We start from the raw sequence: 57,671 nt of genomic DNA, 5'->3' as shown, positions 1-57,671 counted from the left end.
TGCTCATGTCGAGGCATAAATTAATATTAATGAAAACATCGATAATATACATACCGTTCAACTAGCAATATTGGAATGCGGACTAGAAAAAATAAAAATATTAAAGGATTACTCACACCTTTAATTTTTAAATTGATACCATTTTATTTGTGATATAGGAACCGTGCCCCCAAACACCATTCAAAACTAAAACAGCCTAACAAACAGTAACACTATTTGATAAACCATAATTACAAGGCACTAATAGCAATAGCAAAAACTAAAAGCCAATTGCGATTGAATAGTATTACAATATAATAATTGAGTACATCCTCCACCAAAAAAGGCAGGCACTATATATAAACAAGTAAAATGTCAGCAGTAATGACTTATAAACACATTAACTGCATCAAAAGGAAAACTGAATGAATAAGAGTAAAATTCTAGTAAGCATTGTCTTACTTACGTTTTTCGTTGTTTCTTTTATAACTAATATTTTAGGGCCTATATTCCCTTCACTTGTCAATGATTTCAACATTAGCTTAGCTTTGGCGGGATTTTTACCTTTTTCATTCTTTGCGGCTTACGGGATTATGTCGATTCCAGCAGGGATCCTAGTAGACAAATACAGCGAAAAAATAGTTCTTTACATTGCGTTTATAATGGCTGCATTAGGCTCACTATTATTTGGCTTATTACCAAGCTTTTCTATGGCGATGTTATCGTTATTTCTAATCGGCTCAGGAATGGCGATGCTACAGGTCGCAATAAACCCATTATTAAGAGTTGTAGGAGGTGAGGAGAACTTTGCTTTTTACTCTGTATCTGGACAACTTCTTTTTGGAGCAGCCGGAACGCTTAGTCCGCTTGTATATAGTTATTTTGTTACAGGCATCAACCTGCAATCTACCCAAGATCCAATAATAAGCTTACTTGCCAATGTCGTACCAAGCGACATGACTTGGTTATCTATGTATTGGCTTTTTGCTGTAATTTCAACTGTGATGCTTCTCATCATCTCTAGAGTTGACTTCCCAAAAGTGGATCGTAAAAGCAGTGAATCCGTTGGTACGTATACAGTTTATAAACAGCTATTTAAAAATAAAACCGTGATTTTATTCTTTATTGCCATTGCCGCCTACGTTGGAGCAGAGCAAGGGGTAGCCAATGCTATGTCACTATTCTTACAGCAATATCATGGGGTTGATCCTGTGACCGAAGGCGCAGCAATCGTGAGTCGATTCTGGTTGATGCTTACTCTCGGCTGCATACTAGGGCTGGGGCTTGTTAAGTTACTCGATAGTAGAGTCGTACTCATTGGCTTTTCGCTTTGCGCTATTATCTCATTGAGCGCTGCAATTTTAGGTTCAAAATCTATTAGCGTTATAGCCTTCCCACTCGTTGGTTTTTTCCTTTCTGTTATGTGGTCGGTTATTTTTTCTTTGGCACTAAACTCTGTCAAGCAGCATCATGGCTCAATGGCCGGGATATTGTGTACCGGCATTATTGGTGGCGGTATAGCCTCACCTCTTGTTGGCTTTATCGCGGATATGAGTGGTGACCTTAGACTTGGATTCCTTGTTGTTTACGCGATGCTATTTTACATCTTAAGCATTGGCTTTTGGGCTAATCCTTTAATCAAAAACAAAACAGTACAGCTATTTAAATCTAAGGAAGAAACAACGAGCAGTATCTAAGAAAAAACAACGCAGTGTTAGGTTTATTTCACTAAGTATCCATCTTATTCACTCTGTACCAAACAGAGTTATGACTAGGTTTAATATGAGTTTTCCTTCAATTGTCACTCTCGATATTGGTGGCACTAAAATCAATGCAGGCCGTTATGTTAACGGTTTAATCGAAGAATCACGTTCATTTGAGTTTCGCGCTAGCGCAAGTTCAAAAGACATCGAGGATTTTATTATTCACTGCATTGATACTTTTTTTATACAAAGCACTGTAGGTATTGCTATTGGAGTGCCTTGTATAGTTGATACTCAGCTAGGGGTGGTATACGACGCAGTGAATATTCCAGCATGGAAAGAGTTTGACTTAAAGGGTCGACTTGAAAGCCATTATCAAGTCGATGTTTATGTCAATAATGATGTTAATTGCTTCACGGTAGGTGAGCATGCCTTCGGTGCAGGTAAAGGCTATCACGATATGGTTGGCTTGTGCTTAGGTACAGGTGTTGGCTCAGGCTTTATAATCCAAAACCAACTTTATCAAGGCCATAATTGCAGTGCTGGCGAAATTGGCGAAGTAAAGTACCTAAACTCCTCTATCGATAACTATTGCTCTGGTCAATTCTTTGAATGGCAATATGGAACCTGCGGTGCAGTGCTTGCAGATCAAGCAAGAGAAGGCGCTAGTGATGCTATAGACGCTTTCAAACAATTTGGGCAGCACTTAGCACAAGCGATATCTCACCTATTACTGGTTATCGACCCTCAAGTTATTGTGATAGGTGGTTCGGTATCTAAATCCTTTGAACTATACATCGAAGATGTCTGGAAGGAATTAGCTAAGTTCCCCTACCAAAATGTTATCAATAACTTAAAGATAGTCCCCTCGACTCAAAGTGACAGCGCTCTATTAGGCGCCGCGCGTTTACACTTAGCATCAGTTAGGTAATATAATGAAAAATAAAACAATATATCTTAGTTTGCTCACTACGTTTTCTGTTTCAAGCTATGCTGAACACACTCAAGCTGAACTGCTGCAGTCAATTGCCACTCAGCTACAAATTCAACATGAGTTTGTCGACTCTAATCCAAAGCAATGTCCAAATGAGCTTGAAGATTGTTACTTGTCAAAAATTCATCTCCAATATCCAGAAGATCTCAAACCGAAAACCAATGACTGGAACATCTATTTTAGTCAATTGACTCCAGTGCAAGTTACTCATTCAAGTGAATTTAGTATTACACACCTTAATGGCGATCTTCATCGCATTAGCCCGACCTCAAACTTTCATGGTTTTAAAGCTGGAGAACCAATAACCATTGAATTTTACAGTTATGGCAGCCAAATAACTCGCTCAGAATTTATGCCTAACTACTTTGTTCATACTGATGGGCTGGACGCCATCGTTATTGATAGCACAAGAACAGCGCTAGATCTTGAAACAGGTCTAGAAACTCAAGCTTATTTAATGCCATTTACTAATGAGCAAACCCAATTCAAACTTTCTGAAACCGACAACACTCAGTGGGCCAGTGCCGAGCAGATTTACGCTAGTACAGAGTCTATCGCAGAGAATATCGATATCAGCACCAGTTTGATCCCACAACCTTCTTCTTTCAAGCTTATTTCAAAGCAAGTGATTGATCTATCCCAAGGGATTAACCTGACATTATCAGGATTGAATAAGGGAGCTATTGCAGCGGCAATCAATAGATTAGAGCAATTTGGTTTTTATCAAAACGACAACGGTATCGCTGTGAATATTACCGTTGATGACACGCTTGATATGGATGATGAGGATTACTTGTTTAGCAGCCAAGCCTCGCAAATTTCAATTCAAGCAAAAACAGACACCGGCGCATTTTATGCCCTAACCTCACTGGCAGGTTTAGTGCAGTTAGGCACTAAAAGCGTAGCGAGTGTCGAGATCTCTGACTCTCCTAGATATAGCTTCAGAGGTTTACATATTGATGTCGCTAGAAATTTTCTATCGAAGGCATTCTTATTAAAAACCATCGACCAGATGGCAGCATACAAGCTCAACAAGCTTCACTTACATCTAGCTGACGACGAAGGTTGGCGAATTGAAATCCCCGGCTTACCCGAGCTCAGTAATGTCGGTGGTAAGCGCTGTTTTAACGCTCCAGACAAGTGCCTAATGCCCCAATTAGGCAGTGACATAACGGGAAGTAGCCAAAGTGATGGCTATTATAGCGTCGCAGATTATCAAGACATTCTTGCTTATGCCAAAGCTCGCCATATTCAGGTCATTCCTTCATTAGACATGCCAGGTCACAGTCGTGCTGCAATCCATTCTATGGAAGCTAGATACCAAAAGTATTTAGCCAAAGGCGATCCAGAAACCGCTTTAAAGTATCGGTTAGTTGAACCGGAAGACAAGACTGTATATAGCTCGATTCAACATTATAACGATAATACCTTAAACGTTTGTATGGACTCGACCTATAACTTTATCGATAAAGTCATAGGTGAAGTACAATCTATGCATTCCAAGGCGGGGATGCCTTTAACGACTTACCATATCGGTGCCGATGAAACAGCGGGCGCGTGGATAAACTCTCCCGCTTGCGATATTCTGCGAGAAAAAGAAGCCAAAAACATCGCAGGCTTGCACACCCTAAACGGCTACTTTATTGAAAGAGTATCAGCGATGTTGGCTAGCAAAAACATTAAAGTCGCAGGCTGGAATGATGGCATGGGCGAAACTCGTCCAGAAAATATGCCTCAAAAAGTGCAAACAAACTCCTGGTCATTGCTGTTTGAAAAAGGACATATAGCCACCCATAAACAAGCAAATCACCGTTGGGACACCATTATTTCAACCCCAGAGGCCACCTACTTCGACTTCCCGTATCAAGCCCACCCAAAAGAGCGCGGCAATCATTGGGCTTCCCGTGAAATAAGCACCAGAAAAGTATTTGAGTTTATGCCAGATAACCTCCCAGCTCATGCTGAGTTTTGGTTTGACAAAAGAAACCTTCCTTACATCTCAGATGATAGCCAAAACCCTCTTGCTGCGGGTATTCGCTATAAAGGTGTTCAAGGCCACCTTTGGAGTGAAATGATAAGAAGTGATTCCCAAGCTGAATATATGCTTTTCCCACGTTTGCTTGCCCTTGCAGAACGAGCATGGCATAAAGCTGATTGGGAGCTAGACTATGATTACTCGGGTAAAACCTACGATAGAAACAGTGATTATTTCGACGCCCAAGCACAACAACAACGAGAGCTGGACTGGCAACGTTTTGCATCTGTACTCGCTGGAAAAGAGCTCGCAAAACTTGCTCTAGCGGATGTGTTTTACCGGATCCCGACTGTTGGAGCCAAAATAGACAACGGCTACTTAAAAGTGAAAACACCCTTTCCTTTCATTGCTATCGAATATCAGCAAAAGACTGATGAGTCAGTTAAAGATAAGAATGCAACAGAAGGTAAGTGGCTCCCCTTTAAGCCAAATACTAAAGTATCTGGCGAGGTCAAGGTTAGAGCGATTAGCGCAGATGGTGTTCGTAAGGGCAGAACCTTAAACTTATAATCATCGCGATAAATCAAATAAAAAGCCCACGTCATGTGGGCTTTGTACTTGAAACTATTCTTCTAGGACATTTAAGTATTTAACTAAGCGGACGAGATCTTCAGGCGTCTTTCCAGGATTTTTAACCAAATACTTGCCGTCAACGACAATCGATGGCACACCTCGAATACCTGCCAGCTGTGCTTGAGTGTCATAATTCATTAAAGCCAACTTTGCATCCGTCGAATTCATTGCAGCTTCAACGTCTTGCTCATTCAAGCCTTGTTTCACAAAAAAGTCTTTCAACTGGTCAGGGCGGGTAAAGGCGCCCTCTTTCTCATGGATCCGCGTAAATATATTGCCATGGACCTGTTTAGTTACGCTAAACTTTTGCGCTAAATAGTAAGCTTCCTGACTCAAAATCCAACTATTACGCCCAGCTCCTACAGGTGTTCTTTCAAATTGAATCTCATCACCAAGTAAATTCGCCACTTTTTTAAAGAAGGCGTCTTGCTTATAACAATGACCACAATTATAAGAGAAAAATTCCCTAACAACGGGCTTTGTCGCCTCAGGGATCCCCGTTATCTTAACGTAGTCCACACCTTCTTGATAAACGGCAGCTATAGCGCTTTGTCCGCTCACTATCGCCATAAAAAATATAATAAAAATACGACTAAAAAACTGCTTCGCTTTCTTCATAACTCCCCCTCATTACGCACGTAGAATACTCCGTTTAGGCATAAGACATTATGCTCAATAATCTAGTATTAGCATAATCGCTTCATTGGCTAACAGGCAGAAAGCATATCCATTGGATCGCTAAATTGATAGGTAAAGTCGAGCTCTGTGATAAGTTTCTCGCTGCTAATAACCTTACCAGAAACTCTGCTCTGACAATTGCCATCATTTAAAAACTGAGGCGCGATCAAACCAATATTGCTTGCTGCTTGAGTGTAAAACGCCTTACGGCTAGGATGAATCGGCGCGCAGACATTATAAATACGACTTGTCGATTCTGTTGATAGTAGAGCTGATATCGCCTTGACGCAGTCATTGAGATGCACAAGATTCACAGCGCTGTTTTCTCCTGACAAATCAGATTTACCGGCAAGAAAACGTCCAGGGTGTCTTTTGGGGCCAACTAATCCAGCAAAACGGACAATGGTGCAGTTTGGCTCATTAACAAACATAGCTTCTGCCTGTAACAGCTTGTTACTTACATCTGAGTGAGCTGCAGCCTCATGTTCAGACAGCTCTTTATCCTGGTCGGGATATACACCTGTCGTACTAACAAAGATAAGTTTTTTATACTTATGACCATTGATCAATTTTTGTAGTTTAGCCAAGCGTTTAAGGTAAGCTTCAGGTGCCTTTCTTAAGGCTGGGGGGATATTGACGACTAAGGCATCCGTCGCTAGTGCAGCTTTAATCTCTGCTTCGCTCTCTTGCAAATGCACATCATCATCGAGATCAAGCTTAAAGCCTCGAATACCGAACGCCTTAAGACCTAATGCATCTTGTGAGTTGCGCTTGCTGCCAAAAACCTCCAAATTTAAATTTTTTAATGCTTTAGCAAGAGGAAAACCAAACCAACCACAACCAACAATACTGATAGTTTTAATCATTATATTTCTCTATGATTTTGTAAGCAGACTAAAAATACCGACTAAAATAATCGTATTTATATAACCAAGCAAAAAGAGTAGCGTTACTATAAAGTGCTGAAATAAAAACTTACTTGAGAGTTTGTATCAAGAGATTTTATTAAAGAGCTCGTCAACTCTTCTTCTTTTAGTACTCTATCAATACTTAAGCCATCCTCCGCTAAAAATTGCAGTTTGGGACTTTTCCCTTCCGTGTTGGCGCTCAACACTATAGGTGCTTTCACATCAGAGCTTGTAACCATAACTTTAGCCGTAACACCGTTAGACAGACGTACTATTGTACCGGGAGGATAAATCCCAAGCACCTTAACTAGCGTTGAAACCAATGCAGCATCATGCTTTTTGATTCGGTACTTAAATAAATAACCTAGAGCAACTTGTGGTGAGCGAAGCTCACCTTTTCTAAGTATGCTTTCAAAGTCATTTGCCAAACTCACAACCTGTGTTTCCAATAAGATCTGTTGTCCCTTCAGAGCATCGGGATACCCACTACCGTCGTGTAATTCATGATGATGTAAAACAATATCTAGAACAGATTCAGGAAATAACTCGGATTTTGCAAGCATATCGTAGCCAAACTTAGGGTGCATTTTTAAAAAATTGGCTTCATGTTGCGATAAGTGACTGACTTTTCGCCGAATAATATCAGGGACTTTTTGTTTTCCAAGGTCGTGAAATATGGCCCCCATCGCAATATCGCGTAATTGTGAGTGTGTCATATTAAGGGATTGCCCAATCATCATCGCTAATACAGCAACTGATATACCATGTTGGTTCACCGATATATCCTCACCTGCATTAACAATCGACAAGAAAGGCTGTTCCGTTTCCTTTAAATGATCCATTAACTCTTCAACGAGTGTTGCAGCACTGCGGTAAGTCCCTTCGGGATCTGCACCTAGCTTTGAAAAACATGCCCTACAATCTGCGGCCCCTTTGATAAACCTCTGCTGTCCAAGCCGAATAGACTTTCTCACAAAAACTTGTGTTTCTTCAGCTATTTGCTCTGGAGTAGGTTGCGGCTTGGGAGATTCATTGACCGTTTCTTTTACGATAAGGTGCTCACCCGAAATCAAATAAACAAAAGACACATTTAAGGTTTTTATCAGCTCAATCTGCGCGAGTTTTTCTATTCCTATCCGATTAAACAAAAATGGGTGCTCTGTCCATGAGAGTGGTAGCTTAATCGTCATTCCTACTTTCAACTTTGACAACGGGATTTTTATCTCGGCAGCCTTTGGCATTCAAGTCACTCCAGTTTAACTTTAAGACAGGCCTTTGCTTCAATTCTTATTGAAGCAAAGTTAAATAAGAATCAGTATGCACTGTTTACAGTATTGGGCTAAGGGACTAATCGTACTTACTTTACAGATGGTGTCAACTTTATGACGGCTGCATAAAGCTTGACTAAAGAGAAAGGCCTATTCAGCTAACCTTAAGCTATACAACAAAAAAATGAATACGGAATATATTATTCCTAAAAATATCGAAAGAAACACACCGGGCTATTGCATACAATATACATAAAGGGCATTATCTAATTGTTTCTTGATATCGGTCGCCCCGAGAAAGATGTTTAAGAAGCAAAACTGTCAATTGTCCTTTTAACTTTTAATCGGCTGTCATAGTTTGATTACTGGTTAGTAATAAAGGTTTTATCGTGAATCTCCGGTTCCAGTATGCAGAGTGACTCTCTACATAATGATTCCGTTTGACGCTGCTTGCAGCGTCTTTTTTTTATTCTTTTTCTTGCCAATCTTTAAAGTACAAAGCTAAGCGCTTCGATTTATAAAGGTATAAACCGCTCCAAAAAAGAAACAATGCATCAAGCCCCATACTCCAACTGTAAACATAGTAGGAATGTAACACTCGCTGAATAAGCAGCCCTCCATCAAGCATCAATAACAAAACTATCAGCCCTTTCATATAAGGAAAAACAGGTCTTACCCAAGCGGGTTTACGCTTTCGCTCAGCAATAATGGCACCATAGACTAAGAGTGCACCAGCCCCCGCCGCCAAAGCCATAAGGAAATCACTTTTATGAGGGTAGAACAATTCGACCAATGCAGCTCTATCGCTTGCTTGTGTGAGTGATGCAATAAAGACACACCAACCTCGAGCGATAAACACCAATAATAGATACAGCATAAGCGGTGGCTTTACGTGGCCTTTATCATCTAGCCAAGTGATATTGCTAAAATTCACAGTTTCCCTACTTATTTAAATTTAGTGTTTAAGGTTCAACCAACAAGACTTGTAACAGATGTGGAGGCGATTAATTCGTTTTCAAGGATTATTTGAAAGGCTAGCCAATAAAGCTTATAAAAAAGCTCCCTACAGAAATGCGAGAGAGCTTATGTAGTGCTAGATGTAAACGTTAACCTAAGATAGCAATTAATGCGTCTTCATCAATCACTTTTACCCCTAGCTCTTGCGCTTTAGCCAATTTAGAACCTGCCGCCGCACCAGCAACCAAGCAATCAGTATTTTTAGATACACTGCCAGCCACTTTAGCCCCCAAAGCTTGCAACTGCGCTTTGGCATCATTACGGTTAAGCTGGGTTAAGGTACCTGTTAACACCCAAGTTTGCCCTTTTAGTGATAAGTCTTCTTCAGCAACTTCTTCAATAGCAGGCCAGTGAACACCTGCCTCAATCAATTTATCAATCACTTCAAGGTTATGTGGCTGAGCAAAGAAGTGTCCTAGGTGAGCCGCCACTATCGTGCCCACGTCGTCCACTTTAATAAAGGTTTCCGCATCTGCTGACTTAAGTGCATCTAAAGTCTTAAAGTACGCAGCAAGGTTTGCTGCAGTAGCCTCGCCCACTTCACGGATCCCTAATGCATAAAGGAAGCGTGAGAATGTCGTTTGCTTAGCAACCTCTATCGCCGCTACCAATTTAGTTGCAGACTTCATGCCCATGCGCTCTAACATCGTTAATGCAGAGGCTGTCAATTTAAACAGGTCTGCAGGGCTGCCAACTAATTCTTTATCAATCAGTTGCTCAACAACTTTATCGCCCATACCATCAATATCTAATGCTTTACGTGAAGCAAAGTGTTTAATTGCCTCTTTACGTTGTGCTTCACAAAATAGACCACCGGTGCAACGCGCAACGGCTTCACCTTCTACACGCTCGACTTCACTTTCACATACAGGACAAAGCGCAGGGAAAATAATATCTTTTGCATCATCAGGGCGCTTTTCGGCGACTACGGCAACGATTTGTGGGATCACATCACCTGCGCGGCGAATAATAATGGTATCACCAATCTTAACGCCTAGACGCGACACTTCGTCGGCATTATGTAACGTTGCATTAGATACTGTTACACCACCTACAAATACAGGCTTTAATCGTGCTACAGGCGTTACGGCACCTGTACGTCCCACTTGAAAATCAACGCCTTCAAGCAGCGTCATCTCTTCTTGTGCTGGAAACTTAAATGCTGTTGCCCAGCGCGGCGCTTTCGCCACAAAGCCAAGCGAAAGCTGATGAGCAATTTGATTAACTTTGATCACCACACCGTCAATCTCAAATGCTAAAGCACTACGACGCTGCTGGATATCAGTATAATAGGCCATCACTTCAGCCACAGAGCTGCATACCTTCACTTCTTGACTTACCGGTACGCCCCATGAGCGCAATTGCTCAAGCTGACCGTAATGACTGTCGGCAAGCGCCCAAGTTTCAGGCTCTACAACCCCGAGTGCATACGCATAAAAACCTAAAGCACGGCTGGCGGTGATCTTGCTGTCTAACTGACGCAAACTTCCCGCCGCTGCATTACGTGGGTTAACAAATAGCTTTTCACCTTTAGCACGAGCACGCTCATTAAGCGCTTCGAACGCTTTATGGGGCATAATCACTTCACCACGCACCTCAACTAATTCAGGTAAATTGTCACCGCGTAGCTTTAAAGGAATCGATTTAATCGTACGAACATTTTCACTGATATCTTCACCGGTTTGACCATCGCCGCGAGTCGCCGCACGCTCAAATACACCATTACGATAAACAATACTCACCGCCAAGCCATCGAGCTTTGGCTCACAGCAATAGCTCAAATCTTTACCAGTGCGATCGACGATACGTTGGTTAAATGCGCTGAATTCAGCTTCGTCAAAAACATTATCTAAGCTAAGCATGGGTTTTAAATGCTGGATCTGTTCAAACTTAGCTAGCGCTTGGCCGCCCACTCTTTGGGTTGGTGAATCAGCTAGACAAAATTGCGGATGCTCGGTCTCTAAGGCTTTAAGCTTATGTAATAAGCGGTCGTACTCGGCATCGGGAATTGACGGGCTGTCATCCACATAATAACGGTAGTTATGCTGATTAAGTTCAGCTGTTAGCTGAGCAATTTCATTTTCAATAGCTTGCATCTTAATGTCCAAATAATAACAAAGGCCGCTGCTGCGGCCTTTAAAAAACATATACGGGTTAAACCTGTACTAAATCTGTGCTCTGATCCGCTGAATATAATCTTGCTTAGTGCTTTCAAGCCACTCATCTCGACCACCATCAAGCAAAACACCATCCAAGTCATCAGCAATTTGATGAGCAGAGTTAAGCATAATAGAGAAGTTCATTAAGGCATCACCATGGCAAGGTAATGTCATAAACAGTACTACGCCTTGGGTGGTGAACTGTTCCATACTATCTGGGTCAAATACGCCAGGTTTAACCATATTAGCCATAGAGAATAATACTTTACCTGTACCCGCGTTATCTTCATGACGATGGAAGATATTCATTTCACCAAACTTGAAGTTCAATGTTAATAAGCAAGGTAGCAACTCTGCTCCGTTAAGTTCTTCACCGTCTTTTGCCACCACATGTAGCACTAGCACATCTCGAGGATCTGCTAACTCTTCTTCTTGCGTCACTTTGGTCACAGACTCTTGAGTCGGTGTTGGCTCAACCACTGCTGCCGCAAGCTCTTCAACCTGCTCTTCAGTCGCAAATAATGATGCTTGTAGTGGTAACTCTTCATTAGTAGAACCGGGCGCCTCTGCTGATAACGAAGGTTCTACACGGGTCTTGCTGACTTTAGCCTGAGGCTCCTGACTAAGCTCAAAGGAATTATCTACCTCTTCAGCAACACTTACCTTAGGTTCATGTTCTGGGATAGCTGCAGCATCCATTGAATTGGCTTTAATTACGCGAACTTCGCCAATGCCGTCATAATCAAAACCATCAGCATCACGACGCTCACGGCTAATATCCGCCATTGCGCCTTGTTTGTATCCTTTAGGCTGCTGCTTTCTAATCGACCAAAAACCATGCACAAGTACGGCGATAATCGCTATCGCACCGATTAGAAGCAATACCAGCTGCAAATTTTCCATTGGTTACCCTGTATTTCTTATGTTTATCCAGCGTCAGCTAATGCCACCGCTTCATCTATGTCAACAGCCACAATGCGTGATACACCTGGCTCATGCATAGTCACACCGATAAGTTGATCGGCCAATTCCATGGTGATCTTGTTGTGACTAATATATATAAATTGCACAGTTTGAGACATCTCTTTTACCAAACGACAAAAGCGTTCGACATTGGCGTCATCCAAAGGTGCATCAACTTCATCTAGCATACAAAAAGGTGCTGGATTCAGTCTGAAAATTGCAAAAACTAATGATAAAGCGGTTAACGCTTTTTCTCCACCAGAAAGTAAGTGAATTGTACTATTCTTCTTACCTGGTGGTCTGGCCATAATGCTAACCCCAGTTTCTAACAGGTCATCATCGGTTAAAGCTAAGTATGCACTGCCACCACCGAAAACCTTAGGGAACAATAAACCGAGATCGGCGTTCACTTCATCAAAGGTTTCTTTAAATCGACTCTTAGTTTCTTTATCAATCTTGCGAATGGCTTCTTCTAAACTGTTTAGCGCCGCATTAAGATCGTCATCTTGGCTATCTAAATAGAGCTTGCGCTGATTTTGTTGTTCAAACTCTTCAATAGCCGCTAAATTAATCGCGCCTAAATCTGCCACTCTAGCTTTAAGTCTTTCAAGCTCTTTCTGGCGCCACAATGTGGTCTTCTTATCATCTAACGTTGATAATATTTGTTCAACATCAACACTTTGTTCATTTAGTAGCCGTTGCTGGCTATCTATTTGGCCTTTTAACCCTTCACGACGTAACTTTAACGTGCTGGTAGATTGAGTCAAGTCTTCTAACTTCGCAAGCTGTTGTTTTTTATTTGTTCCTGCACTATCGCACAGTTCCTGAAGCTCTGCTTGTTGCAGCCTTAACACTGTTAGGGCTTCTTGCTGTATTTGTTGAGCGTGTAGCGCCTGCTCTAATTGCGTTTGCAGCGGTTGTGTCTCGCCTTCTTGCAATACATTATCTTTTGCCTCTAACTGCAAAAGCAATTGGGTTTCGTTATGCTTCAATTCAGTTAAGCGCTGTTGATGTTGCTTCACTTGCTGCTCAACCAACATTAGCTGAGTATACAATTGATGCTCACTCACTGCGATTTGACTGACTTTGGTATCTAACTGCAGGCGTTGAGGTTTTAACTTGGCTACTTGCTCATAGGCTAACGCTTTTAGCTGTTGTCCCTGTGCTTTGGCTGCGAGTGACAGCTCCAGCTCTGTGTTTAATTGTTGTTGTAAGCTATTGCGCTCAACAACACTCATTTGTAATTGTTCTAACTCCTGGCTCGCTTCAACGAGTTCTTGTTGGCTGCGTGCCAAGCGGGCTGCATTTTCATTAATAGACTGCTGCTGAGAGCGCAATTGCGAGCTAAACCCCGCCAGTTCGATTTGCTGAGTTTGAATAAACTGCTGCTTATGCTGAATTTGTGACATTAACGGAGTTAAGCTTTGTTTAACCTCAGCTAATACCTCATTTAACTGTTCTAACGCCTGCTGACTATCCGCCACACTTGCTTGCAATGCACTTTGTTCATTTTTTAACTCAACAATAGAGCCCGTTGCTTGGGTTTTCTCGATAATGAAATCGATGCCCACTAAATAACCATCCGCAGTGGCAATAAGTTGATCCGCTGCAAGCGAGCTGCGTTGTAACATTGCCGACTCAAGGTTTGTTAACCAAGTGACGTGATTCAGCCAAGGCGCTAAGTTTACGGGCGCTTTAATCACGCCATTATCGGTAGAGCCGGCTAAAAATCCATGCTCAGAAGACAAACTTTCAGCTCCATCAGCAGGTAACACTGGTGTATTTAATAGACTCGACAACAAAATATCGACTGCGCTTTCCCAGCCAGCAGTGACTTCAAGCACCTGCCATAATTCATCTTGTTGACTGGCTTTCTCCGCGGGTAATAATTGTGTGACGACTGAGAGCCGTCCCTGCTCATCGGCAAGCTTTACCTTTAAATTATCCTGTTCAACCACAAGAGATTGCTCTTGCTGCTGCTTGGCCTCAAACTGAAACTTGAGCTCATCTAAGATCTCTTGTTCTTGCTCAATAACACTGGCAAGCTCATTAACTTGCAGCGTCAGATCTTGCGCCTTTATTTGCGCCAATTCAGCCGCAGAAGTTTGTACTTGCTCTGTAAGCCTTGCCACCAGCTTATGTTTATTATCTATGTCTGATTGATTATGGCTAAGTTGATTGCGATTCATCTCAAACTTTAAATTAGCTTGAGTATGCGCATCGTTTAAGGCACTTAACTCTTCATTAAGCTGTTCAAGTTGCTCATTAGCACTCGCGAGTTCACTATCGGCTTGAGCCAATTGCTGACGCAGTAAGCTGGCACTAGGTTGCGCCTCTGCTTGCTCTGCGAGTAGAAGAGTTTGTTTGGCTTTATCCGCCGCAAGTAATGCATTGTAGGAGTCGAGTTGCGCTGTTAACTCTTGTAAACGCTGACTTAGGCTTTCATCTTGCTGTTGGCGGTGCTTAAGCGATTGCTCAAGCTTAGCAATTTGGGTTTTGGTTAAATAGAAAACTTCAACTTGCTGGGCTTCTTGGTTATCTAACTCATTAAGTTTTAAGGTTAACTCTGTAAGACCAAGTTCTAAAGTTTGTTGTTTGGCCTGAAATTTCGCTTGTTGCAGCTCAAGTTTTGCGAGTTCGGTATCTATCTTAGCGGTTTGCTGCGTCAGTTCGTGATAACGCGATACCGACAATTCAGCGTCGCATTTGCGCTCAGCTTGTTTTAGCTCTCGATATTGTCTTGCGGTCTCAGCTTGTTCCGCAAGTTTATCTAACTGTTTTGTTAGCTCAGAGCGAATATCCCCTAAACGCGCTAAGTTTTCACGAGTGTGACGAATACGGTTTTCGGTCTCACGACGGCGCTCTTTGTAACGTGAAATACCTGCCGCTTCTTCAATAAATACCCTAAGCTCTTGTGGCTTAGATTCAATCAGGCGTGAAATGGTGCCCTGCTCAATAATGGCATAGCTACGCGGCCCTAACCCGGTTCCCATAAAGAGATCGGTAATATCTTTACGACGACACTTTTGACTATTGAGAAAATAGTTAGAGTCACCATCTCGACTCACTTGGCGCTTCACAGAAATCTCTTGATAACTGGAATACTGTCCAGCTAAACGGCCATCTTGATTGTCAAATAGCAACTCGACACTGGCGACTGAAACTGGACGCCTTGCTGTTGAGCCATTAAAAATGACATCGGCCATTGAATCGCCGCGTAAATGCTTAGCAGAGCTTTCACCTAATACCCAACGCACAGCATCAATGACATTAGATTTACCACAGCCGTTTGGTCCAATAATCGCACTTAATGCGCTAGGAAAAGGTATTTTCGTTGGATCGACAAATGACTTGAATCCGGCAAGTTTAATCTGTTTAAGTCTCATGGCGCCGTTAGTAGTCATTTCCTCGCTAGGAATTAGCGATTTTAGTTGAGGGGTAATATATCAAACACGTAACTGGTAACAAATTACACCAATTCGGCTCAAATGTAAGCTCAAGCTTTGCAGTAATCACATTTGTAACCGGCTAACTTTACCAAAGCTGACTGCATTTTGTAACGCTTTTTATTATTGATTAAGCGCTTTTAACTTGTGATTAAATACCGACTGACTCACAATCGTACTAATGCGCTTTCTTAACAACGTAATAATTCTATGAATAAAACCAATCAAGTACAAAAAAAAAGCGGTGTTAATTATTTTCTCGACGGCTTTGGGTTAATCAAACAACCCGGCCTCAGAAGATTCGTTTTTATTCCGCTAACCATAAATTTACTGCTGTTTGCAGGCCTTATCTACTTCGCCATTGGTCAGCTAGAGGGAGTTTTTGCTTGGCTATCAGCACAATTACCTGAATATTTAAGCTGGCTCAACTTTATATTATGGCCGTTAGCGGTATTAACCCTACTGGTTGTTATGTCATTTATCTTTAGCTCAGTCATGAACTGGCTCGCCGCACCTTTTAACGGCTTACTTGCTGAAAAAGTAGAGCAACAGCTAACAGGTAAAACACTCAATACTGGCGGCAACATTGATTTAATAAAAGATTTACCACGAATTCTGGGTCGAGAATGGACTAAGCTTAAGTATTACCTGCCGCGAGCAATTGTATTCTTATTGCTGTTTTTAGTTCCTTTTATCGGTCAAACTATAGCGCCTGTTTTATGGTTCTTATTCAGCGCTTGGATGATGGCGATTCAATATTGCGATTATCCATTTGATAACCATAAAGTGCCATTTAATGATATGAAATTTGCGCTCAACCAAACTAAGGGCTCTAGCTTTAGTTTTGGTGCTGCAGTGACACTTTTTTCAATGATCCCGATTGTTAACTTTGTGGTCATGCCAGTTGCTATTTGTGGCGCAACTGCAATGTGGGTCGATAAATATCGCACAGCTTATAAAAATGATGCGATTGCCCCAGACTAGGCATTAAACGCAATGCTGACAAAAAAGTCATGCCCATGCATGGCTTTTTTACTATAAATTCAACGCCGACTTCTGCATCACTCACTTCAAATCGACAAGTTTTGTAACAATACCTCCCCTAACGACTATCTGATCTACCTCTCATTTCTGGCACAATCGCTCGCAACAATATAACAACATGGATAACAAATGATTAAAGTTCGCTTTTTGCCCTTAGCCCTATTGGTAAGTGCCTACTGTTCTTCCTATGCTTTCGCCGGCGAAACATCGCAATTTTCAATTCAAATTCCTACCATCGAGGGCGCTGTCGACATTGATGGTGATTTTAATGAAAGTCAGTGGCAACAAGCGGCTATTGCAACGATTGATTTTGAAACTAATCCTGGTGAAAACATTGCCGCGCCAGTGCAAACTCAAGTGAAAATCTTTGCCACACAATCAAGTTTGTTTTTGAGCTACACCGCTAACGACCCTGACCCACAACAGATCCGTGCCAATTTAAGTGATAGAGACAGCGTTTGGGGCGATGATTTAGTCGGCATTAAACTCGATACCTTTAACGATGCACGCTTAGCTTATCAGTTCTTTGTTAATGCCTATGGTGTGCAAATGGACTCGATTGAAAACGAATTAACAGGTAGCGAAAGTGACGCTTGGGATGGCATTTGGTATAGCGCTGCAAAGCAAACAGAGTCAGGTTATCAAGTAGAAATTGAACTGCCACTGCGTGTACTTAACTTTGATCCTAAAGATCGACAAACCTGGGGCATCGAGTTTATTCGCTTTTACCCCCGCAATGAAGAGCACCGTTTATCAAGCCACCAAATTGACCGCAACAATAATTGCCAGCTTTGTCAGCTAGGAGTGGCAACTGGGCTTGAAAATATCCAACAAGGCAATGACTTACAAATCACGCCTTCATTGGTACTTAACCGCAATGGTCAGCGACCACATAACGCTAACAGTGAGTGGGATAACGATAATAACATCGAGCCCAGCTTAGATGTCCGCTGGGGGATCACTCCCAATACCTTACTAAGCGCAACCATTAATCCAGACTTTTCACAAGTAGAAGCGGATGCTGGTCAACTGGATATTAACAGTACCTTTGCCTTGTTTTATCCAGAAAAGCGGGCATTCTTTCTCGATAACAAAGACTATTTTGATACCCATTTAAACTTGCTACATACCCGTAATATCGGCGCGCCGGATTACGGTCTTAAGTTAACCAGTAAGGTCGGAGATCATACTTTTGCGACCTTGATTACCGATGACACCCATACCAATTTTTTAGTGCCGGGTAATTTAAGTTCTGATCTCGCTAACATAGATAAGAAAAGTCATAACTTTGCCGGTCGTTATCGTTTAGATTTAGGTAAGCCGCTATCAATTGGCGCCCTTGTTACCGCTAAAAAGAGTGATGATTACCATAACTATGTAACCAGCGTAGACGCGAAGTATCAGCCAACAGATAGTGATACATTTATCGCGCAATATGTGGTTTCTGATACTCAATACCCAACGGATCTATTTAAAGAATTTTGCAATAGCGACGACTGTTTACCCAAACAAAATTGTAACTTAAACGATTGTGGTGTTAATGAACGCGTTTTACGTACTCAAAAACTGGGTAGTTTTAGTGATGATATGTACTTGCTCTCGTATCAGTATGAGTCTCGAAATTGGGATGCGCTTGCTCAATATATCTCGATTGGCGAGGACTTCAGAGCAGATTTAGGTTTTGTCGATCAAGTCGACTTTAATAAATTTGTCACCGGCGCAGGTTATACTTGGTATCCGACATCTGGCTTTTTTAACGAAGTACGACTTAGCGGCGACTGGGATATTAGCCATAATCAAGCTGGCGATAAACTAGAGCAAGAAGCTGAGGCTCGTGTACAAGTAAATGGTCAGTGGCAAAGTTATGCAACCTTTGGAGTGGTTACCCGTGATCGCGTCGGTCGCCGCCATAATGGCGCCTCATTAGCCATTGATGGCAATACTCAAATGTTTAGTGAAACCATGGGCTGGTTTTACGGCAACATAAAACCGACACGCACACTGTTTTTAGAAGTGGATGTTAACTACGGTGATGACATTGATTTTGCCAACGACCAACTCGGAACTCGAGTCAAATTTAATCCTGGAGTTAATTGGAAGATCACCGACTCCATTGAAATGGACTTATCCCATGTCTATCGCACGTTAGATGTCGATGAAGGGCGATTATTTACCGCGAACTTAAGTGACTTACGCCTCAGTTGGTATATCGATATCCATAACTTTATTAGAGTTTCGAGCGTTTATACAGATATAGAGCGCGACACTAGCTTATATAAATACAGCACGCCCAACGCACAATATCAGCAATTAGGTAATGAAGTTTTATACGGCTATAAGCTCAATCCTCAAAGCGTATTTTATTTAGGTTACTCTGACGGCCTTAAAGCCGATGATGCGATTGATTCGTTGATGAAAACGGAAGAAACCTACTTCATGAAACTCAGCTACGCTTGGCTGCTTTAACCCCTTCAAATAGTTAGCATAAAAAAGCAGCCTTAAGGCTGCTTTTGGCTTCTATCTAAAATGTTTTTTGGGGTTTACCCTCTGCGATACAAACCACATTACGGCCACTGGCCTTAGCGTCGTATAAACCTATATCGGCACGGTTAAGCAACTCATCGACATTTTCATCACAGCTAAACTCACTGACACCAGTGCTGACTGTGATATCAATTGAACCTTTAGAGGTTGCAATAGGTGTCACTTCCAATTGCATTCGAAAACGGTCTAATAACGTATAAGCTTTTTCAACATTTAAGCCTTTAAAGCCCACCACAAACTCTTCACCACCAATGCGCGCTACGGTAAAGTGCTGAGAAAAAGAATGTTGTAATCGTTTGGCAAATTCAATTAAGACCTCATCACCCACATCATGACCATAGGTGTCATTCACCTGTTTAAAAAAGTCGATATCGAGTAACGCCAAAGCTAACACACCTTTTTTTTGTGCAATAAGGTTGAGTTTCTCTTCATATAAATTAAAGAAGTAACGTCGGTTAAACACATTTGTGAGGTAGTCGAGGTTAGCTTGTTCCCATAAACGTGTCACCATATCCAGTGCATCTAAGGTCGTCAGCACACGGCAATGAAATTCCTCGTGCACAAAAGGCTTTTGCAAAAAGTCATTTGCACCATTTTTAATAAAACGCGCCGACAAACTTTCATCACCGTCGCTAGATAAACCAATAATGGCGAGCTCTTCACGACTCTTTTGTTCGCGCACTTTAATAATGAGACCAAAGCCATCTAGTCTTGGCATATTATAATCAGTGATCAGTAAGGTTATGTCTGGATTTTCGTTTAGTGTTTCAAGTGCAGCGATGCCGTCATCAGCCTCGATAACTTGAAATAAGTGCTGTTCCAATAAGCTACGAATAAACTTACGACTCACCATAGAGTCATCAGCAACTAACACCTTAACACTTTGATTACGCTGCAAGCGCTTAACTAGTTTCGCAGTATATTCATAGCTAAAGCGGTTTTCTTTAAAGACATAATCAACTATGCCTAATTACAACAAACGGGCTCGTTGCTCTGCATCCCAACTACCGGTTAATACAATGCAGGGGATCTGTTTAGCCAAAACAAATTTGACGATTTCCCCTTCTTGCGCGTCGGGTAAGTTTAAATCAGTAATCGCAACGAAATAGTCGTGCTCAGCTAATAACGCTTTAGCACTGTGCATATCTGGCGCAACATCAACCTCGCAATTTAACTCTTGGGTGAGTAAATGTCGCATTACTCGAGATACCATTTTGCTATCTTCAACCACTAAAATTCGCAACCTGCTCTCCTCTTTCCGAAGTCGCCTACCCATCTAGCTAACCAACCTTTTATTAGCGTTATCGGTCAGAACTTACTTTAGCTAGATTTGCTGCAGTTTCGGAAATATAGTCCTACCGCATATTGTTTCTATGCGTTTATAAGCAACAGCTTACCCCGTGTTGATAAAAAACGGTATTACTAATGTCAAATATCTGCGCCATTATTGAGAGAGAAGTTAACATCTTTAGCCTCAGCAGACTGATATTCTAATGCAGCTTGATGGCGAGTTTTATCCAGAAAAATGACCACAGTTGCTGACTCATTAATCACTTCCCTTTAACACTGGTTATTAGGCTGCATACTTGGCAATATGTGGGAGACAACCCTTTGTATTCTATGTAAGTTACATCATGTTAACATGCTCTGCATTGCGCATAACTGACGTTTACGAATAACAGCAAACGCTTTAATAACCAAAAAGAATAACGAAGAACAAACTATCACTTCTAATGTAGCCAAAGACGATTATGATTTAGCTGTGCATTTAAAGGAGCAAGCAACCCATGAGCAAAATTTTTGAAGATAATTCACAAACGATTGGTAATACCCCTCTTGTCCGTCTTAATCGTGTCAGTAACGGTAAGGTGCTTGCTAAAGTTGAAGCACGTAACCCAAGTTTCAGCATAAAATGCCGCATTGGCGCAAACATGATTTGGGATGCCGAAAAGAAAGGCACCTTAACCCAAGACCAAGAACTTATTGAGCCAACATCTGGCAACACAGGTATCGCACTGGCATATGTTGCGGCAGCTCGTGGATATAAACTAACGCTAACCATGCCTAACACCATGAGTTTAGAGCGTAGAAAGCTGCTTAAGGCCTTAGGTGCAAACCTAGTGCTAACCGAAGGCGCTAAAGGCATGAAAGGTGCGATTGATAAGGCTGAAGAAATTCGCCAGTCTGCACCAGAAAAGTATGTGTTGCTACAGCAGTTCAATAACCCTGCTAACCCAGAAATTCATGAAAAAACAACTGGCCCAGAGATCTGGAACGACACCGATGGTGAAGTTGATGTTGTTGTAGCTGGTGTTGGCACCGGTGGTACTATTACAGGTGTAAGCCGCTATATTAAAAATACACAGGGTAAAGCGATTACCTCTGTAGCGGTTGAGCCAGTAGATTCTCCGGTTATTCAGCAAACACTTTCAGGGCAAACCGTGCAACCAGGACCACATAAGATCCAAGGTATTGGCGCAGGTTTCATCCCAGGTAACTTAGATTTGAATCTAGTTGACCGCGTAGAAGCTGTGACGAATGAAGAGTCAATTGAAATGGCTCAACGTTTAATGAAAGAAGAAGGTATCTTAGTCGGTATTTCTTCAGGCGCCGCAGTTGTTGCAGCTAACCGCATCGCAGCATTACCTGAATTTGAAGGCAAGAACATTGTTGTTATTTTGCCATCAGCTGCAGAGCGTTATTTATCATCTGCACTATTCCAAGGTCAATTTAGCGACGCTGAAAACGTTCAGTAATTAACGTATGCTAAACAACAAAACCCAAGCAAATGCTTGGGTTTTTTATTGGCTATTCGCTATTTTGAGTCGTTTAGCTATACCAATCAGTATAAGACGATTCTTTTTCAGCGCTTAACTTAACTCCAAGGCGTTAACGATATGTCCAACTGTCGAGCTAATAATATCGAATAATTCAGTTTCATCAATTTCACTTCTAATAAGATATTGATACTCAAGAAACTTAATTATAGCCAGCAGTTGATGAGCATCACTATTCGCCGACGTTGAGCCTAAAGCGGTAAAGAAAGCAGTAATACTGTCTAGAAAGCTATTATCCAAAGCGGTTATTGCCGCAGCCAACTGAGGATTTCGTAATGCCTCTTCATGAAAAGCAGCCTCAAGTATGCGGTCATCTTTATGCTGCAACTGCTCTTTAATATGTTCACAAATAAACTGACTTAAATGGGCGATAATAAAATGCGTTAACGCTTGTGAGTTGCCATTTTGTTTTTCAAGTAAGACACTCTCAACCAAAGCATAGCTTTTCTGCTCTAACGCCTTGTTCATCCATAACGTCTTCTCAGCGAAATACGTTAATGAGTCACTAATGAGATCTTTAATGTCATCAAAGTAATAGGTTGTTGAAGATAACGGCACCGATGCCTCACTGGCGACAGCGCGATGTCGTACTCCGCGAATGCCCTCTTTAACGATAAGCCGCAAAGTGGCCTCTAAGATCTCTACTCTACGGGCTTGCCCATCGCTACGATTTGATTGCCGACCTACATAGGTCAATGCGTCCAGCATAAATAGCTTCCTTTAGTGAAAACGAGACTTTTTAGCCCTATAAAGACCGATTAGACACCAGTAATATAGAATTCAACCCGCTGAAGTCAGATCAAGTTCAAACAATAAGCAAACTGTAACATGTAGAATGCGCGCCTCACTAATTATGTCACCGCTTATCTCGAGTAACTTATGTCCTTTTATCGCTCACCTCTTTCCATTAGCGCTTTTGATGCAAAATTTGAAGCTCAAAAAATTGCTTTCGCCCCAATCAGCTTTCAAGTTGCTCGCTGCCTTTTAAAGTTTAATTTACTGCAGATCATCTCAGATCACGGTGAAAATGGCTGTCAGTTGCCAACGTTAGCGCAACACAGTGAGTTGTCAGAATATGCTGTCGGTGTATTGATTGATATGGGGCTAAGCATGGGCTTGCTTTACCTTAAAGATGAGGCTTATGTACTCGACAAAATTGGTCATTTCTTACTGCATGACGATATGGCTAAAACCAATTTAAATTTTACTCATGACGTTTGTTACCAAGGTTTATTTGAACTTGAAGCCTCTTTACTCGAAGGCAAACCTAAAGGGCTTAAGTCACTCGGTGATTGGCCGACTATTTATCCGGGCTTAAGTCAGTTACCTGAAGAGATTAAAAAGAGTTGGTTTGAATTTGATCACTACTATTCAGATCATGCTTTTGAGTCACTACTGCCGTTAATCTTTCAAGAAAAACCTAAGCATATCGTAGACGTAGGTGGTAATACTGGTAAATGGGCTCTCGCCTGTACCGGCTTCGACAATCAAGTCCAAGTCACCATTATGGATTTGCCAGGCCAGCTAAACGTAGCCATGGAAAATGCTGCCAATGCAGGCGTTGCCGAGCGAGTGCACGCATTTGTTACCGATCTATTAGATGAACAAAAACCTTTTTGTGAGCAAGGTGACTTATATTGGATGAGTCAATTTCTTGATTGTTTCTCAGAATCAGAGATCCTCAGCATATTAAAACGCGCTGCCGCGGTAATGAAACCTGATAGTGAGCTGTGTATTTTAGAAACCTTTTGGGATCGTCAACCATTTGAGGCCGGCGCATTTTGCGTCAATGCAACCTCGCTATATTTTACTGCTATCGCCAATGGTAATAGCCGCATGTACCACAGTAAAACCTTGCTCAAACTCATCAGTCAAGCAGGGCTATTCGTTGATGAAGACATAGATAATATCGGTCTTGGACATACCCTTTTACGCTGTAAACGTAAACCATAAATTCAAGCAATCTGATTTAACCAATTAACACTCAATTTAATTGAAGTTAAGGTTAACTTAACTTCAATTTTAATTAAGAATTGATGACGTTAAAGTAAAGGCATAAAGATTGTTAGAAGGATTTGATTATGAGCAACACAAATAAGCACACACTTAGACACCGCGTTTCACGTCTACCTAGCCCTATGGCCGGCTTAGCTTTAGCCATTGCGAGTCTTGGTTGGGCGTGGGAAAGCATGGTGCCAGGCTTGAATGGCCAAGGCCAACTCATCGGCGCATCAATTGCTGGTCTAATGTTGCTAATGTTAGTGGCTAAATTTGTCCTTCATCCAAAAGTACTTATCGAAGAACTTACCCACCCAGTTGTTGGCAGTGTCATTCCAACTTTTGCGATGGGGTTAATGGTGGTGTCAGCTGCGCTAGGACAATTTAATCACGCTATCGGCGTCGCTTTATGGTTAACCGCGATTGCAATCCATATCGGCTTTTTAAGCATGTTTATTTATTATCGTGCTATCGATTTTAAACTCGAGCATATGGTGCCAAGCTGGTTTGTTCCCCCTATCGGCATCATTGTTGCAGCAGTTTCGTTCCCACACGGTTCAGAGATGCAGTACCAATGGCTAGCAGATGCTATTTTGATGTTCGGTATGGTGAGCTACTTAGTGATGCTACCCATCATGTTATACCGTTTAATCTTTTGTGAACCGATTGCAGATGCCGCTAAACCTACCATTGCGATTATGGCGGCGCCAGCGAGTTTATCTCTTGCAGGCTACTTAACCATGACTTCACAACCATCACTGATTATTGTAGGTGTGCTGCTCACTTTAGCGCTATTGATGACAAGTGTTATTTACTTAGCTTTTTTTCACTTGCTTAAACTACCGTTTTCACCAGGGTATGCAGCGTTTACCTTCCCTATGGTGATTGGTGCAACCGCATTGTTTAAAACCGTTAACTGGATAGTCGCTACATTCGGCGCCAGCAATGTGTCAGCGGACCTATTAATAACAGCTAAAGTAGAGCTGATTGTCGCTACACTTGTAGTGAGTTATGTTGCAGTGAAATACCTTACTCACTACAAAACGAGTATTTTGAATCAGCAATGGCTTCGTTAACAAAAGCTAAGAGATCATCTAGAACTTATCATCTTGTCCTAATCCAGCAGCATCCCACTTAACACTCAAAACCCGATACGTGACAAAGTTCACATATTAGGTTTTTTACACATTACAATTAACAGCTGTATACACATAGGGTTAATAAAACACACAAAGCACAAACCAGCAACACAAAAGTCACAACAAAAAGCCATTCACAGCCGCAAAATAAAACAAAATAAAAACAAACCACTCGATCGACAAACAAGTATCGAGAGTTACTCTCCCAAAATAAACACAAAAACCACAACCAGGCAACAATCTATTTTTATTAGCATTTACTAACAAATACAACAGCTGTAAATAGCATGTTGCCCCAGTTACTAGCTTGTGCTTTCATCCATCCCCAGAGACTTCTTCTTAACATATATCTACAAGTTCTTAAGAAGTAGAACCTAAATAAAAATAACTATATTAAGTTCCAAGGGAGTAATGATATGCCACTTAACTCAAGATTGGCCAAAGCGATTCGCTTTGCGTTAGCCACTGGTGCCGCGACAGCAGCACTAAGCTCGCCAGTAGTACTTGCAGCAGATGATGAGAACGTTGAACGTATTCAGGTAACAGGTTCACGTATCCAACGTAGCGATATGGAAACAGCCACACCAGTCACTGTATTAAGTGCTGATGAAATGGCTAAACAAGGCTTTACAAGCGTTCAAGATGCACTAGAGAGTCTAACATCAACAACTGGTGCCATGACCACTCAATCTGTGCACGGTTTTACACCTGCAGCCTCTTCAATTAGCTTACGTGGTGCAGGCGCTAACCGTACCCTTACGCTAATTAACGGCAAACGTTTAAACCAGTATCCAAAACCTGCTGGCGGCACTGACAACTTTGTTGATACAGCTAACCTGCCAATGGAAGCCGTACAACGTATCGAAATCCTCCAATCAGGTGGTTCAGCCATTTACGGTGCTGACGCAGTAGGTGGGGTAATTAACATCATTTTGAAGAAAGATTTTGAAGGTGTTGCAGTTAAATATCGCCATGGCGATACCACTAACGGTGGCGGTGCAAATGACCGTATTTCACTATCATTAGGTGCTTCATCTGACAAAGGTAACGTATCAAGCTTTATCGAGTTTACCGATAACCAGTCTCTTTTAGCTACTGATAGAGATAACTTTGGTCTACATACTGACAAAGTACCACATAGCCAATACTCTCAATATAGTTCATACGGTGCCAGAATTGCCGGCACAGGTGAAGGTGCGCGCCAACTAAGCCCACAAGAATGTACTGATGGTGGTTTCCTGTGGGATGAAGCTCGTAATGTTTGTGGTTTTGACCGCTCTGCATGGCGTGATCTTCAACCGGAAAGCACACGTTTTATCAGCTCAACCAACTTCAACTATGAACTTGCTGAAGATATGAGTTTTGTGGGTCGCCTAGATTTTGCAGAAGCAAAATCAATTACTAACATTGAGCCTTCAGCAATCGATGATTATGACATCACTGTCGATGGTGACAAGTTGACCGTAAGTTATGGCCAAGCTGGTAGCGACAAGTACATGAGCAAAGACTTTGACAAAGACACAGGTCTTGGCGGAGATTTTGCTAATGCAGAAGATGGTTCATATTACTACGCACGTCGTCTACATGAGCTTGGGCACCGTTCAACTGAAACTAAAACCCGCAACTACTTCTTTACAGCTGGTTTAGAAGGCTTAATTGCTGACGAGTATAACTGGGACGCGTCAGTTAACTACGGCCGCACAAGCGTAGATGTATTCGGCAGCGGTAACGCGACTGTTGGCGGCATGTTTAACTACATCACTGCAGGTGAAAACGGTAACTCACTGCTTGAGAACATGTCTCCAGAAGATGCTGAAAAAGCCTCTTACAGCTCATTCGAGCGTGCTCAGTCAACTCAAAAGAACGTACAGGCTAACATCACTGGCTCACTATTTGAGATGGACGCTGGCGATGCCATGTTCGCATTTGGTGCTGAATACACAATTCAAGACTATGAAACAGATTCAGATTCAGAGTCTAAGAACGGTAACATCTTAGGTAAAGGTGGTTCATCAGGTGCCGGTGAGCGTAAGAACTGGGCAACATATGCCGAAGTTAGCTTCCCAATTCTTGATGACTTAAATATTGATGCAGCATTACGTTACGACCACTACGACAACTTTGGTGGCAACCTTTCACCACAGATAGCGGTAGAATACCGTCCTGTTCGTGAACTACTTGTTCGTGGTTCTTGGAGCTCGGTATTCCGTGCACCTGATATGCATCGTGTATATGGCGACCCAACCGATGGTTTCACAACTGTTATCGACTTTAAACAGTGTGCAGCAATGGGCGGAACACCAGGTACAGTTTACCCTGATGAACAGTTAAACGCTGTATGTAACGAACTGCATATTGATACCACAACCGGTGCCAATGAAGACCTAGATGCAGAAACAGGCTATACCGCTAACATAGGTGCAGTATGGGGCGGCGATGCATTTGACGCTTCATTCGACTTATGGGAATGGAAACTTGATGACATGGTTAGCGATATCAGTGCTTCACAAGCTGCTCGTGATTGGGAGCTTTATGAAGACATGATCACTCGTGACGACCAAGGCACAATTACTCATGTTAACGCGGTAGCACAAAACTTAGCGTATCAAAAAGTTCGCGGTTTAGATTTAACTGCGGGCTACACTTGGGATCTAAACAGCTATGGTGAGCTTAAGCTTAACTTTAGCGGTACTTACATTCTAAACTCTGAGTACCAGTTAACATCAACTGACCCTGTTGAAGATGATATCGAGAACGGCGGTCTACCTCAGTACCGCGCAAACTTAATCCTAGGTTACTTTATCGAAGACTTTGAAGCGACGTTAGGTGCTTACCACACTGCACGTATGCACGGTGTTCAGTACAAGTCTTTCAAAGAAGCTGCTGAAGCAAATGGCGATGTATTCATTGAAGAAGATCATGAAGTTGCATCACAGACTAAGTGGAACCTAACTGCAGGCTACACTATCTCTGAGTCTATCAAGCTAAAAGCCGGTATTATCAACTTGTTTGATGCGGGTCCAAACTTTGACCCAACTGATACTCAGTGGCCACACTACCCACGTGGGATCTACAATGCTCGCGGTCAAGAGTACTTTATTGAAGGTGAAGTGAAGTTCTAAGCTAGACTCACTGAATCTAAAATAAAATGATTGTATTAACGGCACCTTAGGGTGCCGTTTTTTTGTATCTGTTAAAATTATCTATCAAGTGATACCAATCTATATAAGCCACAGCACTAATTTCATTGCTTAAAAAAAACCAAGGATTGAAATGGAATTTCAAATAAGACCAGCCACTATTGAAGACATATCAGATATCGCCAATATACATGTAAGCTCTTGGCAATCAGCCTTTGATGGCCTAATGCCTAAAGGCTACATTGATAGTTACACGGTAAGCAAAAGAAAAGCCGAGTGGCGACAAACAATTGAGACAAACGCTGAGACGATATATGTCGCTGTAACTCAAAACCAAGTTGTAGGCTTTTTATCCTACTTTCTGAAACTAAATTCATCTGACACTATTGAGCTTAGCAAGCTATATCTTTGTCCCAGCATTTATGGAAAAGGCTTAGGCAAGCGATTATTGATGTGCAAATGATTAAAAGCCTAATAAAAAGCTCCCAATAAAGGGAGCTTAGCGATCTGAAAATATCTGCTCTTATGCCTTAGTTTATTGCTAGCTAAAGCCAAAGTAATGCGCGCCAATCACAATTGCGCTTGAAACTGTAAATAGCGCTAACATAAAGCGCCAAATAAACTTAAGCCATTGGCCCCAATCAACGCGGCATACACCTAAGGTTGCCATTAAAGAAGCTGAAGTTGGCACTAAAATGTTGGTAAAGCCATCACCGAGCTGAAAAGCTAACACCGAAACTTGACGTGTAACCCCCACCAGATCGGCCAGTGGTGCCATCAAAGGCATAGTGAGTGCAGCTTGACCAGAACCTGAGGTGACAAAGAAATTAAACACTGACTGGAACACATACATAAACCAAGCAGACATTACGCTGGGCAACTGACCAATAAATTCACCCGCTTTACTTAAAATGGTATTCAGTACGCTTGGGTTAGCTGCGTCTCCTCCACCGAGTAAAAGCAAAATACCGGAAGCGCAACCAACAAGCACTGCAGGCTCCAACATGGTTGCTGCGCCCTGCTTAAAGCTACTGGCAACTTTATTAACATCCATTTTATTGAGTTTAAACACCACACTAATAATACCGACAACAATCCCCATAGTGAAAAATTGACTGGCAATCTCGGGAATAAACCAGGCTTGGGTAACCACGCCCCAAATGATCCACGCAACCGTAGCAAAAATAGTCAGCAGCACTAGAATATCGCCGAGATTAAAACGACTATCAAGCTTGGCTTCTTTTTGATTTTCTCTAAAGTAACTATCGCTGTGATAACTAAAAGAATACTGCGGATTAGCCTTCACTTTAGCGCCATAGCGCAAAGTAAATATCAGCCCCATTAAGGTAAAGCCTGTCCACATAATAAAGCGAACACCAGAGCCAGAAAGTACTGGCACTCCCGCAATGCCTTGAGCAATAGCAACACTAAAAGGGTTCATCCAGGACGATGCAAAGCCTATCTGGGTTGCCACATAGGTCACCATAACAGTTGTTATACCGTCATAGCCTAAACGAATCATCAGTGGACAAATAATAATCGCAAATGCGATGGCCTCCTCGCCCATGCCAAATACTGCACCGCCTAACGAAAACAGGATGAAGATAACCGGTATAAACAGCCCCTCTTTTCCTCGTGTGACATCAATCAGTTTTAATATGCCGTTATCTATGGTTCCGGTTGCCATCACAATGCCAAAAGCACCACCGATGACTAACATAAACATGATCACACCAATCGCACTGCCCCATTTAGAGCCAGATACCAAACCTTCAAAGGCAAAGTTAAAAAAGCCCACACCACCATGACCTTCAAACAATGCGACAGGCTGCAACACCGGCTGCCCAGCATCATCAACTTCATAAGCAAAAGAGTTGGGATCTATCACGCTTCTGCTCTTTTCAACCCCATCAACAACATAAGTGATATCTTGGGTTTGAAAAGAACCAATAGGCACAAAATAAGTAAGGATAGCGGCCGCGATTGCGACAAAAAAGATAATCACTAACGTGTCTGGCATCTTCCACGTCAAGCTTGGATTAACCGCTTGATTAACTGCAGTATTTGAAGGGCTAACAGGGTCCATATTGCCACCATTTTATTATTATATGGCGGCAAATATAAACCAATGCTTAGCCCTTGACCAGCGCGGGGTTAACCTCTTTAGCTACAACTCACATTAAGCAATAACATTGCAGTTGCAAAAAAGAGTGTTTTACTGAGCAATTGCCACAGAAAAGCAGTGCTAATGGCTAGAAATGGCTCTTTTTACCCGTGTTTGGCTAATAAAGTGGCTTAGCAGCAACATAAGTAGCGAAATCACTAACGCGGGGACAATCGGGTGGACTCCGGCTTGTAGAGGAATTTGCAGTTGCAGCAGTAAGTAACTAACCATGCCGCTGCACATGGCAATAAGTGCAGTTTTTCCGCCAACGCTCGGGAAAAATAGTCCTGCTAGAATCGGCCATAAAAATACTGCTTGTAGCGCGCCAAAAGCAGCTAGGTTTATCCACACTATCATATCGGGTGGTTTAACCGCCCAAAAACAAGCGAGCGCGGTGATCACTATCATCATCAGCTGAGTTAATCTAACTTGCTGAGTCGCGCCCATATTTGGCCGTTTTTTTACAATACCGTCTCGCACGATACTCACCGCTGATTGCAGTAGCATAGAATCGACCGATGACATAACCGCTGCTATGGGTGCTGCCAGTAGAATGCCTGCTCCAAAAGGGGTCATCAACTGCGCAATTAGCCTAGGCATGATCTGATCAGGGATCGCTAAGTCAGGAAAGATAATCCGACCTAAAAAACCACAAAGGTGCGGAATTAAAGTCATTAAGAAACAAATTAATGTTCCCCAAATCATACCGCGCTTTAATGATTGCTTATCTTTAACCGCTAGCAACCTAACAATGGTATGGGGTAAGCCCATAGTGCCAAAGCAAATGAGAACCCAAAAAGACAGCATCATTGGCCACCCTAACCCACCACCAACACCATGTGGGCTTAGTAACTCAGGAGTAGTTGCGGTCTCTGCAGCAAGTTTGCTGCCAAGATCAGGCTGCATAAGGATGACCACCAATAAAACCATCAGCCCTATTAGCATCACGATACCTTGCAGTGCATCAGTCAATACAACAGCACGAAAGCCGCCAGTTAAGGTATACGCCAGCACGGTAAACACAAACACAGCAAGCCCAAGCTCATAACTGATCCCGGTAACACCAGCAAGCAACCGTGCGCCACCAATAAACTGCACCGCTATCATAGCCACGAAACCAACCACTAAGCTAAACATAGCAATATTGCTCAACAGCCTATTGTTATAGCGGCTATCTAGCCATTCGATTATCGTGCTGTATTGCCGTTTTTGCGCTAAAAACTTCGGCCCTAAAACGCCCAAAGTTAATATCACCACTGGCACCTGAATAACCGCTAGCCAAACCCAGCCCAAACCGTATTTATAAGCCGCTCCAGGACCGCCAATAAACGAACCCGCACTGGTGTAGGTTGCGACTAAAGTCAGCGCCAACAGAGGTCCACTCAAAAAGGCACCACCGATAAAAAATCGCTTAGCTTTATCTTCACAAAATTGTTGAGATTGCTTTGCTTGCCTAGCACTCCAAACTCGGGTAATCACGAGGCTTAAGGCCAAATAAACTAATACTGGGATCAAACTAGTCATTATCTTTACTTACCTGTTCCACAACCCGCGTAAGCAAAAAGCTAAGACTCACTATCACGAATATTGGCGCACCAATGCATGAAAACCAAAACCATAACGGCAAGCCAAACCAATTGCCCTGCTCTTGAAGCACTAAAGGGCCAAAGCACCACAGAAAAAAATAACTAAACGTGAGGGTTAATGAGATTTTGGATAGCAAGCTCATATATGAAAGGCCGTAACAAATAATAAAGCAGGAATGAACCTGCAAACTTTAATCAATATTGACTGTGTTACCAACTGCAGTCAAAACCTTGGGCGAAAAGTATGACGTACACATGATTACGTGGTGGTATGCTCTTATCGCAGTTAATTAGCCAACAGGACGGCAGTTCTAAAAGACTGCTAAAACAAAAAGCAGCCCATAAAAAGAGCTGCTTTATCGTATACATTAATCTAGCACTATTGCTACTAAGGCAAAACTTAGTTGTCTAGTTTAGTACCAGCGTCCACAGGTTGCTCGACAGCCTCTGTTGCCGCAGGCTTTTGCCCAGCGTTATCAACAAGCCAATAACCTAATCCGACAAACACACCGCCACCCACGATATTACCTAGCGTGACAGGAATAAGGTTATTCACCACAAAATTCATCACGGTCAAATCGGCAAACTTATCGCGGCTTATATTTAACGCCTCAAACCAAGCTGGATCGGCAAATTGCTGAATAGTGATCCCTAATGGCACCATAAACATATTGGCGATGCTGTGTTCAAAACCGCTACTAACAAACATAGCAACAGGCAGCATTAGCAACACAACTTTAGTCAGTACGTCTTTGGTTGCGAATGTCATCCAAACGCCCAAGCACACCATCATGTTACATAAAATGCCTAATACAAAGGCTTGGGTCCAGCTGTGGTGAAGCTTATGCTGCGCGATGTTAAGCGCGCTTAATCCCCAACGACCGCCGTCAAGCTGATACATTCCCGCCAGAGAAATAAGCAGTACCATCAGCATAGCGCCAACAAAGTTGCCCGCATATACACGAGCCCAGCACTTCATTACCGCCAAGGTGTTAACCTTTTTCTGCGCCCAAGCAACACTGCTAAGCACGGTACTGGTAAATAATTCGCCACCACATACAACGACTAAAATAAGGCCTAAGCTGAAAGCCAAACCGCCAATAAAGCGAGTTAAACCCCAAGAGCCTTGGCTACCAGTAGTGACTGTAATATAAAAAACGAAAGCTAGAGCAATAAATGCACCAGCAAAAATCGCCAATCCAAAAGACTGTTTCTTAGACTTGGTTACTTTTTCTGCGCCATAACTCGCAGCTTGCTCGACTAAATTCACTTTAGCTGCAGCCGCTGTCTGCACGCTTTGATTAGCTTGATTACTCACAGTCATTTAGCCCACCTAGCGCCACAACTTCTGTCAAAACCGAATACAACTAACATAAACTTTCTCCACAACAACAGTAATCATCAGTGATTTACTACTAAAATTAACTTAGAAAACAGCCTAATAAAATCAATGAGTAAAAATCAAGTCTAGAAACCAATAGGTAAATTGGTCATACCAATTTTAATTTAAGTAAAACAAGATAACATAGCTGTAATCTAAAGGCATTAAAAACGCCTTACTAATATAGCGAAATATAATCATAGTTTAATCTAGATCTAATTCTTACTGGTTTTATTGCTCTCACGCGACCATTTTGTCTGTATAACATCACTGAGGTTCCGGCTCAGAAAACCAACTTATGGCCTCAACCCCGCCACCTTATCAGTTATGCAAATATCCAATAACTTTAGCGTCAATCGGGCTATACAGGTAGACCATGGCTGGTTTAGATATTAGTCAAATTAATTACTTGCGCCATAGGATGGCCCATCTACTACTCAAGATTACCCCTACAATGAACCAAGCACTAGAGTGCATCACAAAGAGGCAGGTAATGTCAGAGCCCCTGCTTGAAAAGCGCGCTTAATCCACAAGCAAACGTTGGAGGAAAATTGCCGCTAGCTGCCAACTTAACAAGCTAAGTTGAATCATGTAAGCGATGCCGACTCGCTCTAGCCATACCGTCAATAAGTAGGCTTACCGCGCTAGACCCCGTGAAACTCGAGCTTGGTGACGCCAGCTCTAAGCCAGCGCGAGACGCCCTCATTATACACAACCTCAATATGTAAAGTTTTTCACCAAAGCTTGTCGCCTGAAAACAACAATAATAACCTGCGGTATATTTCATCTATAATTCACAACGCAGTCTTATTGGTTAACTATATTGCTAGATGTTAAATGCGGGTTACGACTTTAGCATTAAGCCATCTCTAGCGCGTTAATAAAGGCAATAGAACGAATTGACAGCTAACCTGCGAAAATCAGACCAATTTTAGTAACAGCCAATTAAGCGAAGACTGATTAAGCACCAATCGTTCAAAAAGTGCTACCTTGGTAACAGTTTTTGCATTTCTAATGCGAATTGGAACTTGATTTAAGTGCAGTGCATTCGAGCTTATGCTAATATATTCATGGTTAATTGGTCTTACCAATTTTAATCTTCAGCCAGAGATGAGTGCTGGGGAATGAAAGACTTACAAACCAAACAGATTATATGAAGTGAAATCACTTCGAAAACGCACCAAGCGTTATAAAGGCCTTTGGCCTGTTGGGGCGTTTAAGACTTTACTATTGGTGTATCACACGCCTCGTTATAGAGCCTATTTCGATACCCAATAACCTTATCTCAAACAGAAGGTAATAGTACGATGACCGAAAAAACTGAACAGTTTGCAGCCGCGTGGGAAGGTTTCACCGCTGGCGATTGGAAAACTGAAGTCAATGTGCGTGACTTTATTCAAGCTAACTACACTCCTTATGAAGGCGACGAGTCTTTCCTTGCTGGCGCAACTGACGCTACAACCGAGCTTTGGGACAAAGTTATGGTTGGTATCAAGGAAGAGAACCGTACTCACGCTCCTGTAGATTTTGATACTAAACGTGTATCAACTATCACTTCTCACGAAGCCGGTTACATCACTAAAGATTTAGAAACTATCGTTGGCCTACAAACAGAAGCTCCGCTTAAGCGCGCTATGTTGCCAAACGGTGGTATTCGTATGGTTGAAGGTTCTTGTGCTGCATACGGCCGTGAACTAGACGCTGACGTTAAATACGTATACTCAGAACTACGTAAAACACACAACCAAGGTGTGTTTGACATCTACACGCCAGAAATCATGCGTTGTCGTAAGTCTGGCGTATTGACTGGTTTACCAGATGCATACGGCCGTGGTCGTATCATTGGTGACTACCGTCGTATCGCGCTATACGGTATTGATTTCCTAATGGCAGACAAGTTCGCTCAATTCAGCTCTTTACAAGCTGATTTCGAAACAGGCGTTGACTTGTCTTACACTATGCAACTTCGTGAAGAAATTGCAGAGCAGCACAAAGCACTAGGTCAAATGAAGAAGATGGCAGCAAGCTACGGCTTCGACATCTCTCTACCTGCTACTAGCGCTCAAGAAGCGATCCAGTGGACTTACTTCGGCTACCTAGCTGCTGTTAAGAGCCAAAATGGCGCGGCAATGTCTTTAGGTCGTACTTCTAGCTTCCTAGATATCTTCATTGAACGTGACATCAAAAATGGCGTGATCACTGAGCAACAAGCTCAAGAAATGGTTGACCATTTCGTAATGAAGCTACGTATGGTTCGTTTCCTACGTACTCCAGAATACGATGAGTTATTCTCTGGCGACCCAATCTGGGCGACTGAGTCTATCGCAGGTATGGGTGTTGACGGTCGTACATTGGTTACTAAGTCTAGCTTCCGTTTCTTACACACTCTATACAACATGGGCCCTAGCCCAGAGCCGAACATCACGGTTCTATGGTCTGAGCAATTACCGCTTAACTTCAAGAAGTACGCGGCTAAAGTATCTATCGATACTAGCTCTATCCAGTACGAAAACGATGACCTAATGCGTCCAGATTTCGATTCTGACGATTACGCTATCGCTTGTTGTGTAAGCCCAATGGTTGTTGGTAAGCACATGCAGTTCTTCGGCGCGCGTGCAAACCTTGCCAAGACTATGCTTTACGCTATCAACGGTGGTGTTGACGAAAAACTTAACGCTCAAATCGGTCCTAAGTCTGCGCCAATCACAGACGAAGTATTGAACTACGATGACGTTATGGGTCGTTTAGACACTATGATGGATTGGTTAGCAACACAGTATGTGTCTGCACTAAACGCTATCCACTTCATGCACGACAAGTACTCTTATGAAGCTGCACTAATGGCACTTCACGACAGAGACGTACGTCGTACTATGGCGTGTGGTATCGCTGGTCTTTCTATCACTGCTGACTCACTAGCTGCGATTAAGTACGCAACAGTTAAGCCAATCCGTGATGAAAACGGCATTGCAGTAGACTTCGACATCGAAGGCGACTATCCAAAGTTCGGTAACAACGACCCACGTGTTGATGATATCGCAACTGAATTGGTTGAGCGCTTCATGGCTAAGATCCGTAACATGAAGATGTACCGTAACGCGATCCCAACTCAGTCGATTCTAACCATTACTTCTAACGTTGTTTACGGTAAGAAGACAGGTAACACACCTGACGGTCGTCGCTCTGGCGCACCATTTGCTCCAGGTGCTAACCCAATGCACGGTCGTGATGAGAAAGGCGCTATCGCTTCTTTAACATCTGTTGCTAAACTACCATTTGCTCACGCACAAGACGGTATCTCTTACACATTCTCTATCGTACCTAACGCACTTGGTAAAGATGATGATGCACGTAAGGCTAACCTAGCAGCGCTTATGGATGGTTACTTTGCTCACAACGAAACACGTGAAGGTGGTCAACACTTAAACGTTAACGTTATGAACCGTGAAATGCTTGAAGATGCAGTTATCCACCCAGATATGTATCCACAGCTAACTATCCGTGTTTCTGGTTACGCAGTTCGTTTTAACTCGCTAACACCAGAGCAACAGCAAGACGTTATTACCCGTACCTTTACTAAAGGTCTGTAAGTTTTCTTAAGTGTCGATTGAGCTGATGCTAGGCTAAGCCAGCATCAGCTAAACAGGAGTTTAAATGGCAGTTATCGGTCGGATTCATTCTATCGAATCTTTTGGAACAGTAGATGGCCCGGGCATTCGGTTTATCACCTTTATGCAAGGCTGCTTAATGCGCTGCCTATACTGCCATAACCGCGACACTTGGGACTTACACGATGGTAAAGAAATGAAAGTCGATGACTTAATGAGTCAAATCATTAGTTATCGACCTTTTCTTGAAGCCAGTGGCGGTGGTGTGACCGCAAGCGGCGGCGAAGCCATTTTACAAGCTGAGTTCGTAGCAGAGCTATTCAAAGCCTGTAAAAAAGAAGGTATTCATACCTGTCTTGATACTAACGGTTTTGTTCGCAAACACACCCCTATTATCGATGAGTTACTCGATAACACAGATTTGGTGATGCTAGATATCAAACAGATTGATGATGCAAAGCATATTGATCTGACGAATGTCAGCAACCAGCGCACGCTACAGTTTGCACAATACCTGCATAAGCGTGGGCAAAAAACCTGGATCCGCTATGTTGTGGTTGGTGGCTATACCGACGACATTCCATCAGCGCAAGGGTTAGCAGAATTTATTAAGCCTATGACTAACGTGGAAAAGGTTGAGTTACTCCCTTATCACGAGCTAGGTAAACATAAGTGGGAAGCCATGGGTGAGAAATATGAGCTAAACAATATTTCTCCGCCAAGTAAAGAAACCATGGAACAGATAAAACAGACTTTTACCAATTTAGGTATTAACGCAGTTTATTAATATTGCGGGGAAAATGGCAAGAGCTACAGCTCTTCCCAATAGCTGGCGTCTAAACGCTCGAAGGCCGCTTTTAATATAAGTGCCATATCGAAATAACACGCTTTGGCGCCAAGCGGTCGGCAATTTACACCCATTTGGATTAACTTGGTCGACAATTGATTGCCCCAATCAAGTAATGAAAGTGGCAGAGGATGGCGAGAGCGCCAACCCAACCAAAGTAAGCCTTGAATCGGCAAGCTGATAAAGAATAACGCGATTGTTATCGCCTGGGGTAAATAACTCCAGCCATGTAAGTATAACTGGCTCGCAGCCGCTAATATTGCCAACAAAGGCATTAACGGCAAAGCAAGTTTAGTAGCTCGCATAACACGATACTCAGGAAAGTAAAAACTGAGTTGTCGAACCATAGGCCAAGTCTTCATATAACGACGACCTTCCCCTAAGGTTTTAAGAACTTGAATGCTCAATGATGGCACCTATAAATAATAATACAGCCTAATTTTAGCATAAACACTCAGTCGCCCCTAATTCATCGCGCTGGGTATGACACAAATTTTGCTCTTTTGAAGAGCATACTTTACGACTTCGGCTATAGTTGCCATAGAAGTTTTGTTACTGGGTGGATCAAACGGATCCACTATTTATTGCAAAAGGTTTAAACATGTCAAACAAACTGGTACTGGTACTTAACTGTGGTAGTTCATCTCTAAAGTTTGCAGTTATTGATGCGCTAACTGGCGATGACCAAATTTCAGGTCTAGCTGAGTGTTTTGGTCTTGAAGATTCAAGAATCAAATGGAAAGTTAACGGCCAGAAAAGTGAAGCTAGCCTAGGTGCTTTCACTGCTCACAGAGAAGCTGTTGAATACATTGTTAACGACATTCTAGGTGCTCACCCAGAAATCGCTGCAGAGATCCAAGCAATTGGTCACCGTGTAGTACACGGCGGTGAGAAATTCACTCGGTCAGTAATCATTGACGAATCTGTTATTCACGGTATTGAAGACTGTGCAACACTTGCACCGCTTCACAACCCAGCTCACCTAATCGGTATTCGTGCAGCTCAAGCATCATTCCCAGCACTACCACAAGTTGCTGTGTTTGATACTGCGTTCCACCAGACTATGCCAGAAAAAGCATACATCTACGCACTGCCGTACAAGCTATACCGCGAAAACGCAATCCGTCGCTATGGCATGCACGGTACTAGCCACCTATTCATCAGCCGCGAAGCTGCTGCTGCACTAGGTAAAGACGAAGCTGACACAAACATCATTTGTGCTCACCTAGGTAACGGCGCATCTGTTACTGCTATTAAAGGCGGTAAGAGTGTAGATACTTCTATGGGTCTGACTCCACTAGAAGGTTTGGTAATGGGTACACGTTGTGGTGACGTTGATCCTTCAGTTATCTTCCACCTAGTTAACCGTTTAGGTTACACACTTGACGAAGTTGAGTCAGTACTTAACAAGCAAAGTGGTCTACTAGGTATTTCTGAACTAACTAACGATTGCCGTGGCATCGAAGAAGGTTTTGAAAGTGGTCACAAAGGCGCGACACTAGCACTAGAAATCTTCTGCTACCGTCTAGCTAAGTACATCGCTTCTTACACTGTGCCACTAGAGCGTTTAGACGCAGTTGTGTTCACTGGTGGTATCGGTGAAAACTCTGATCTAATCCGTGAAAAAGTACTTAACTCTCTAGCGATCTTCAACTTCAACGTTGATAAAGAGCGTAACGCTGCTGCTCGCTTTGGTAACGGTGGTCAGATCACGACTGACGAAGGTACTGTTGCTATGGTTATCCCTACTAATGAAGAGTGGGTTATTGCGCAAGACGCAATCGAGCTAATCAAGTAATAGCAAGAAAATACGGCTAATACTCAGTATTAGCCGTAGTTAGCGCAGTAAAAAGATTTTAGTCATACTTTGTATGGCATCACCGAGTTTCAAGAGGTCAATATGTCTCGTAACATTATGCTCATTCCAGTGGGTACCGGCGTGGGTTTAACTTCCATCAGCCTAGGTATGGTTCGTGCACTTGAACGCCATGGCGTTAAAGTACGCTTTTTCAAGCCAATCGCCCAACAACGTCCAAACGACAATGGTCCAGAGCGCTCTACGACAATTTTGAGCAAGTCTCCAACTGTTAATCCGCTTGAGCCATTCGAGATGGAACATGCAGAAAAGCTAATTCGTGCAGACCAAACTGACGTGTTGATGGAGCAGATCATTGCTCGTGCAACAGAATGTGCTGATGATACAGAAACCTTGATCGTTGAAGGTTTGGTGCAAACTCGTAACCATCCTTTCTCTAGCGATGTTAACCATGCAATCGCTAAAGCACTTGATGCAGACATCATTTTTGTTGCTACACCAGGCAACGAAAGTGCTACAGCATTAATGAACCGCCTAGAGATTTCTCATAACTCTTGGGGTGGATCTGAAAACAAGCGTCTAATTGGTGCTATCGTCAACAAAATTGGCGCACCGGTTGATGACGAAGGTCGCGCGCGCCCTGACCTATCAGAAGTATTTGACCATGACGAAATGCCGCGTCCAGACGCAGCAAGCATGTTCCAACTTCCAGGTAAGAGCCCACTACGTATTTTAGGTAGCGTACCTTACAACCTAGATCTTGTTGCCCCACGTGCATCAGATCTTGCTAAGCACTTAAGCGCTAAAATCATCAACGCTGGTGAGATGAACACTCGCCGTATGCGTAAAGTGACTTTCTGTGCACGTAGCATCCCGAATATGGTTACCCATATTAAAACTGACTCACTACTAGTGACTTCAGGCGACCGCTCAGACGTTATCGTATCTGCATGTCTTGCATCGATGAATGGCGTTAAAGTTGGCGCACTACTACTTACTGGCGGTTATGAGCCAGAGCCACAGATCATGGAGCTTTGTGAACAAGCTTTCGAAACAGGCTTACCAGTATTCTTAATCGATACTAACACATGGCAAACAGCGCTAAACATCCAGCGTTTCGACCACGAAGTGCCTGTAGATGACGCTGTACGTATTGAACAAGTTCAAGAATACGTTGCCAGCCACATCGACCAAAACTGGGTTGAGAGCATCACTAAGAACTCTCCACGTGAGCACCGTTTATCGCCACCAGCATTCCGTTACAAGCTAACTGAACTTGCTCGTGCTGCGCGTAAGACTGTTGTGTTGCCAGAAGGTGATGAGCCAAGAACAATCGAAGCTGCAGCTATCTGTGCTGAACGTGGTATCGCGCGTTGTGTGCTTTTAGGTAACCGCGAAGAGATCGAACGTATTGCAAGCCAGCAAGGCGTTGTATTAGGTGACGGCGTAGAAATCGTTGATCCTGAAACATCACGTAGCCGTTACGTTGAAGCTATGGTTGAACTACGTCGTGGTAAAGGACTAACTGAAGTTGTTGCTAAAGAGCAATTAGAAGACAACATGGTACTGGGTACTATGATGCTTGCTCAAGGCGAAGTAGACGGTATTGTTTCTGGTGCGGTAAACACCACAGCGAACACAATTCGTCCACCACTACAGTTAATCAAAACTGCACCAGGTTCAAACCTAGTATCGTCTATCTTCTTCATGCTTATGCCTGATCAAGTTTACATCTACGGTGACTGTGCGATTAACCCAGACCCAACCGCTGAGCAGTTAGCTGATATCGCGATTCAATCTGCAGAGTCTGCAATTGCATTCGGTATTGAGCCACGCGTTGCCATGATCAGTTACTCTACCGGTAGTTCAGGTACAGGTTCTGACGTAGATAAAGTTCGTGAAGCGACCCGCATTGCTCAAGAAAGACGTCCAGATCTAATGATCGACGGTCCTCTACAGTACGACGCAGCAGTAATGCCAAACGTTGCTCGCTCTAAAGCGCCTAACAGCCCTGTTGCTGGTCAAGCTACTGTATTCGTATTCCCAGATCTAAACACGGGTAATACAACATACAAAGCGGTACAACGTAGTGCTGACTTGATCTCTATTGGTCCAATGCTTCAAGGTATGCGTAAGCCAGTGAACGATCTATCACGCGGCGCGCTAGTAGACGATATCGTTTACACTATCGCTCTAACTGCGATTCAAGCGGCTCAAAACGAACAAGCTTAATTAGCCTCGTTTAAATCCTAATAAAAAGCCTGCATTTGCAGGCTTTTTTGTTTTTAAATCTGTTTATAAACATTATGGACAGGATTATTTGTAAATCGGACTATCGTAATGGTGCCCTTCGTCACTGTAAGCGGTAACAATCGCATCAGCGACTAAGCCTGTTTCAGCTTGCACTTGAGTTTCAAAAAAGTGCTGAATTTGCTTACGAGTACCATGGGCAGCCCAAGCCTCTGCGCTTTGCCAGATCTCGTTAAATACAATCGGATATTCATTACGTGTAGCACTCGGATGATCAATCTGACGGGTGAGCATATATTGAATACAGCCCTCTTCTCGATATGAATCCGGCTCTAACGCTTTTAACACTTCAAATAATTCCGCTTCTTTACCCGGCTTAGGTTTAAATTGCGCTAATACATATACACGGCTAGACATATTCACTTCCTTCAGCTTTTTCAGTTAAAACAGATACTAGATGAGTTTTTAAGCAAATAATAGTTATACCAAGTAACTCAGGTTAATTGGTTACGCCGTATATTCAATTAAAGATAATTTGAGATGGTTATACGATCGCAAGATCGTTTATCTGCGCTAGAAATAGCGATTTTGATGCTTTAAAAGTAGATAAATATTAGACAAAACAGAATGTATCAAAAAATAACCAGTAGATTTACTGGTTACGAATCAGCAGCTTAAGCATGTTAAAAATAGTCTTCAACATGGTTATCCACAGATTCTGTGGATAACCTTTTCAAGTCATCTATACAGATATGCCTTAGATCTTTACTTAGGTCAAGCTTTAGATAAGATCTAAACTGATTTTCTTGCGTTAGCCCTTAATAATCGTAATACTGAGCCAAACTCATAAGAAGTTAACACATGTTTAAAGCCATTATTTTTGCCATTACTTTATTGGGTCTTAGCGCTTGCAGTCCATCAAACCAAGCCAGTGAAGAAATAAACGCTGGTGCAAAGCCATCCCTTCGTACACCTGAATTATCGTCACTAGGCTTTCTCAGCGCTGTCTACAATGACAAAGACATAGAAAAAGCTAAATTTTATGTTGATGATCCATTAAAGGAAATTTTAGGTCACTACTACATTGCCGCAGCAGTGCAGCGAAATATGCTTAATTTATCGATGACAAATGTTGAATTAGAAGTTGATGAGGTAGATATCGACTTCTTCCGTAAATTTACCGATGACGTCACCGTCATCGTCAAAATGAAGGGACTACGTGGCGGACAACCTTGGGTGGACGATAGAACATTACGCCTAAATAAGCGCAACGGTAAATGGATCATTGTCGAAATCATGCCAGAAAAGCGACAAGTGAACGGTTAAACCCTGCTATAAATAAGCTGCAGCCAATACTCTACAAACCGGCACGATTAAAGGCACCAAAGTATTACCTACTTTATACCAATCAATATGGTGACGGTTTTTTTATGCTGGTTTAGCGGTAATCCAACAAAAAATAGCAACCCTTAGGTTGCTATTTTGTCTTAAGACTCGAGTTACAGTTTATGATGTCACACGCTATAACTGAGCTCTTAGCGATTTTCCTTAATCTAAAAACGCTTCTTCATCCATTTCAACTGGTAGAGACTCTAACATCTCATCTTGTAGTTGGTAATATGCGCCTTCATATTCCTGAATTTCCATAACGACTCCGGATCTTTGATTAAGGTGTAGGGTAAAGAGGCATGTCATCAAAAGTGTGACATTTAGCCTTTTTTCAAAAATATGCCAAATATGCATAGTTCTTAATTCGGAGTATAACAGCTTGCAGGCAGTACTTACAGAAAACTTTCACAACTATCCTAATAAAACAGCAAAAACCACCTTAATTACCCTAAAAACCGTCAATAACGGTTTGCACAAGTGAAAGACTTTCAGTTTTATATTCATTTTCACGCTTAACAGCCTACTTTTAGTGCTCAAATATTATACTAACCATTCCTTTCTTCGCACGTTATCTCCCCCATTAGGTTAGAAATAGGCTTATTTAGCACAAAACTGGCATAAAAAAGGCCAAACATCTTGTTTGGCCTATCGCGTCTTTCTAAAAGCTAGCGCATCTAAAAGCTATGACATCTAAAAACTAAACCTTATAAAAGCTAGCACACAGCTTGCTTACGGTACCTAAGCACTTTTAACGCTTTATTAGGATCGACATCTTCAAACACTGTAGGGTTAGCCAGTTGCTCACAAAAAACCAAGCTCGGGCTGTACTCCTCAACCTGCTGCATTAAAAAATCAATACTCAATTCTGGCGCATTAAGGCACAGTAACATATCACCATCATCGGTTAATAACTCAGGCAAACGTTTTAGCAATCGAGCATAATCTTTGGTCGCCACAAAACTGCCCTTTTGATTACTTGGCGGATCGGCAACGATTACCTCATAAGGCCCAAGCTTGGTTAACTTACCCCAAGACTTAAAAATGTCATGACCTAAAAAACGCGCCCCGGCTTTAAAATCATTCAAAATGTGATTTTGCTTACCGATAGATAAAGCACCTTTACTCATATCGATATTAACCACTTCATCGGCTTTACCTTGCAAAGCGGCCACCGAGAAGCCACAAGTATAAGCAAATAGGTTTAGCACTTTTTTATGTGCGCTGTGTTCACGTACCCATTGGCGACCATTTGCCATATCCAAAAACAAACCATGGTTCTGGCCACGTAATAGATGCACTTGAAAACACGCGCCATTTTCAGTGACGATATGTTTTTCAGGCACTTCACCTTGAATGATTTCAGTATGAGTCTCACCACCGCGGCGATATTGAAACACTAAGTTTAATGGTTCATTACCTTTAACGGCTTGCCAGCGTTGCTCTATTGCTTCGCACAAGGTCTCAAGCTCACTTGGCTCTAAGCCTTTAAAGCTGGTTAATAGCAATACTGGCGAAAACCAATCTAAACATAAGTGTTCACAAGCCGGGAAACGCCCACCACGCCCGTGAAATAAACGCGTAACATCTTCAGGAAACTCTACTTGTTGTACTGCTTCAATAAATAACTGCATCAAACTCACTTTTCACTATTTTTTAACTGATTACTGTCTTGCTGCTCGCTCGCTGCTGCAGATTGCTCTACGTCAGACTGCGCTAGCGATGTATTCTCTAATGCTGTCGTCACGCTAACTTTGGCTTCTTGTAATTGCTCCTCAGACACATCATCACCTAGCAGCACCGCCAACCAACGTCCGCCAGAGCTAGACTCAAGGGCGATTTTCACAATCATGGTCAAAGGTACAGATAACAACATGCCCACAGAGCCTAATAACCAGCCCCAGAAAATTAACGACAGGAACACCACCAATGTCGATAAGCCTAAACCTTTACCCATGTATCTTGGCTCAACGGCGTTGCCCATAACCGTATTGGTACCAAGGTAAAGTAATGCCACCCCGCCAGCAGCCCCAGGGCCTAATTGAATAAAGGCTAATAGCACCGACGGAATAGCTGCAATGATAGAGCCGATATTGGGAATATAGTTAAACAAAAACGCAATCACGCCCCATAACAATGCGTAATCGACACCAATAAAGTACAAACCAACACCAATGATTAAGCCCGTTGCTAAACTGACTAATGTCTTAATCACCATGTACTGGTTTACAGAATGTAAGAAACGGTCCACCTGCTTTAAGCGCATATCTGGATCGTCTAATGCAAGGTGCATTTTGGTTGAAAAACCGTTTGATTCAAACAACATGAATACCACGGTCAAAATAATCAAAAACAGGTTAGCCATCACACTACCTACACCTGACAACATATTTGTTGTCATCGACAGCGCAACACCCGGGTCGAAATAAGCCAAAATCTGTTCTTTGGAAATTTGAATATTAAACGCCGCTAGCTTTTCTACAATCCAAGAGAACTGATCGATTAATTGATCACGATAAAAAGGTAACTGTTTGGAGAATTCATTAATTGAAGTGCCAACCACAGAGGCCAACCACAAGCCCATTAACACAATAAACACCATCAACAGCAGTACAGCTAAACCGCGTGGTGTACGATGACGTGTCATCCAACTGATCATCGGATTACAGATCACCGCAATAAAAACTGACAGTACGAACGGTACCACAATTGGACTAGCCGCTTTAATGCCAGCCAAAATGACCACAATAAATGCGGAAATGGCGAAGCCTTTAAAGGCTACACCTTGATTCTCGAATCGAGTCATTACAATAAAGTCCTTCTTGATTCACTATAATATTGATAGGGTTATATAAACTGCTTCTAACATGAACTACAACAGGGACATCGTTTTTTATGAAACCAGAAATCGCCGTGATCCGCATTAAGAACCTAAGGTTACGTACTTACATTGGCATTAAAGAAGACGAAATTCAAAATAAGCAAGATGTCACCATTAATACTGTTATTCATTACTGTGCAGATAAAGCCAGAAACAGTGACAATATGGATGATGCTCTGAATTATCGCACGATTACGAAAAAGATCATTGCTTTAGTTGAAAACAACCGTTTTTCTTTACTGGAAAACTTAACCAGCCAAGTGTTGAGCATTGCCAGTGAGCATGATTGGGTCGACTTTGCTAAAGTAGAAATCGATAAGCCCCATGCATTACGTTTTGCCGATTCAGTGTCGCTAGAGCTGTGTTATCAAAAACAGTCGATCCAATAGGTCAGCCATAGCGTACTGATAATCATCTATTTTATAACCTCTGAGTTTGAGCCTATGAATATATTACTAACTGGCGCCAGCGGATTTATTGGTACGCAACTGGTTAACGCCTTAAAAGAAAGCCACCAGCTAACGATTTTAAGCCGCTCAGTTGAGGCAGCTGAAAAACGATTGGGCGCCTCACACCAGTACCTAGCGTCAATAGATCTGCTCACTCACCTCAATGACTTTGACGCCGTCATCAATTTAGCCGGCGAGCCCATTGCCGGAAAACGCTGGAGCGATAGCCAAAAGCAAGCTATTTGCCAAAGCCGCTGGGACCTTACCAGTAAACTAAGCAGTTTAATCAAACAAAGTGACACACCACCGCACACATTTGTCAGCGCATCAGCCATTGGTTATTACGGCGATCAAAAGCTACAACCTATCGATGAGAGCTTTGAAGTTAGCCAACAGACCCAAGCCGAATTTACCCACCAAGTCTGTCGCCGCTGGGAAGATGAAGCCTTAAAAGCCCAAAGCGAGCAAACACGGGTGTGTATTGTCCGCATCGGTTTAGTATTAGGTCGCCACGGCGGCGCGCTAGCCAAAATGTTACCGGCGTTTAAATTAGGCCTCGGCGGCCCTATTGGTAACGGACAACAGGGAATGAGCTGGATCCATCAGGCAGATCTTATCGCGCTTATCAGCCATTTGACCCTTGATGCTGACTGCGAAGGCATTTATAACGGCACAGCGCCCAACCCTGTCAGCAATAAAGCCTTTACTCAGGCACTTGGCCAAGCCGTTAATCGCCCAGCGTGTATTCCCGCGCCGACATTTGCGTTAAAGCTTGCTTTAGGTGAGATGTCATCGTTACTCATCGAAGGTCAATACGTCACACCAAGACGTGCTTTAGATGCGGGCTTTGTGTATCAATACCCAGAGCTTGCCCCCGCATTAGCAGAAGTATTAGGCGACTGACCTATTAATCAGCAGATGACTAAAGTAAAAGTCCCACCTTCTGAAGAAGCTTAGAGCTAAAAACAAAAAGGATAACGCCCTGCGTTATCCTTTTTTGATTAGTGCTCAAATTGTTACCAGCAACTAATGCCCTTTAAGCAGCTCGCCACATGACTTACTTAGTAGTTGCCTGCAGCGCCAAATACCTAAAGTCGCCACAACTAATCCACCACAAAGCGGCGCTATGCCCCACCATGGCCAATGCATATACACGTTTAACTCAAACACCTGCGTTTTAAGTAGGTAAAGGGTAAACTCAGCAACAATTACCGCTAAAATACCCGCGATAGTACCAAGTAGCGCAAATTCAAGTCCGGTCGCCGCACGAAGCAGCCAACCTGAGGCGCCGAAGGTACGCAATACCGCCAGCTCTCGCTGTCTTGTTGCCATACCCGCTTCTGTTTGCGCTATCATCACCAAGGCACTTGCTAGTAACACCAACACTAGTACCAATGACAGAGACAAAGAGACCTGATCAATAATCTGCCTAAGCTGACTCACCATAGCACCAACATCAATAATCGATACCGTTGGGAACTGTTTGATCAAATCTAAAATCAATCCCCGCTGCGAGTCATCAAGATGAAAGCTCGACATAGAAGTATAAGCAAACGGCGCTAATGCTTCTTGAGTAAAGATCATAAAGAAGTTGGGTTGTAGTGTTTCCCAATGCACCGCACGAATGCTGGCAACATTTACCGTCAGGCTTTGGTTATCTATGGTGTAAGTTAATTTATCACCCAAAGATAAATCCAAGCGCTCAGCCACGCCCGACTCAACCGAAACGTCATACTTGTCTTGGTTAAACTCACCTTCTAACAAATCATTATTAGGTGGCATGCTATCGCGGTAAGTGAGGTTTAACTCGCGGGAGATCCCCACTCTGCCCTCAACACCCTCTTGCTGCTGATCGCGCGAAATTAACACCTCATCGTTAATTGCCGTCAATCGTCCACGAATAACAGGGTAAATAATTGGTGCAGACTTTAGATGCGGCGCTAAAAACTCACTAATTGGCTGAGTTTCTTCCGGCGCAATATTGACTAAAAAATAGTTAGGCGAGTTTTCCGGTAACTGTTTTTGCCACTCATTGAGTAAGTCTTGTCTAAGAGCAAAAATAGTCAGTAGCAACACCAACGCGCTACTAAAGCCCACCAGCTGCACCGCATTTTGTTTGGCGCGGCGTCTAAGCCCCGCTAATGCTAACTGCAATGGATTGGTGGTTTTCATGCCCACACTGTGGCCAAGTCGAATCATAAAGAAGCCAAGCACACTTAATAGTACGCCTAACAAAAGAACCGCTGCGACTACAGTTAAGGTTAATGCAAGGCTTTGCGAGTACAAATACCCCAATAGCGCCATCGCCCCTAAGCTCAGCACTAAGTGCAGCCACATTCCTAGCTGTATGCCTTCAAGCTGTCTTTGCAATACCCGTAATGGCGGAATAGCCAATAAGCGCATGAGTGGATAAGCCGAAAACATAAATGCACTAATAAAGCCAGTGCCTAAGCCCAGCATAATCGGCCGCATCATTGGCGGCGTATAAGCCGCAATTTCTGCCGGTAAAAATGCAGTAATGCCCCTATCTAAGGCAAAGCCACCAATAAGCCCGAGTACCACACCAACGGCGGTCACTAACAATAAGTGCATACCAAATAGCACGCGGATCTGTTTTGCCGATGCGCCAAAGGTTTTAAGCATGGCAACCACGTCATAATGACGCTGACAGTAACGCTGCGCCGCAATGCCGATTGCCGCGCAGGCAAGTGCAATACCTAATAAGCTTGCCAGCAATAAGAAACGCTCCGCGCGCTTTACCGCTTCAGCAATAGGTGAATCACCAGACTGCACATCTACCCAACGCTGGCTGGTATTTAGCAACGGCTTAGCTTGTGCTTCAAATGCATTTAACGCCGTCGCATCACCTGCAAACTGATAACGGTATGTTACCCGGCTGCCCGGTTGAATCACTTCAGTTTTAGCCACATCTTCTATGCGCATCAACACAACCGGCGATGAGGCAAACGGATTAAAGCCCGCATCAGGCAAACGAATAATCTCTTTCGATAAGCCAAACTTGGCATTACCCAGCTCAATTTGCTCTGGGTAACCTAACAAGCCACCTAAACGGGTTTCAAACCAAATGTTATTCGCGCTAGGTAAGCCTTGGGCTTTACCCGTGTTAAGCTCAATATCGCCTTTTAACGGATAACCTTGTTCAACCGCTCTGACCGTCACTAGCTGAAACGCATCACCGGCATAAAGCATCGAATTAAACTGCATGCTACTGACACGAGATAAGCCATTATCATCGGCTAACTGCAGCACCTTAGGGTCTATTTCATTGGGTGAATCAATGATGCGGTCAGCTGCGATAAACTTAGAGGCTTGGCCATTAATCGCCAGCTGCAAGCGCTCACTGACACTGGCAAGACCGGTAACCGACAGCACTGCCAAGGTTATCGCCAAAATAATTAACACCAATTGGCCTTGGGATAACTCCCTTTTAAACAATCTCCACGCTAAGCTTAACTCCATGCGCGCGCCTCGCCCGTTACCTCATCACTTTCCTCTGCCTTCTGCTCAACATATTGCACAGCCGTTTTTTCGCTTAAGCAGCCCGAATCCATAATAAATTGTCGCTGACAGCGGCTGGCAAGCTCCATATCGTGAGTGACCAGCACTAAGGTAGTGTCACTTTCACGGTTGAGTTCAAACAGCATATCGGCAATCTTGTCGCTATTGGCTGAATCAAGGTTACCTGTCGGCTCATCGGCAAATAACACTTTAGGCTCGCAAATAAACGCTCTGGCAATCGCCACGCGTTGTTGTTCGCCACCGGAAAGTTGATTAGGAAAATGGGTTAAACGATGGCTTAATCCAACCCGTTCAAGCATAGCTTGGGCTTTGTCTTTCGCCTTTGCAATCCCAGCTAACTCCGCTGGCAGCATCACGTTCTCAAGGGCGTTTAAGGTGTCGACTAACATAAAAGATTGAAAAATAAAGCTGATTTTTTGCTTGCGCAGGGACGCTTTAGACTCTTCATTAAGTGTTTCAAGTGCAACACCGTCAAGTTTGATTGAACCGCTGCTTGGCGAGTCAAGAGCTGCTAACAAACCTAATAACGTTGACTTACCTGAACCCGATGGTCCGAGGATCGCCACACTCTCTCCCTGCTTGACATCCATATTAATGCCGTTGAGGATAGTCAGTTCTCCCTCTTGAGTAACAACTGATTTAACTAGGTGGCTTACGGAAATGGCGCTATTTTCAGACATAGAATCCTTCTTCAACGTTAAAAACCGACTTCGCGGTTTGGTCTTATTATTGGTTTTCAGCAGTTTTGGGCTGAGTGCTACCCCTATATTAATCCTAGGTGATAGCCTAAGTGCAAGTTATGGCATGCCTGAAAATCAAGGCTGGGTGCAATTACTACGAGAGAAAATGCCAAATAGCTCAATCATTAATGGCTCAGTTAGCGGCGAAACATCGGCCGGCGGATTACGCAGACTGCCCGCCCTGCTTGAATCTGCTCAGCCAAAAATATTATTGATAGAACTTGGCGGTAACGATGGACTTCGCGGGTTCCCACCAAAACAATTGAAAAACAATCTTACAAAAATCATTGAGCTAGCTAAAGCACAACAGGTAAAAGTGTTATTAAGTGAGATTATGGTGCCACCTAATTACGGTCCAAGATACGCTTCACAGATTAATACGGTATATAAAGATTTAGCAACTGAACATGACGTCACCTTGATGCCATTTTTTATGGAGCAAATTGTCATCGACCCATCATTAATGCAACGAGATGGTATTCACCCAAATCAAAAAGCGCAGATAATAATTGCCGAGTTTATGTTGCCATGGTTTGAGCAGGCTTTATAATCGCCGCTTAAATCATTGCACCGTTGTTTAATACTCAAACCTTGAATAGCATATTTACACCTTAATTAAAGCTGACCGGCTAAAAATAAAGTCAGCCAAAGGAATCGCTTTTCAAGGGAAGCTTAATGGAATACCACATGCGCTATACACTTATCGCTGCGACCTGTCTCGCAGCCGTTTATTCTGGTTCTGCAACTTCAGCAGAAGCGGTTATCACGACACCAGCTACCTCTCAACAAGCACTTACGCCAGCCGATCTATATCCGCCAGCGGATGCTAAGTACGATTGGCTGCAACTCACTTCACTTGAGCTATTAAAGGGCGAAATTAAAAACCTTTATGATGACAAGTTAGAGTTTGAAAGTGATGAGCTCGATACTGTCTATATCGACTGGGAAGACGTTAAAGTGCTGCAAAGTAGTGGCATTGTCAGTATTGGCTTTACCGATCTAAGCACTAAAACGGGCCGTTTACTGGTTGAAAATGGTAAGTCGTACATTAATGGCGAAGAGTTTGATAACACGCAAATAATGACCATTATTGCTGGCGACCAATCAGAAGCTAATTACTGGTCAAGCAAGATCACCTTAGGTGCAAACTTTCGCAGCGGTAATACCGACCAAATCGATTACAGCGCATTAGCTAAGACGATTCGCCGTACCACTGAATCACGTTTTAACCTTGATTACATCGGTAATTACTCTAAGACCGACGGTGATAGCCGCATTAACAATCATCGTATCAACACTAACTTTGACTGGTTTATCTCAAAGCAGTTCTATGTGAGACCTATCTTTGCTGAGATCTACAAAGATCCATTCTCAAACATTGAGTATCGAGCGACAGTCGGTTCGGGTTTGGGTTACAACATCATTGATAACTCAAAAACAGAATGGAGCATCAGTGGTGGTCCGACTTATACCTATACACGCTTCGATGAAGTAGCCGCTGGCGAAGAAACCGATGATGGCAGTGCAGCTATGGTCATTGAAACTGCTTTTGACACTGAAATTACCAGTGACATCGATTTCAATACATTATACCGCGTGCAATACGGTAATGAACAGTCAGGTGGTTATACTCACCATGCCATTGCTACATTAGAGATTGAATTAACCAGTATGTTTGACCTTGACCTGTCGTTCGTTTGGGATCACATCAATAACCCACAGGCAGATGCCAGCGGATTGATCCCAGAGCAAGATGACTATCAATTTATTATTGGTTTCGGTATCGATATCTAAGTATGACTCGCTATGTAAATAGCGACTGGCACGCGTTAAAATAAATAAAATCCCTGCCCTAATCGGTGGGGATTTTTTATAACTCATCGTTTTAGCTATTTGCTTTATCCCATCCTATTTCCGCCCACGCCTTTTTGAGCAAAGCGCGATACCGTCATGGCGCCGCTAAAATAACCCCACTTTTTATCAGGCATAGCGAATCAATACAGGCGTTTGAAACTTATCGAGTTCAATCTAAATTTCAATAGTTAAGCCCAACCACCTCGTTTAAACCTCAACACAAACACTTAAGATAACAAGTTGTTAAATAATTGTTGTCCACATTTCACATTGCTTATCTTGTACGCCAGTGCAATCTAGGAGTCGCATAATAAAAATAATTTTGGAGACGCTATGCTCAACAAGAAACCGACTTGGCTAATGCCAACTTTGATTGCCAGCGCTGTTGCAATAAGCTTGGGGGCTTGTTCATCAGACGATGATAAATCAGTGGTAGACGATACTCCCGCAGTGGTGGTGCCAGAGCCAGAACCTGAGAACAATTTTCCTGAAGGCGCCATTATGGTTGAAGCTGGTGACAACCTCACTATTCGCATTCAAGAAGCACTCATTAATGCCCAAAGTGGTGATGTCATCGTGTTGCCTAAAGGTAACTTTGAAATCGAATCAACACTGCTATTTGACGGCGATGTTGACGGCGATGGCAGCTACGCTAAAAACGTCACCATTATGGGTTATGGCATGGATGAGACTGTTTTAGACTTCTCAAATGCCAACTCAGGCGACGGTATTTTTGTGCAAAATGCCATGAACATTATTATTCAAGACTTGTCGGTTAACGAAGCTAAAAACAACGGCATCAAGCTTAAAAATACCAATGGTATTATCCTGCGCCGCCTAGCAACAGTTTGGGAAGGTGAGCTTGACGAAGGCAACGGTGCTTACGGTCTATACCCTGTTGAATGTGAAAACATTCTCATTGAAGATACCTATGTCCGTGGTAGTGCCGATGCCGGTATTTATGTGGGTCAGTCTGAGTACATTGTCGTGCGCCGCAATATCGCTAAAGAAAACGTGGCTGGTATTGAAATTGAAAACTCAAAATACGCCGATGTATATGACAACGAGGCCATGGGCAATACTGGTGGTATTTTAGTGTTTGACTTACCTATTGGTAACCATAGATACGGCTCAAGCGTACGTATTTTCAATAACAAAATTTACGACAACAACACCAAAAACTTTGCTAACGCTTTCGCCAACCCAGCAGGCGTACACATTGTGCCACCGGGCACAGGTATGATTATCCTGTCTACCGACGATGTGGAGATCTTTAATAATGAGATCACTAATCACGATACTATGGCTGTCACTATTTCGAGCTTCTTTATTGCCGAGCCAGATATTTCGGCTTTTGTGGCTAACTATGGTCAACCAGGACAACCGATAGCAGATGGCTGGCGCCCAACGCCGCGCAATATTTATATGCATGGCAACAAAATTGAAGGCTATGGGCAAAAGCCTAATGGTTACCTAATTGATGACATTATTAAGGGTTACCTCTTTACCCACGGTCAGTTCCCGGGCGTGTTATACGATGGCCTTGGTGAACTGCTATCAAATAATGGCACCGCGGCATATTTAGGCTTACAAGAACTGCCATTTGCCGATGACGGCAGTGACAATATCTGTGCAACCGACAATGGTGATGTGTCATTTGGTCGCCTATATGCCAATGACAATACCGATACCAATAGCCCAGAGTTCCTGCTTGAAAAAACACAGGCCGATATCATGAACTGTCAACAAGTCAGCTTGCCAGTGCATACTGTCACCTTTGGCGATCAGATCTTTGGTTGTGGTGTCGATGATGACACAGCAGGTTGTGACGGCGGTAATCTAGTGGGTGGCGGCGGCACCATTGGCGAAGGTGAAGGTGGTCTTGAGGGCGATGGCGACTTAAGCTTGTGTAAGGCTGAAGGTTCAAATGCCTCATGGGATGCGCTACTCAAAGCAAACTGTCCAAATCTGTCTGACTACAACCTATTTGCAGACATGAAAGATCCAACCAATGCCCCACACTCTGGTGGACTACCTTATGACTTAAATACGCCGTTATTTACTGACTACTCAAGTAAATATCGTTATGTATTTGTGCCAGAGGGGACTAAGGCGAATTACTCTGCAGCCGAGTCAATGGACTTCCCGGTCGGCACCGTCATCGTTAAGTCATTTGCGTTACCGGCTGATACCAGTATGCGCGGCCTTGCTAATGAAGACCTAATTGAAACGCGTTTGCTGATCAACCGCGAAACAGGCTGGACTGCCCTGCCTTATGTCTGGAACGCCGAAAAGTCTGATGCGGTTCTAGCCAAAGCCGGTGCCATTCAAGCCAAGAGTGTGATGCACAATGGCAATGACTTTGCCTTTGATTATGTGGTGCCAAGCATGAACCAATGTAAACAGTGCCATCAGTATAAGCCCGACGCTGATACCCCAGCTAAATTTGTGCCTATTGGCCCTAAAGCGCGCAATCTTAATAAAAATTACGCCTATAGCGACGGTAGCATGAACCAGTTATTAAAGTGGCAAGCAGCGGGTATCTTGCAAGGTGTACCTGATGTAACCAGCATAGATACAGTTCCGGCATACAATGACGGCGATGAAACCAGTATTGCAGAGCTTTCAGACACTGAGCTAATGAACGCAGCCAAAGGTTATTTAGACATTAACTGCGCCCATTGTCACCGCCCAGAAGGTAACGCGTCTAACACAGGCTTAAAGCTTGAGTACTGGCGCTCCTATGCTGAAGATGCCGGTCTTTCACACGGTACCTGTAAGTCACCTGTGGCTTATGGTGGTGGATCGTTAGGGTTTGATATCGTGCCGGGTAAGCCTGAGGAGTCGATTCTGCACTTTAGAATGGAATCTAACGACCCGGGTGACAGAATGCCAGAGATCGGCCGAAGCTTATCTCACGCAGAAGGTGTTGCACTCATTAACGAGTGGATTAAACGTCTACCTGAAGCAAGCTGCTCCAACTAATAGCGGATTATTTTAATCCCTATATCGACCTAAGGCCGGCACATGCCGGCCTTTTTTAACCCTAAAACACCAAAAATAGGGGAAAACCCATGCGCACAGTTTTGTTCATTATTGCAATTTACCTATTAGTCGGCTGCGGTGGTTCCGATGAGCAAGCACAAACAACACCCGATCCCCAAGCGCCGGCGGTTACCCCAGACCCTACCCCCTCGCCCGATCCATCATCTCGTTGTGAGGGCACCACCACAGAAGTTAATTGGGATGCACTGATGAATGAAGATTGTCAGTCTTTAGCGCAATATGGACTGTTTATCGACCCTTCCATTCCCACCAGCTCGCCAACATCACCGGGGTTAAGCTACCAACTCTCAACAGCGTTATTTTCTAACTATGCCAGTAAACACCGCTTTATATTTGTCCCCACAAACCAAACCATCGCCTTTGATGCCACCGATACATTCAACATGCCGGTGGGCACAGTATTGGTAAAAACCTTCTCCCTGCCCTTTGATACTCAAGTGAGCGGCGCAAATAATGAAGTATTAATTGAAACACGCCTGCTCATTCACCGAGACACAGGCTGGACGACACTGCCCTATATCTGGCAAGACGGAGAAGCAAGTCTGCAAGTCTCTGGCAAAGATATTCCCCATACACTTAACCATAAAGGCCAAAGCCAACAGTTTGATTATCATGTTCCTAGCCGCGCTGAATGTAAGTTATGCCACCAAACCAGTGGCGATAGCAGTCAAATTGAGCCCATCGGCTTAAAAGCACATTTGCTCAATAGAGACGTTAGCCATCAAGGTAGTCAAATCAACCAGTTGCAGCTATGGCAACAGCAAGGATTGCTGCAAGGTTTACCACAGCTTAATCAAGTCGGTAAAACCTACGATATTTTTGATGACTCGGCGCCGCTTACCGCCAGAGCAAAAGGCTATTTAGATGTGAACTGCGCCCATTGCCATAACCCACAAGGCTTTGCCAGTATCTCAGGCTTAAGGCTTGGGTTTTATGTCGACCACACCAGCTTTGAATACGGGGTTTGTAAACAGCCTCCCGGATGGGATGGCGGTGAGCGCGGCTTATCTTACGATATTATTCCTGGCGACGGTGATCATTCGATTTTGGTGTACAGACAAGAATTGAACAACGCCAAAGACAGAATGCCGCCCATTGGTCGCAGTATTGCCCATAGCGATGCAGTCGCGTTGATAGAAAAGTGGATTGACCAAATGGAGCCGGCATTAGGTAATTGTCAGCAGTAATAGGCGATGACAAAGGTAGCGCTTTACACTATAGGCTGCAAAGCTAAAAAGTAGCGCGTTAATTATTTATAATCAGTCACTTAGAATTAGCCGCTTAAAGGACGATTGAGCCGATGAAAGTGCCCAGGCGGGTAACCTATCCAGTGCTTAAAGCTCTGCCTAAAATGGCTCACTTCGCCAAAGCCCATCAGATCAGAAATAGCCTCGATTGAATAGTCGCTGGTTAAGATCAAATCTATCGCCATTTGACAGCGAACCTGATCCACCAGCTTTTGGTAACTGGTATTAGCGCTAGCCAGCCTGCGCCTTAGGGTTCTGGCACTGATATTTTGCTGCTCGGCTAATAACTCCATACTCGGCAGCTCAGGCGCTTGCTGTCTAAGCAGGCTCAATACCTCTGAAATGATCCCTGCCACTACTTTTAGACACTCCACTAAGTAAGTACAATCACCATTGAGGTACTTATGAAAACAAATAAACCACGTAAAACT

Annotated in this window: 40 protein-coding genes and 1 pseudogene; 21 read left to right on the top strand and 20 right to left on the bottom strand. The window is 43.1% G+C overall.

The genetic code is table 11. The features are described from left to right. Window positions 1–404 precede the first annotated feature (404 nt). The 3 genes from L2748_RS13595 (at window position 405) to L2748_RS13585 (ending at window position 5,221) form a co-directional block, all read left to right on the top strand. The gene (locus L2748_RS13595) at window positions 405–1,676 is read left to right on the top strand and encodes an MFS transporter (protein ID WP_220781782.1); all 1,272 of its coding nucleotides are present in this window, start codon (window positions 405–407) and stop codon (window positions 1,674–1,676) included. A gap of 85 nt (window positions 1,677–1,761) precedes the next feature. Continuing rightward, the gene (locus L2748_RS13590) at window positions 1,762–2,613 is read left to right on the top strand and encodes an ROK family protein (protein WP_220781781.1); all 852 of its coding nucleotides are present in this window, start codon (window positions 1,762–1,764) and stop codon (window positions 2,611–2,613) included. A 4-nt stretch (window positions 2,614–2,617) separates the two neighbouring features. Continuing rightward, window positions 2,618–5,221: a family 20 glycosylhydrolase gene (locus tag L2748_RS13585; RefSeq protein WP_220781780.1), complete on the top strand. Its 2,604-nt coding sequence runs from the start codon at window positions 2,618–2,620 to the stop codon at window positions 5,219–5,221. A 54-nt stretch (window positions 5,222–5,275) separates the two neighbouring features. On the opposite strand, the gene L2748_RS13580 is transcribed toward L2748_RS13585, so the two are convergent. The 7 genes from L2748_RS13580 to L2748_RS13550 all read right to left on the bottom strand — a co-directional run bounded on the left by L2748_RS13580 (window position 5,276) and on the right by L2748_RS13550 (window position 15,663). Next, window positions 5,276–5,854, bottom strand: a complete 579-nt coding sequence (locus L2748_RS13580) for a thiol:disulfide interchange protein DsbA/DsbL (RefSeq protein WP_373317223.1) — start codon at window positions 5,852–5,854, stop codon at window positions 5,276–5,278. Window positions 5,855–5,991: 137 nt separating this feature from the next. Beyond that, on the bottom strand, window positions 5,992–6,828 hold the full coding sequence (locus tag L2748_RS13575; RefSeq protein WP_220781778.1) for an SDR family oxidoreductase: 837 nt from the start codon (window positions 6,826–6,828) through the stop codon (window positions 5,992–5,994). A gap of 86 nt (window positions 6,829–6,914) precedes the next feature. Next, window positions 6,915–8,111, bottom strand: a complete 1,197-nt coding sequence (locus tag L2748_RS13570) for a cyclic di-GMP phosphodiesterase (RefSeq protein WP_220781777.1) — start codon at window positions 8,109–8,111, stop codon at window positions 6,915–6,917. Between the two features lie 493 nt (window positions 8,112–8,604). After that, window positions 8,605–9,072 carry a DUF2919 domain-containing protein gene (locus L2748_RS13565; protein WP_220781776.1) on the bottom strand — a complete coding sequence of 156 codons (468 nt, stop codon included), beginning with the start codon at window positions 9,070–9,072 and terminating at the stop codon, window positions 8,605–8,607. Between the two features lie 172 nt (window positions 9,073–9,244). Beyond that, window positions 9,245–11,251, bottom strand: coding sequence for an NAD-dependent DNA ligase LigA (gene ligA / locus L2748_RS13560; protein ID WP_220781775.1), 2,007 nt, complete (start codon window positions 11,249–11,251; stop codon window positions 9,245–9,247). Between the two features lie 69 nt (window positions 11,252–11,320). Next, window positions 11,321–12,217 carry a cell division protein ZipA gene (gene zipA, locus L2748_RS13555; protein ID WP_220781774.1) on the bottom strand — a complete coding sequence of 299 codons (897 nt, stop codon included), beginning with the start codon at window positions 12,215–12,217 and terminating at the stop codon, window positions 11,321–11,323. 23 nt (window positions 12,218–12,240) lie between these two features. Beyond that, the gene (locus L2748_RS13550; protein WP_220781784.1) at window positions 12,241–15,663 is read right to left on the bottom strand and encodes a chromosome segregation protein SMC; all 3,423 of its coding nucleotides are present in this window, start codon (window positions 15,661–15,663) and stop codon (window positions 12,241–12,243) included. A 270-nt stretch (window positions 15,664–15,933) separates the two neighbouring features. On the opposite strand from L2748_RS13550, the gene cysZ reads away from it, so the two are divergent. Together cysZ and L2748_RS13540 are read left to right on the top strand one after the other, a co-directional pair. Beyond that, on the top strand, window positions 15,934–16,707 hold the full coding sequence (cysZ, locus tag L2748_RS13545; RefSeq protein ID WP_220781773.1) for a sulfate transporter CysZ: 774 nt from the start codon (window positions 15,934–15,936) through the stop codon (window positions 16,705–16,707). Between the two features lie 189 nt (window positions 16,708–16,896). Next, complete coding sequence (locus L2748_RS13540) at window positions 16,897–19,233, top strand: carbohydrate binding family 9 domain-containing protein (protein WP_220781772.1); 2,337 nt, start codon at window positions 16,897–16,899, stop codon at window positions 19,231–19,233. A gap of 55 nt (window positions 19,234–19,288) precedes the next feature. Here L2748_RS13540 and L2748_RS13535 read toward each other — a convergent pair. Further along, a pseudogene (locus L2748_RS13535) lies at window positions 19,289–20,554 on the bottom strand (diguanylate cyclase). A gap of 544 nt (window positions 20,555–21,098) precedes the next feature. Between L2748_RS13535 and cysK the strand changes: the two are divergent. Continuing rightward, window positions 21,099–22,067, top strand: a complete 969-nt coding sequence (cysK, locus tag L2748_RS13530; protein ID WP_220781771.1) for a cysteine synthase A — start codon at window positions 21,099–21,101, stop codon at window positions 22,065–22,067. Between the two features lie 114 nt (window positions 22,068–22,181). Here cysK and L2748_RS13525 read toward each other — a convergent pair whose 3' ends face one another. Next, window positions 22,182–22,856, bottom strand: coding sequence for a TetR/AcrR family transcriptional regulator (locus tag L2748_RS13525; RefSeq protein ID WP_220781770.1), 675 nt, complete (start codon window positions 22,854–22,856; stop codon window positions 22,182–22,184). Between the two features lie 171 nt (window positions 22,857–23,027). On the opposite strand from L2748_RS13525, the gene L2748_RS13520 reads away from it, so the two are divergent. The 4 genes from L2748_RS13520 to L2748_RS13505 all read left to right on the top strand — a co-directional run bounded on the left by L2748_RS13520 (window position 23,028) and on the right by L2748_RS13505 (window position 28,888). Further along, window positions 23,028–24,101, top strand: a complete 1,074-nt coding sequence (locus L2748_RS13520; RefSeq protein ID WP_220781769.1) for a methyltransferase — start codon at window positions 23,028–23,030, stop codon at window positions 24,099–24,101. Window positions 24,102–24,229: 128 nt separating this feature from the next. Further along, window positions 24,230–25,222 (top strand): TDT family transporter, encoded by a 993-nt coding sequence (locus L2748_RS13515; RefSeq protein ID WP_220781768.1) that lies wholly within the window; start codon window positions 24,230–24,232, stop codon window positions 25,220–25,222. A 479-nt stretch (window positions 25,223–25,701) separates the two neighbouring features. Then, the gene (locus L2748_RS13510; protein ID WP_220781767.1) at window positions 25,702–28,407 is read left to right on the top strand and encodes a TonB-dependent receptor plug domain-containing protein; all 2,706 of its coding nucleotides are present in this window, start codon (window positions 25,702–25,704) and stop codon (window positions 28,405–28,407) included. A gap of 151 nt (window positions 28,408–28,558) precedes the next feature. Beyond that, window positions 28,559–28,888, top strand: a complete 330-nt coding sequence (locus tag L2748_RS13505; protein WP_220781766.1) for a GNAT family N-acetyltransferase — start codon at window positions 28,559–28,561, stop codon at window positions 28,886–28,888. Window positions 28,889–28,966: 78 nt separating this feature from the next. On the opposite strand, the gene yfcC is transcribed toward L2748_RS13505, so the two are convergent. The 4 genes from yfcC to focA form a co-directional block, all read right to left on the bottom strand. After that, complete coding sequence (gene yfcC / locus L2748_RS13500; protein WP_220781765.1) at window positions 28,967–30,511, bottom strand: putative basic amino acid antiporter YfcC; 1,545 nt, start codon at window positions 30,509–30,511, stop codon at window positions 28,967–28,969. Between the two features lie 159 nt (window positions 30,512–30,670). Beyond that, on the bottom strand, window positions 30,671–32,113 hold the full coding sequence (panF, locus tag L2748_RS13495; RefSeq protein ID WP_220781764.1) for a sodium/pantothenate symporter: 1,443 nt from the start codon (window positions 32,111–32,113) through the stop codon (window positions 30,671–30,673). Beyond that, the gene (locus L2748_RS13490) at window positions 32,106–32,318 is read right to left on the bottom strand and encodes a DUF997 family protein (protein WP_220781763.1); all 213 of its coding nucleotides are present in this window, start codon (window positions 32,316–32,318) and stop codon (window positions 32,106–32,108) included. Before L2748_RS13490 ends, panF begins: the two co-directional genes overlap by 8 nt. A gap of 257 nt (window positions 32,319–32,575) precedes the next feature. Further along, the gene (gene focA / locus L2748_RS13485; protein WP_220781762.1) at window positions 32,576–33,499 is read right to left on the bottom strand and encodes a formate transporter FocA; all 924 of its coding nucleotides are present in this window, start codon (window positions 33,497–33,499) and stop codon (window positions 32,576–32,578) included. A gap of 1,364 nt (window positions 33,500–34,863) precedes the next feature. On the opposite strand from focA, the gene pflB reads away from it, so the two are divergent. After that, window positions 34,864–37,146 (top strand): formate C-acetyltransferase, encoded by a 2,283-nt coding sequence (gene pflB / locus L2748_RS13480; protein WP_220782485.1) that lies wholly within the window; start codon window positions 34,864–34,866, stop codon window positions 37,144–37,146. A 64-nt stretch (window positions 37,147–37,210) separates the two neighbouring features. Continuing rightward, window positions 37,211–37,951 (top strand): pyruvate formate lyase 1-activating protein, encoded by a 741-nt coding sequence (gene pflA, locus L2748_RS13475; RefSeq protein WP_220782486.1) that lies wholly within the window; start codon window positions 37,211–37,213, stop codon window positions 37,949–37,951. Window positions 37,952–37,974: 23 nt separating this feature from the next. Here pflA and yfbV read toward each other — a convergent pair whose 3' ends face one another. Then, window positions 37,975–38,418, bottom strand: a complete 444-nt coding sequence (gene yfbV / locus L2748_RS13470) for a terminus macrodomain insulation protein YfbV (protein ID WP_220782487.1) — start codon at window positions 38,416–38,418, stop codon at window positions 37,975–37,977. A 194-nt stretch (window positions 38,419–38,612) separates the two neighbouring features. Between yfbV and ackA the strand changes: the two genes are divergently transcribed. Both ackA and pta read left to right on the top strand, forming a co-directional pair. After that, a complete protein-coding gene (ackA, locus tag L2748_RS13465) occupies window positions 38,613–39,809 on the top strand; it encodes an acetate kinase (RefSeq protein ID WP_220782488.1) in 1,197 nt (398 codons plus the stop codon). A 102-nt stretch (window positions 39,810–39,911) separates the two neighbouring features. Continuing rightward, window positions 39,912–42,059, top strand: a complete 2,148-nt coding sequence (pta, locus tag L2748_RS13460; RefSeq protein ID WP_220759579.1) for a phosphate acetyltransferase — start codon at window positions 39,912–39,914, stop codon at window positions 42,057–42,059. A gap of 84 nt (window positions 42,060–42,143) precedes the next feature. On the opposite strand, the gene L2748_RS13455 is transcribed toward pta, so the two are convergent. Continuing rightward, a complete protein-coding gene (locus L2748_RS13455) occupies window positions 42,144–42,494 on the bottom strand; it encodes a putative quinol monooxygenase (protein ID WP_220782489.1) in 351 nt (116 codons plus the stop codon). A gap of 444 nt (window positions 42,495–42,938) precedes the next feature. Here L2748_RS13455 and L2748_RS13450 point away from each other — a divergent pair, with 444 nt between their 5' ends. Continuing rightward, the gene (locus tag L2748_RS13450; protein WP_220782490.1) at window positions 42,939–43,403 is read left to right on the top strand and encodes a hypothetical protein; all 465 of its coding nucleotides are present in this window, start codon (window positions 42,939–42,941) and stop codon (window positions 43,401–43,403) included. A gap of 776 nt (window positions 43,404–44,179) precedes the next feature. Here L2748_RS13450 and L2748_RS13445 read toward each other — a convergent pair. Together L2748_RS13445 and L2748_RS13440 are read right to left on the bottom strand one after the other, a co-directional pair. Then, on the bottom strand, window positions 44,180–45,097 hold the full coding sequence (locus tag L2748_RS13445; protein ID WP_220782491.1) for a class I SAM-dependent methyltransferase: 918 nt from the start codon (window positions 45,095–45,097) through the stop codon (window positions 44,180–44,182). 5 nt (window positions 45,098–45,102) lie between these two features. After that, window positions 45,103–46,269 (bottom strand): AI-2E family transporter, encoded by a 1,167-nt coding sequence (locus tag L2748_RS13440; RefSeq protein WP_220782492.1) that lies wholly within the window; start codon window positions 46,267–46,269, stop codon window positions 45,103–45,105. 89 nt (window positions 46,270–46,358) lie between these two features. Here L2748_RS13440 and folX point away from each other — a divergent pair, with 89 nt between their 5' ends. Further along, a complete protein-coding gene (gene folX, locus L2748_RS13435) occupies window positions 46,359–46,733 on the top strand; it encodes a dihydroneopterin triphosphate 2'-epimerase (protein WP_220782494.1) in 375 nt (124 codons plus the stop codon). A gap of 54 nt (window positions 46,734–46,787) precedes the next feature. Beyond that, a complete protein-coding gene (locus L2748_RS13430; RefSeq protein WP_220782495.1) occupies window positions 46,788–47,696 on the top strand; it encodes a TIGR01777 family oxidoreductase in 909 nt (302 codons plus the stop codon). Window positions 47,697–47,819: 123 nt separating this feature from the next. Here L2748_RS13430 and L2748_RS13425 read toward each other — a convergent pair whose 3' ends face one another. Both L2748_RS13425 and L2748_RS13420 read right to left on the bottom strand, forming a co-directional pair. Further along, entirely contained in the window at window positions 47,820–50,273 is a 2,454-nt protein-coding gene (locus L2748_RS13425; RefSeq protein WP_220782497.1) for an ABC transporter permease, read from the bottom strand. Further along, window positions 50,264–51,013, bottom strand: a complete 750-nt coding sequence (locus L2748_RS13420; protein WP_220782498.1) for an ABC transporter ATP-binding protein — start codon at window positions 51,011–51,013, stop codon at window positions 50,264–50,266. The genes L2748_RS13425 and L2748_RS13420 overlap by 10 nt, the downstream gene beginning before the upstream one ends. Here L2748_RS13420 and L2748_RS13415 point away from each other — a divergent pair. From L2748_RS13415 to L2748_RS13400, 4 genes are all read left to right on the top strand, one after another. After that, window positions 50,994–51,623 (top strand): arylesterase, encoded by a 630-nt coding sequence (locus tag L2748_RS13415; RefSeq protein WP_246616226.1) that lies wholly within the window; start codon window positions 50,994–50,996, stop codon window positions 51,621–51,623. The two genes, L2748_RS13420 and L2748_RS13415, sit on opposite strands and share 20 nt — an antisense overlap. A gap of 125 nt (window positions 51,624–51,748) precedes the next feature. After that, on the top strand, window positions 51,749–52,867 hold the full coding sequence (locus L2748_RS13410) for a DUF481 domain-containing protein (protein ID WP_248957709.1): 1,119 nt from the start codon (window positions 51,749–51,751) through the stop codon (window positions 52,865–52,867). Window positions 52,868–53,260: 393 nt separating this feature from the next. After that, window positions 53,261–55,912 carry a parallel beta-helix domain-containing protein gene (locus tag L2748_RS13405; protein WP_220782500.1) on the top strand — a complete coding sequence of 884 codons (2,652 nt, stop codon included), beginning with the start codon at window positions 53,261–53,263 and terminating at the stop codon, window positions 55,910–55,912. 89 nt (window positions 55,913–56,001) lie between these two features. Beyond that, the gene (locus L2748_RS13400) at window positions 56,002–57,180 is read left to right on the top strand and encodes an SO2930 family diheme c-type cytochrome (RefSeq protein WP_220782501.1); all 1,179 of its coding nucleotides are present in this window, start codon (window positions 56,002–56,004) and stop codon (window positions 57,178–57,180) included. An 86-nt stretch (window positions 57,181–57,266) separates the two neighbouring features. Here the strand turns inward: L2748_RS13400 and L2748_RS13395 are convergent. Then, the coding region (locus L2748_RS13395; protein ID WP_248957708.1) for a helix-turn-helix transcriptional regulator at window positions 57,267–57,671 on the bottom strand (405 nt) is incomplete at its 5' end.

The sequence above is a fragment of the Shewanella sairae genome (genome assembly GCF_023283535.1).
GTDB lineage: Bacteria > Pseudomonadota > Gammaproteobacteria > Enterobacterales > Shewanellaceae > Shewanella > Shewanella sairae.
This window is presented reverse-complemented; position numbering and strand designations above follow the sequence as displayed.

Bases quoted from the DNA above. Each gene is read 5' to 3' on its own strand.
- L2748_RS13595 (WP_220781782.1), top strand. From the start codon at position 405: ATGAATAAGAGTAAAATTCTAGTAAGCATTGTCTTACTTACGTTTTTC.
- L2748_RS13590 (WP_220781781.1), top strand. From the start codon at position 1,762: ATGAGTTTTCCTTCAATTGTCACTCTCGATATTGGTGGCACTAAAATC.
- L2748_RS13585 (WP_220781780.1), top strand. From the start codon at position 2,618: ATGAAAAATAAAACAATATATCTTAGTTTGCTCACTACGTTTTCTGTT.
- L2748_RS13580 (WP_373317223.1), bottom strand. From the start codon at position 5,854: ATGGCGATAGTGAGCGGACAAAGCGCTATAGCTGCCGTTTATCAAGAA.
- L2748_RS13575 (WP_220781778.1), bottom strand. From the start codon at position 6,828: ATGATTAAAACTATCAGTATTGTTGGTTGTGGTTGGTTTGGTTTTCCT.
- L2748_RS13570 (WP_220781777.1), bottom strand. From the start codon at position 8,111: ATGCCAAAGGCTGCCGAGATAAAAATCCCGTTGTCAAAGTTGAAAGTA.
- ligA (WP_220781775.1), bottom strand. From the start codon at position 11,251: ATGCAAGCTATTGAAAATGAAATTGCTCAGCTAACAGCTGAACTTAAT.
- zipA (WP_220781774.1), bottom strand. From the start codon at position 12,217: ATGGAAAATTTGCAGCTGGTATTGCTTCTAATCGGTGCGATAGCGATT.
- L2748_RS13550 (WP_220781784.1), bottom strand. From the start codon at position 15,663: ATGAGACTTAAACAGATTAAACTTGCCGGATTCAAGTCATTTGTCGAT.
- cysZ (WP_220781773.1), top strand. From the start codon at position 15,934: ATGAATAAAACCAATCAAGTACAAAAAAAAAGCGGTGTTAATTATTTT.
- L2748_RS13540 (WP_220781772.1), top strand. From the start codon at position 16,897: ATGATTAAAGTTCGCTTTTTGCCCTTAGCCCTATTGGTAAGTGCCTAC.
- cysK (WP_220781771.1), top strand. From the start codon at position 21,099: ATGAGCAAAATTTTTGAAGATAATTCACAAACGATTGGTAATACCCCT.
- L2748_RS13525 (WP_220781770.1), bottom strand. From the start codon at position 22,856: ATGCTGGACGCATTGACCTATGTAGGTCGGCAATCAAATCGTAGCGAT.
- L2748_RS13520 (WP_220781769.1), top strand. From the start codon at position 23,028: ATGTCCTTTTATCGCTCACCTCTTTCCATTAGCGCTTTTGATGCAAAA.
- L2748_RS13515 (WP_220781768.1), top strand. From the start codon at position 24,230: ATGAGCAACACAAATAAGCACACACTTAGACACCGCGTTTCACGTCTA.
- L2748_RS13510 (WP_220781767.1), top strand. From the start codon at position 25,702: ATGCCACTTAACTCAAGATTGGCCAAAGCGATTCGCTTTGCGTTAGCC.
- L2748_RS13505 (WP_220781766.1), top strand. From the start codon at position 28,559: ATGGAATTTCAAATAAGACCAGCCACTATTGAAGACATATCAGATATC.
- yfcC (WP_220781765.1), bottom strand. From the start codon at position 30,511: ATGGACCCTGTTAGCCCTTCAAATACTGCAGTTAATCAAGCGGTTAAT.
- panF (WP_220781764.1), bottom strand. From the start codon at position 32,113: ATGACTAGTTTGATCCCAGTATTAGTTTATTTGGCCTTAAGCCTCGTG.
- L2748_RS13490 (WP_220781763.1), bottom strand. From the start codon at position 32,318: ATGAGCTTGCTATCCAAAATCTCATTAACCCTCACGTTTAGTTATTTT.
- focA (WP_220781762.1), bottom strand. From the start codon at position 33,499: ATGACTGTGAGTAATCAAGCTAATCAAAGCGTGCAGACAGCGGCTGCA.
- pflB (WP_220782485.1), top strand. From the start codon at position 34,864: ATGACCGAAAAAACTGAACAGTTTGCAGCCGCGTGGGAAGGTTTCACC.
- pflA (WP_220782486.1), top strand. From the start codon at position 37,211: ATGGCAGTTATCGGTCGGATTCATTCTATCGAATCTTTTGGAACAGTA.
- ackA (WP_220782488.1), top strand. From the start codon at position 38,613: ATGTCAAACAAACTGGTACTGGTACTTAACTGTGGTAGTTCATCTCTA.
- pta (WP_220759579.1), top strand. From the start codon at position 39,912: ATGTCTCGTAACATTATGCTCATTCCAGTGGGTACCGGCGTGGGTTTA.
- L2748_RS13455 (WP_220782489.1), bottom strand. From the start codon at position 42,494: ATGTCTAGCCGTGTATATGTATTAGCGCAATTTAAACCTAAGCCGGGT.
- L2748_RS13450 (WP_220782490.1), top strand. From the start codon at position 42,939: ATGTTTAAAGCCATTATTTTTGCCATTACTTTATTGGGTCTTAGCGCT.
- L2748_RS13445 (WP_220782491.1), bottom strand. From the start codon at position 45,097: ATGCAGTTATTTATTGAAGCAGTACAACAAGTAGAGTTTCCTGAAGAT.
- L2748_RS13440 (WP_220782492.1), bottom strand. From the start codon at position 46,269: ATGACTCGATTCGAGAATCAAGGTGTAGCCTTTAAAGGCTTCGCCATT.
- folX (WP_220782494.1), top strand. From the start codon at position 46,359: ATGAAACCAGAAATCGCCGTGATCCGCATTAAGAACCTAAGGTTACGT.
- L2748_RS13430 (WP_220782495.1), top strand. From the start codon at position 46,788: ATGAATATATTACTAACTGGCGCCAGCGGATTTATTGGTACGCAACTG.
- L2748_RS13425 (WP_220782497.1), bottom strand. From the start codon at position 50,273: ATGGAGTTAAGCTTAGCGTGGAGATTGTTTAAAAGGGAGTTATCCCAA.
- L2748_RS13415 (WP_246616226.1), top strand. From the start codon at position 50,994: ATGGCGCTATTTTCAGACATAGAATCCTTCTTCAACGTTAAAAACCGA.
- L2748_RS13420 (WP_220782498.1), bottom strand. From the start codon at position 51,013: ATGTCTGAAAATAGCGCCATTTCCGTAAGCCACCTAGTTAAATCAGTT.
- L2748_RS13410 (WP_248957709.1), top strand. From the start codon at position 51,749: ATGGAATACCACATGCGCTATACACTTATCGCTGCGACCTGTCTCGCA.
- L2748_RS13405 (WP_220782500.1), top strand. From the start codon at position 53,261: ATGCTCAACAAGAAACCGACTTGGCTAATGCCAACTTTGATTGCCAGC.
- L2748_RS13400 (WP_220782501.1), top strand. From the start codon at position 56,002: ATGCGCACAGTTTTGTTCATTATTGCAATTTACCTATTAGTCGGCTGC.